Here is a 57,531-nt window from a genome sequence, read left to right on the forward strand (position 1 = left end):
CCCGCCTGGAGTCGATGCTCAAGGTCCTCGACGTGGACGGCGCGGTCAAACGGGTCAAGAGCGGCTGGATCTCCACCGGCCGGCCCTGGACCTACGACACCGAGCGCTACGCCTGGGTCGCCAAACAGCGGGCTGCCGAACAACAGGCCATGCGCGACTACGCCACCACCGTCGGCTGCCGGATGGAATTCCTGCAGCGACAGCTGGACGACGAGACGGCGGCGCCTTGCGGCCGCTGCGACAACTGCACCGGGCACCCCCGCTTCGCGGCCGAGACATCCCCCACCGCCCTGGACGCCGCGCTCGGCGAGCTGGGCCGGGCAGGCGTGGACGTCCAGCCGCGCCGGATGTGGCCCACCGGGCTCCCCGCACTCGGCGTCGATCTCAAGGGTCGTATCCCCGCAGGGGAACAAGCCTCCCCGGGGCGGGCACTGGGTCGGCTGACCGACATCGGCTGGGGCAACCGGCTACGCCCCTTGCTCTCACCCCAGACCCCGGACCAGCCGGTACCCGACGACGTGCTGAACGCCGTCGTGGGAGTGCTGGCCGACTGGGCAAAGGGACATGGAGGCTGGGCCTCCGGCGATCCCGAAGCAGCGGCCCGTCCTGTCGGAGTGGTCACCATGGCCTCACGCACCAAGCCCCGCCTGATCGAGTCGCTCGGCACCCGGATCGCCGAGGTCGGCCGCATGCCACTGCTCGGCTCGATCACGTACACGGCAGAAGCGGACTCCGTCCGCGTACCACGCTCCAACAGCGCTCAGCGGCTCCGCGCCCTGAACGGGGCACTCGTCGTGCCCCCGCAGCTGACCGAAGCCCTGCGCACCGCCGATGGCCCCGTACTGCTCGTCGACGACGCGACGGAGACGGGATGGACACTCGCCGTCGCCGCCAGACTCCTACGCCGCGCGGGGGCCAAAGAAGCACTGCCGCTTGTACTCGCCGTGCAAGGCTGACCCCCACCCGCCAGAAGACGTATGCCTGGGTCGCCAAACAGCGGACCACCGAGCAGCGGGCGATGCGTGACTACGTGGCGAGGACCGGCTGCCGGACGGAGTTCCTGCGGCGGTAGTTGGCGATGAAGGGGCGGCCCCGTGCGGCCGCTGTGACAACTGTGCCGGTCCGCGGTTCGCCGACACGGTCTCCCCTGCCGCGCTGGACTCGGCGCGCGGTGAGCTCGGCCGCGCGGGTATCGAGGTGGAGCCCCGGAAATGTGGCCGACGGGCCTGCCCTCGATCGGTGTCGACCTGAAGGGACGTGTCCCGCAGGCGAACAGGCCGCGACCGGGCGGGCGTTGGGACGGCTCTCGGACATCGGCTGGGGCAACCGGCTGCGGCCGATGCCGGCACCTCAGGCACCGGACGGACCCGTTCCGGACAATGTGGCGAAGGCTGTGATCGCAGTGCTGGCGGACTGGGCGAAGGGGTCCGGCGGCTGGGCCTCGGGAACCCCGACGCACAGCCGGGCCCGGTCGGCGTCGTCACCATGGCCTCGCACAGCCGACCGCGTCTGATCCAGTCGCTCGGGGCGCGGATCGCCGAGATCGGACGCCTGCCACTGCTGAGTTCCGTGGAGTACGCCGCTGGAGCTGAGGCGGCGCAGGCCTCCAGGAGCAACAGCGTGCAGCGGCTCAGGGCGCTCGACGGGGCGCTGGCCGTGCCGCCCACACCCTGACCGCGGCCCTCGCGGGGGCCCAAGGCCCCATACTGCTCGTGGACGATGTGACCGAGACCGGCTGGACGCCCGCGGTGGCCGCACGCATGCTCCGGAGAACCGGTGCGCAGGGGGTGTTGCCGCTGGTCTCGCCGTGCGGCGTGATTTACACGTCGGCAAGGAGGGCACTGTTCGGGGATATATGAGACGCATCCCCAGATAGCAGTCAGTGGCTCTGATTGCTCGTTGCCGCAATCAAGTTCGACAGGAAGAATTGGGGGTGCGCCCCGCATGGCCTTTCCGAAGCCCGGTAGGGCCCTGCCGCGGTGCGCTCCCCCGTCCGACCCCGCCCTCAGCATGGGCGCGTAGCCGAAGGGAGGACCGTGACCTTCGGATTCGCTCCGTCCCCGGCGGCATCGATGCCGACGTCCGCCGCGTCCGCCAACTCGCTGGCCCGAATGCTCGAACCCGCCGAGTGGGCCGCCGCGGGGATTCCGCTGTTGCGCAGTCCCCGGGAGGTCGTCAACGGGCTGCATTCCCGGCATCGCCCCCGGCCCTCGACCGCCGTCGTGGCCGTCCTCGATCCGGAGGAACGGCTGCAGGCGAGCGCCTCGTTCACCCGGCGTCCGGCTCCGGCGGACGGCTGGATGTTCCGCAACGCGCTGCTCGCGCAGCTGCGCCGGGTCATCCCGCATGATCTGCGACGCCGCACCCCGGTGCGTACAGCCGTGCTGCTCTACTGCCGTGAGGGCGACGCGCGTTGGACGGAGGAGGACGGGGCGTGGATGTGGGGGCTACGGGACGCGTGCACGCTGCACGGGCTGCGCTGCGGGGCGTACATCACGCTGACGGGTGAGGGCTGGCAGGTCCTGGGCGAGGGGCGCGGCGGCCGTCATCCCAACGTGGACTCGGTGCCGGAGTCCTTCGAGTCCTTCGCCACGGCAGAGGCACCCCAGCCGCGCACCGGGGGCGCCGCCTCGGACGTACTGCGCCGCGCCGCGGCCCGCTGACCCGGCGAACGAAGCCCGGCTGATCGCCGCCGGCAGTCACGGGCGCCTGACACGCGTGCGTGGAGCCCGGCCGCGACGACGTGCCGACGCACGACAAACCTCCACGGCAACGCACATGAAGCCGTGGCACTGCGACCCTGGCCGCGCCGGTACGTCCCCCCGTACCGGCACACGTCAAACCGTCCACCGTGCACATGCCGCCGCGGCGGCACCCACCCCTTGGAGGGAAGCGGGTCTCAGACCCCTGCCCCCAGCACCGAGTTGATCTTCTGCGGGTCGCCGCAGACGATCAGCAGGGCGCCGGCTCGGCCGAGGGCCAGTGGCAGGGCCGTGGCGGCGGCAGCGTCGGGACCGCCGTTGACGGCAACGACCACCACGGGGCGGGACGCGACACGACCGGCGAGCGAGGCGTCGGCGTAGAAGACGTCGTCGCCCGCGTCGTGCTGGGCCCAGTACGCGGCCTCGCCGAAGGACAACTCGTGCGCGGCCCACGGATGTGGCTCGCCGGTGGTGATCACCAGCACCTCACCGGGGGCACGGCCCGTGTCGAGCAGCAGGTCGACCGCTTCCTCGGCGGCATCCAGCGCCCCCTCGGCCGAGGCCGGGATCAGCTGGATCTGCGGAGCGGAGGGAGCGGCGGGGGCGGCCGGAGCGGATGGCTCCGGCTTGGCCACAGGCGTGTCGCGCGGCGCACGTTGCGCCGGCGGCATCGGCCGGACGGCACCCGGACGACCGGGACGCGGCGGGGCCGCGGGACGGGGACCAGGTACGGGACGGGGGGTCGGCGCGGTTCGGCCGTTGGCCGGAGTGGCGCGGGGACCCTGGGCACTCTCGTGAATCTGAGGCTCCTCGGGAATGAGAGGCATGAGCTGATTTTTATCAAACGCCGGTGCGACTCGCCCCGGCGGGTGGCACATGAGTGCGAGCGGAACCGTCAGAAGTCGAGGCCGAGCTGACCTTCGATCTCCGGAACGCTTCCGTCCGCCCAGCTGCGGACCTTCTTGAGGTGCCGCCACTGGGGCAGCGCATCAAGATACGCCCACGAAAGCCGGTGGTACGGGGTGGGGCCCCGCAACTCCAGCGCGGCCTTGTGCACGGGTGACGGATACCCGGCGTTGGTCGCAAAACCGAAGTCTGCATGTTCGATACCCAGTTCGGCCATCAGTTTGTCACGCTCGACCTTGGCGATCACCGAGGCCGCCGCGACAGCCACGCACGACTGGTCGCCCTTGATGACCGGACGGACCCGCCAAGGAGTGCCGAGATAGTCGTGCTTCCCGTCGAGGATGATCGCGTCGGGGCGAACCGGCATGGCATCCAGGGCGCGTACGGCGGCAAGCCGCAGCGCGGCCGTCATCCCCAGGTTGTCGATCTCCTCCGGAGAGGCATGCCCCAGGGCGTACGACGTCACCCACTTCGCCAGCTCCTCGGCCATCTCGGTACGCCGCTTGATGGTGAGGAGCTTGGAATCGGTGAGGCCTTCGGGCGGGCGGCGCAACCCCGTGACCGCCGCGCAGACGGTGACCGGACCGGCCCACGCGCCGCGCCCCACCTCGTCGACACCGGCAATGACCTTCGCTCCGGTGGTGGCCCGCAAGGAGCGCTCGACGGTGTGAGTGGGTGCTTCGTACGCCATGGCGGCACCAGAGTACGCCGCCGGGAACCCCCTGCGACACCCAGGTTTCTCCGGGCAACCACAGAGGGACTTGAGCCGCCACTCGAACGCGGTGCCGACATCACGTCATGCCGCGCTCGGCCGCAGCAGCGGAAGCATCAACTGGTCGACCATGGCTTCCAGCTCCCGCTCGTTCCATTCACAGGCGCACACCTTCGAGCGGTACATCATCATCGCCGGCATGGTGTCGAAGACGTACCCGTTCGCAGCCTCGGGTCGCACATCTCCCCGCGCGATCCCGCGGCGAATGATGCCCTCAACGAGCCGAGCACCCGGCTCCACGACCCGCTCGAGGATCACGGTGTGGAAGCGTTCGGCGGTACCGAAGTCGCATTCGTAAAGCACCGAACGCAGAGCGAATCCGGAGCGTGAGAACATCACCTCGCGCACCCGGTGGCAGAGATCCAGGAGTTCTTCGCGCACGCTGCCGAGGTCGGGCGCGTGCTCCAACTCCGGCAGCCCGGACCGGAGCGCGTCGACGACGAGATCCTCCTTGGACGGCCAACGACGGTAGACCGCGGCCTTTCCGGTCTGAGCTCCCGCTGCGACGCCCTCCATCGTGAGGCCGTTCCAGCCGACCGTACTGAGCTGATCGAGCGCGGCCTCGAGGATCGCGCGTTCGAGTACGGCGCCGCGCCGACGCGGGGAGGCCGGCTGAGCGGGGGCGGCCGTCAAGCGCGAAGTAGCCATCTGAGTGTCTCCGTTGTGCAGGGGAGCGGGGCTCTCGGGGAAAAGCGAGCGGACCGGTGACACGACACGAAAGCGATTCAGTGAACGCTTGCGTTCACTGACGGGGACTCACTAACGTTGACGTGACAGTGAACGCGAGCGTTCACTAACGTACTTGTGGGGGACCCAATAGTGACAACCTCTCAACTGACAAAGGACCAGAAGCCAGGGGCGGCCCGCCGGGAGGGTCGTCCCGGCATCGCGCTCACCGTCATCGCGGCCTGCCAACTCATGGTGGTACTCGATGCCACGATTGTGAACATCGCACTCCCGCACATTCAAGACGCGCTCAAGTTCTCCACGACCGATCTCACGTGGGTCGTCAGCGCATACACGCTCACCTTCGGCGGTCTGCTGCTGCTCGGCGGCCGGGCCGGCGACATCCTCGGCCGACGCCGGGTCTTCATGACCGGCATCCTGCTCTTCACACTTGCCTCGTTGCTCGGCGGTTTCGCCCAGGAACCCTGGCAGTTGCTGGCCGCACGCGCTCTCCAGGGCGTCGGTGGCGCGATCGCGTCGCCCACCTCGCTGGCGCTCATCACCACGACCTTCCCGGAAGGTCCCGAACGCAACAGGGCGTTCGGTGTCTTCGCCGCGGTCTCGGCCGGCGGCGGCGCGATCGGTCTGCTGGCCGGCGGCATGCTCACCGAGTGGCTCGACTGGCGCTGGGTGCTCTTCGTCAACGTACCCATCGGCCTGCTGATCGCATTCCTCACGCCGCTCTACATCAGCGAGTCCGAACGGCATCCGGGGCGCTTCGACATCGCGGGCGCACTGACCTCGACGGTCGGCATGGCGTCCCTCGTCTACGGCTTCATCCGGGCCTCGGAGGAAGGTTGGCGCGACAGCCTCACCCTCGGGTCCTTCGGGGCGGCGGCGGTCCTGCTGCTGGCCTTCGGACTGATCGAGTCCAGGGCCAAGGAGCCGATCACGCCTTTGCGCATGTTCGCCGACCGCAACCGCTCGGGCACGTATGTGATCATGCTGAGCCTGGCCGCGGCGATGTTCGGCATGTTCTTCTTCATCGTGCTGTTCGTGCAGAACGTGCTGGACTACACGCCGATCGAGGCGGGCCTTGCCTTCCTCCCGGTCACGGTCGCGATCGCGTTCGGCGCGGGCCTCTCGCAGCGGCTCCTGCCCGTGCTCGGCCCCAAGCCCTTCATGGTCGTCGGCTCGGTGCTCTCCGTGATCGGACTCGGCTGGCAGACCTTCATCAACCCCGACAGCTCGTACGCCGGCGGAGTGCTCGGCCCGATGCTTGTGTTCGGCTTCGGCATGGGTTTGAACTTCGTGACGCTGACGCTCACGGCGGTCTCCGGTGTGGCACAGCACGAAGCGGGCGCGGCGTCCGGCCTGCTCAACGCCACGCAGCAGGTGGGCGGTTCGCTCGGTCTGTCCATCCTGACCACGGTCTTCGGCACGGCAAGCCGTGAGGAGGCGGAGAAGCAGTTGCCCGCGTTCATGGCGAACGCCTCGCCGGAGCAGAAGGCGGAGTTCGCGCAGACGCAGCAACTGCCGGCTCCCTGGGGCAATGAAGTGCTGGCCCAGGGCATATCCACCGCCTTCATCCCGGCCGCTGCAATGGCCGTACTCGCCCTGGCCATCGCCGCGCTGGTGATCCGGGTCCGCAAGAGCGACCTCGACGCCCTGTCGGGTACCGCAGGACCCGCCGGGGGCTGACGCAGACGAGTGGGCCGGACCCGCGTCCCGTGGACGCCGGTCCGGCCCACTCGGTACGTTCGAGTGCGCGCCTCAGCGGTACTGGAACTCGTCACGGAGCCGCAGGCACTCGCTCCAGTCCGCCTCGGCCGACAGCGGCCGGTCCTCGAGGATGCCGCGGGCCCTGACCTCGCCCCAACTGGTGGCGTACCAGGGCTTGTTATCCTTCTTCAGTTCCCTCGCGATGGGCTTGAGCACGCAGGAGCGAAGCGGCTCCTCAAGCTTGTCGAGGGCCGGTACGGCATCCGCGGACAGGCCGCGCGCGTAGTCGACGTCGAACTTGCCCTCACCGTCCTTGCTCGTGGCCTCGTACCGCTCGACGTTGCGCTCGGCGACCAGGCCGTCCGGCGAGACGAGCCCGAAGGCGAGCACACCCGCGGCGGCACTGGCGATCACCGCACGCGGTAGCCAGCGGGCTCCCCATACGCCGCCCGCCATGATGAGCAGGATGACCAGGGCGAGCCAGAGCTCCACCGTCACCACGGAGATCCTCAGTCGCGTCAGTCCATACGCCTCCACGTACATGTCCATACGCCGCACCGCCGATGCCACGACAACAAGCGTGAGAACACAGAGAGTTCCCAGGACGGCGCGCACCAGCGTCCAGTCGCGCGCCCCGCCACGCGGGGCCCAGCGCAGGGCGAAGACGATGACGAGCAGGGTGAGCAGCGTGACCAGGAGCAGCTGCCAGAAGCCTTGGCGCGCGTACTCTGCGTAACTCTGGCCGGTCTTCTCCAGCACGGTGTCGTATCCGCCGAACAGGACGGCGAGTTGGACGGCGTTGAAGGCCGCGAAGAGCACGACGAGCACGATCAGAGGCAGCGCCCACTCGACCCGGCCTCGCTCCCGGCCCGGGGGCACCTCGATGCGGTCCCACTGAACGGGCGAAGCGGCCGTGTGTGCCGCCGCCAGCGCGCCGACCAGGCCGAGCACCAGCAGGACGATGTGCCAGGGGCCGCCGGAGACGGAAGCGTCCGGGATGAGGCCACCGAGCAGATCCGCGAAGGCCGCGTCGGCCCCCGCGAACAGCGCCCCGAAGACCAGCAGCAGAACCGCGGCCACGGCGAGCGCGCGCAGCACCGGGCCCAGGTTGCCGCGGGCGCCGCCGAACCGTTCCCGCAGGCCTCGCCAGCCCCAGACGGGTCCGGTGAGAACCGCGGTGTACAGGCCGATCGGGCCGAACAGCACTCCGGTCCAGGTACGGCCGCCGTGCAGCGCGAGCGAGCCCGCGGCCACGGCGGTCACCACGGCCAGGAACGTCGGCCAGTCGGCGTCGCGCAGCGCCGGCACGGCCAGCAGGGCGAGGCCGCCGACTCCCCACACCAGCGTCCAGCGCCGCGGGCCACGGCCGGCCGCCTGAGCGGCGTAGTAAGCGGCGAGCGCGGCCGGAATGGCCACCAGCAGGAGGTTGAGGGCCAGTCCGTCAGCGAGCAGGAGCATGCTCAGTACGCCGGTGGCCAGGGCGGCCCAGAGGGTGGCGGGGCGGACGGGTGCCGGGGGCTTCGCCTGAAGGTCCGCGAACCACCAGGCGGACTCGGCGACCGGGTAGCCCGAGTCGACGTCCCCTCGGTCCGGGTCGTCCCCGTCGGCATCGCCCTCCGAGGCGGCGTCGCCGGAGTACGACGCGGGGACGGCATCCTCGGGCTCATCGGCAGCGACGGCCGGCTTCTTGGTCAGCGCGGCGGTGCGCCCACTGCCGGCGCCGCCCCCTCCTCCGGAGCCCTCGACAGCGCTCCCCTCGGCACCCCCTCCGTCGTCAGTTCCCGGCTTTCTCGGTTCGGCCTCGGACGGCGTGTCTGACACGGGACCCCCTCCCGACCGGTCCACGGGCGGCTCGCAGCACGTGGCTGGCCGGAAGCCAGGGGACCGGTGTCTCGTCGGCGCACGCCCGAGATGATCAACGGGCGGCGTGGCGGACAGGGTATCCGCGGGTCGGCCGGCGCAGCGGGGAGCGGGGGCTCTGTGTCAGGTCTGTGACAGTTACGGATGCTCCGTCGCCCAGCCCGGCAGGAGCTCCGTCCGTTCCACCCACTCCGCAGGAGGTGTGCCCGCCTTACCGGCGGCCAGTACACCACCCACGATGGCGCAGGTCGTGTCCACGTCCCCGCCCACCTGGGCGGTCGTCCAGAACGCCCGCTCGTAGTCGCCGAGCGAACGTGCGGCCGACCAGAGCGCGAACGGCACCGTGTCATGTGCGCTCGTACGCCGCCCGCAGCCGAGCACCGCGGCGACCGTCGTCGCGTCGTCGTAGTCGAGCATGTCCCGGGCACGCCGCAGCCCGGCCTCGACAGCGCTGCGCGGCATGAGGGCTATGACGCCGTCGAGGAGTGCCCCGGCGCTGGGCGGACCGCCCGGTGCGGCGGCCAGCGCGGCCGCAGCGGCCACGGCCATGGCGCCGGCCACGGCCTCGCGGTGCTGATGCGTGGGGTACGCCGAAATCTCAGCCTGGTGCGTCGCCTGCTCCGGATCGTCCGCGTACCAGGCGCCCAGGGGTGCGATGCGCATCGCGGCGCCGTTCCCCCACGAGCCCTGCCCGTTGAAGAGGGCAGATGCCAGCTCGCGCCAGTCGCCGCCTTCTCGGATCAGCCGCAACAGACGGTTGACCGCTGGCCCGTAGCCCCGGTCGAAATCGTGGTGCTCCGCGAAGGAGCGGGCCAGCTCGTCCTGGTCGATACGGCGGTGGGCGGCCAGAACGGCCACTACGGAGCAGGCCATTTCGGTGTCGTCGGTCCACTGCCAGGGGCCGACCGGCAGAGCACGGCGCTTGAGCAGCGGGTAGTTCTCGGGCACGAAGAACTGCGAGCCCAGAGCGTCACCCACCGCGAGTCCGCCCAGGGAGGCCAGGGTGCGGGCCAAGCGCCCGTCGGGAGAGGAGTCAGCGGTCATCGCCCTGCCAAATCTGTCCGGTGACTCCGTACGGTTTCGGATCACGCCAGCGGTCGAAGGGCCGGTCAAGCGTGTACTTGCCGTCCTCCCCGAGAACGAGCATCCGCATCTCCCCGTTCCCGGGGTTCACCAGGCACTCGAACTCCGCGACCGACCAGTGGAACCAGCGCATGCAGAACAGCCGCATGGCCAGCCCGTGAGTCACTATGAGCACGTTGGGCGGATGGTCGGGCGCCTCGAAGCTGCGGAACAGGCTTTCCAGGAAGCCGCCGACCCGGTCGTACACATCGGCGCCGGACTCCCCCTGCGCGAAGCGGTAGAAGAAGTGCCCGTACGCGTCGCGATACGTCTTCTGCTGGCGTACGTCCTCCCGGTCCTGCCAGTTGCCCCAGTCCTGCTCGCGCAGCCGCGGCTCCTCGCGTACACGCACCAGTTCCGGGTCGAGATGGAAGGCGCGGAACGTCTCGTGCGTACGGCGATATGGGGAGACGTAAACGCTTACGCGCTCATGACCGAACACCTCCCGCAGCCGCTTGCCCGTCTCTTCCGCCTGCTGCCATCCCGTTTCGGTGAGGGCCAGTGCGTGGTCGGGTTCGCGTTCGTACACGGTGTCATCGGCATTGCCCACCGACTCGCCGTGTCGGACAAGGACGATGCGCCGTGGTCGTGCCATGCCAAAACCCTAGATCGGATCGGAGCGGATCGAGCACTCGTACGGGCTCCATAAGGCGGAGATCACACAACTGTGACCGCTTCAGACCGTCCAGCTCGGCTCCAGCTCCACGATGTCGCCGGCGAGGGCCGCTACGTCCGCCTCGATCTGGGCCCGAAGGGCGAGCCGCTCGACGCGCTCGGTGCGGTACTTGCCGTGCTCGGCGGCCGACTGCCACATCGACAGCACCAGGAACTCATGACCGGGCGCCTCACCGAACAGCCCGCGCACCATGCCGGGAGAGCCTGCCATCGCCGGGTTCCACACCTTCTCCTGCATCAACGCGAAGTGTTCGGCCCTCTCCTCGTGGACGCGGCAGTGCGCCACCCGCACCAGGTCGGCGTCCGTGAAGCGCGGCTCGAAGCCGGTCTTCACATCGAAGCGGTGATCGAAGAGTTTGATATGTGGATCCTTGAAGGTGCCGGACTGCGCGGCGGCCAGCCGGTCATGGGAGCGGGCCATGAAGGAGTCGTAGAACGCACGGCTCTCCCAGAAGGCGAAGATATGGGCCACTCCGGGTCGCCCCCGACTCCAGCCCCCACCCTGCCCCCGGAATCCCGGCTCCCCCAGAAGCCCCGCCCATTTCCGCTGCCCCCGTTCAAAACCGCGGCGGTCCACCACGGTGCAGCGAATCCACTTGACCAGCACCGCGCCATCGTAAGGCCACAGAACGTGGCCTTGGTCACGCTCTGGCGGAGTACATCCGCGCGAGCGCCCCCCTGTGCGTGACACGATGGGCAACATGCCTCAGCTGCCCAGCAGTTGGGGCGACTGTCACAGGGGACCAGGAGGGAGATCTGGTGAACGGCCTCAACAAGGGCATCAGCAAGGTCGAGGTCGCGGTGAAGTGGGACCCGAGTCCCGCCGGTGAGCCGCCCACCGATCTCGACCTCGTCGCCGCGACCTACTTGGCGACGAACACACACGAAAACCCCGACTACGTAGTGCACTTCGACAGCCGATCCCCGGACGGCACCATCACCCTCAACCGGGACAGCAAGGACGGCAAGGGCTTCGGCTGGGACGAGGTGATGACCCTGGAGCTCACCCGTCTCGACAAGCGGTACGCGCGCGTTGTCGTCGGCGTCTGCATCCAGCAGCGCTCCGGACCAAGGACCTTCGTCGGGGTGCACCACCCCTCGCTGCGCATCAGCGAGGGCTACACCGTCCTGGCCGAGGACGACTTCGGCGGCGTACTGGGAGCGACGTCCGCGACAGTCGCCGAGTTCCTGCGCGACGACTCGGGAGAGTGGTCTTTCCGCTCCGGCGTCCGAGGCTTCGACGGAGACCCGGCATCCTTCGCCAGGACCATGGGCAGCGGCCACGAGTCCTGACCGGCTCAAGCCGAAGGGGCGGTACGGCCTGGCCGTACCGCCCCGCACGGTCTTGGATACTGATGGAGATCACTTATTGCTGGCTGCGGTATTCCGATGAATCTCTTTTTCGAGGAACTTCCGAGTCCCCTTCCCTCGTCCAGCCGTGCGGTGGCTCGTTCGAGGCACATGTGCGGCCGAACTCGGTGACCTCGACGCCTGCCGTCACCGCACTCCCGTTGCTGTCCCCTTCTCTGTACTCCTGCCTCCCAGTGCTCCCGCGACTGATCTACCATCTGACGGATCGACACATGGTGGGGGTACAGGGGGGCGCATGCGGCCGAAGCGGCTGAACGTCAAGATCACCATTCCGTTTTTGGGGGAGATCGGTGGTGAGTGGGAGCCCGACGACGCCGAGCAGAGGGCTGCCTGGGAGCTTTACGTGGAACTGGTGACGCGGGTTTCCGTCGCCCCGTTGCGTGAGGACGAAGGTTCGGCGCGTGAGGCGTTGACCTCCATGTACGTCCTCTTCGCGACGGTCCGCGACATCCTCAAACGGTACGGCCCCGACGTCGCGCCACCTGGGGCACGCAACGAGGTGTCGTTTGGGATCCTCGCCGTCACCGTGCTCAACAGGGCGGTGCGGCCGGTTCTCAGCAAGTGGCATCCGCGGCTCACAGCTTGGGAGAGCTCCACGCCAGCTGGCCGTTCCGCTGTCGAGCACGAGAACACCTGGCAGGAGATCGGCGCTCTCCGAACCGATCTCGACTCGCTGCGCCTGGTTCTCCTGGAACTAGCCCAGGTGCTGGGCAATGTGGCAGGTGCTGCGGATCTGATCGGGACCTCGGAGGTCGCCCCCACCCAGGCTCCGCAAGCGTCCGCCTCGTCCCAACCGCCCGCCCCGAGAGGACCGGCCGTTCCGTGATCAAGGCATTCTTCTCCTACTCGACCCAGGACGCCGCCTTCGTACGAGAAGTGGCGGCCGAGGTCGGCCGGGCCTTTGCCACGATCGACTACCGGTCGTTCCACGCCGGTGGCGACATCCTCGGCTCCATTGACGAGGCCCTCAAGGAATCAGCGGCTTTCGTCTTCTTCCTCAGCAAAGCCGCCCTGGCCTCCCCCTGGGTGAGACATGAGATCCGTGAGGCACGCTTCCAGGCAGCGATGGGGCGGATCAAGAACGTCCTGGTGGTCCGCCTGAACCCGGACATCGCGCCCGAGGACCTGCCGGATTGGCTGAACCGCACCAAGCACATTACGACGATCGCGGCGAAGCCTGCCGCACGCAAGATCAGAGCCCTCATCGACGATCTGGTGCGTCAGGGGCAGAGCCCCCGCTTCGTGGGCCGGGCTACCGAGATCGCAGCACTTCAGGACGTGTATTCCGCGCCGGAACCGGGAGCGGAGAGCCAGGTCGCCTGCGTAACAGGGCTTCCCCGCATAGGCCGACGCGCCACGTTGACCAGGATGGTCCGCGAGTCGCTCGACCTGGAGACCCTCCTGGTCATCGACGTGGAACCCGGCGACACCGTGCAGGCCCTCGCCGCGAAACTCTCCGCGCTGGTCGATCCTTCGGAGACTCCCGAAGAGTCCCTGCAGCGGACCAGAGAGATCGCCGCGCTTAGCGACGCGCAGGCCATTGCACATGCGCTGGCCAAGTTCCAGGAGATCTGTCAGTACCACCAGATGCCTGTGCTCCATGACGAGGGTGGGCTCCTGGACAACGACGGCGACATCGCGCCGTACATCCTCGACCTGATCGAGTCGCTGGGCCAGTATCCAGACATCGTCACCGCGTTGCTCACGAACAGGCGGCCCTCGCCGGATCACTTCATCGCGCGAGGAATGCGCCCGCTCGGCGTGGTGCATCTTCGGCCCTTGGAAGATGCGGACATCAGCCGTCTCGTCGGCCTCATGGCGAAGGCCCGTCAGATCACCTTGTCCCCCGCGACCGTCAAGGAGATCACCACAGCGGTCCGCGGCTATCCGCCCTCGGTCGCGTTTGCGCTCGAACTCATCACAGCCTACGGGCCCGACCTTGGGATCCGCGGTCGGATGCTCTCGGATTTCGGCGCGTCGCCGCTCACCAGCTATCTCAAGCAGAACAAGTTCAGCAACACGGAACAGAAGATCCTCCGCGTCATGGCAGCGAACAGCCCGCTGCCGCTGTCCGTCCTGGAAAAGGCGACCAGTACCTCGGACGACGGTATCGAGAAGGCCTTGATCCATCTCATCGACGTCTCGCTGATCGTCCCGACCGCCGGCGGCTGGTACGAGGTGTCCGGGCCAGCCGTTGACGCGATCCGCCGCGAGTTCGGCACCTGCAGCAAAGCCGAGTACGGGGCGGTCGCGAGCAGACTCGACGAGTTCCTGGCCCGGTCCGAGGACGGAACCGACTACTTGGCCCTGCAACGCACCTTGTTCCGTGCCATGGACAAGGCGGGGCAGCAGTCCACTCCCCGGGCGTACGCCCTGCTCACCGACCGAGTGAAGCTGGCCGACCAGTACTACTACGAGCAGGAGTTCCAACGCTCGGTCGACATGGCGACCGACGCGCTTGACACCAATCCCGGCATCCATCAGGCCCGGACGAGGCTCATTCGCGCCCATGTGAAGCTCGGCGAGTTCGCGCAGGCGGGCGACCACATCGCAGAGCTCAAGAAGCGTGGTCAAATGCGCGACGCGTTCTTCCTCACGGGCTTCCTGGAGAGGCACAGGGGCGAACACCAAGAGGCCCTGAACTACTATCAGAAGGCGCTCGACAACGGATACGGTGGCATGGCGATCCACCGCGAGATGGCCGAGTGCTGTCTTCGTCTGGGCGATCTGCCCCGCGCCGAAGAGCACATCTCGCGAGCAGAGAAGAAGCAGCCCGACAACCGTTTCGTCGTGGACCTGAAGATCCAGATCGCCTGCAAGTTGGGCGACCGGGACACGGCGCTCAAGCTGCTCGTGCGTCTGGCGGACATCGACCACGCCGAGATGGTCAGCCACCGCACGTCACGCGTGGAGTACCTCTGGGGCGACATGGAGACCGCCTATGAATTCGCCCAGAAGGCACTTGAGAAGTCCGACAACGTACGCTTCGAGGTGCTGGCCAACTACGTGCTCTGCGCGCTGCGCACCTCACGCGTCGACGAGGCAAGCACAGCCTTGGACCAACTCGACCGCAAGTTCAGCAGGCAGCGCCGTGACATTCGGACCGGCCTCAGAGCCCGGCTGAGCATCGCCCAGCAGGACTACCAGACCGCGTACGCATACACGGAGCGGTTCATCAGCCCCGAGCGTCCCGTCCACCTCCTGATCCGGCGGGACGCCCTGCGGGGAATGCTCGACCGGACCGCGCTCGCCCCGCAGCGGCGTGCCGATCTCAAGGCGGAGCTGAAGCGGTGCGAGGACCGGCTCGCCGGCCGTGAGGAGGACTTCGACCTAGACGCGCGGGGCGACCTGGGCTGACGGGTTCACGGACTCCGTTCCAGGGCCAGCATCATCACCAGCGCCGCACTGGCCGCACACCGCAGGCGCCCGTCCCATACCGCGAACACCGCCTCATCCAGGCGAATGTGACGGACAACCAGATCTGCCTCTGCTGGTTCCGGCGCGGCACGGGACGGCATGGGGTCGATCGTGCTCCACAAGTGGACGCGGGCGGGCGTGAGCCCGGGCAGGGCGTGGAGCGAACCCCTGTCGACCCACCGTCCGTCTCGGTAGCCGGTCTCCTCAGCCAGTTCCCGATGGGCCGCTGTGCGACTGCCGCCGTCCGCCGGATCCACGGACCCGCCCGGCAACTGCCACATCGTTCCGGCGAGGTAGTGGTACTGCTCGACGACGAGAAGCGCCCCGTCGACCAACGCAGCCACCCGCACCTGGTCCGGCACCTGCACCCAGTCGTAGGCGCCTCGCTCTCCGTGCGGAAGCGTCACCTCGTCCCGGTAGGCGGTGAGACATGGTGTCGCGCACAGCGGCACCCGGCCGTGGCGGGTCCACGGTCCTCGTCGTTCGGCCATGGCGGAAGTCCTGCCGGAGGTTCACCGGTTCGGCGTCAGCGTGCTGCGATGGTACTTGCTGCGGCGCCCATCAACGCAACATCGATGCGTTGGTTACGTCATCGGCGCCGACTACACACAACGGGTTCCCTGAACGCGCGGCCGAGACGCAGAAGGTCCCCGTCACCACCGCGTTAGCGGACCCGGGAAGGACCGCCCAGGGTGCAGGCCCTGGACGGCACTAGTGTCACTTCTTACGCTTCTTCGACGGCGTCTGCGACAAAGCGCTGGCTGCCGCAGACTTCTCCGCCTTCGTCGACTTCGGGTTGGCGAGCACCTTGGCCGCAGCCGACGCCGCGTTCTTGCCCGTCTGTCGTGGGTTCTTGGCCATCACTAACACCTCCTTCCGAGCCGTTTTGCGTCACAGCCCGGAACGAGTGCTTCTGGCCCTTCTTGTAGCGCTGGTAGTTGCTGGCGTCCAAGAGCCGCACGTTTGCAGCATTCCCGGACAGGTCGACCACCGCAACGGACCCCTTGGGCTGCCGACCGAGATCGTGGACTGCATGGTCCATGTGTTTCCCTCTGTATCACCTTCACGGGGGACCTTAGAAGCGGTTGCGCTGGACGCAACATTGTTACGGGCGCTTCAACGGCGGGTGTATCCCCAGGCCAGCCGTTACTCGAGAGGGGCGCCAGCACGAGGCTGACGCCCCTCTGATCAGGGATTACTCGTCACGGTGTTGGCTGCCGAGTGATGCACTCGATGCAATTCCGCTCGTTCTCAGCTGCAGCCGCTGGTGGAGCCGCAGCCCTCGCAGATGTAGCAGGACCCGGCCCGCTGCATCTTCGTACCGCAGGAGAAGCACAGGGGGGCGTCCGCCTGGATGCCCAGCTGCATCTCCACCAGCTCCGCGCTGGTGTGAGCCTGCTCCGGGGCGGGCTTGGCCGCCTCGACCACGGCCTTCGGGGATGCGACGGCCTTCAGTTCCTGCGCGCGGGGCGCGGACTGGGCGAGACCCTCGACGTCGACCTCGTCGTCGGACGGCTCGTACGAACCGGTCTCCAGGTGACGCTGGCGCTCCTCGGCGGAGTGGATACCGAGCGCGGAACGAGTCTCGAAGGGCAGGAAGTCGAGCGCCAGGCGGCGGAAGATGTAGTCGACGATCGACTGCGCCATCCGCACGTCCGGGTCGTCCGTCATACCGGCCGGCTCGAAACGCATGTTGGTGAACTTCGAAACGTACGTCTCCAGGGGCACGCCGTACTGCAGGCCTACGGAGACGGCGATCGAAAAGGCGTCCATCATGCCCGCGAGGGTGGAACCCTGCTTCGACATCTTCAGGAAGACCTCGCCGAGACCGTCGTCCGGGTAGGAGTTGGCGGTCATGTAGCCCTCGGCACCGCCCACCGTGAAGGAGGTGGTGATACCGGGACGCCCCTTGGGGAGGCGCTTGCGCACCGGGCGGTACTCGACGACCTTCTCGACCGTCTCGCGGATGGTCTCCTCCGCCCGCTCGGCGGCCGCGGTGGCCTCAGGGCTCTGGTTGCCCTTGTTCTTGGCGGAAAGTGGCTGGCCGACCTTGCAGTTGTCACGGTAGATCGCGAGCGCCTTGACGCCCATCTTCCACGCCTCGAAGTAGACCTCCTCGACGTCCTCGACGGTCGCCGACTCCGGCAGGTTGACCGTCTTGGAGAGCGCGCCGGAGATCCAGGGCTGAATCGCGGCCATCATGCGGACGTGGCCCATCGCGGAGATGGAACGCTCGCCCATGGCGCAGTCGAAGACCTCGTAGTGCTCGTGCCTGAGTCCGGGGGCGTCGACCACGTTGCCGTGCTCGGCGATGTGATCGACGATCGCCTCGATCTGCTCCTCCTGGTAGCCCAGGCGGCGCAGGGCCTGCGGCACGGTGCCGTTGACGATCTGCATCGAGCCGCCGCCGACCAGCTTCTTGAACTTGACCAGCGCGAGGTCGGGCTCGAGGCCGGTGGTGTCACAGGACATCGCCAGACCGATGGTGCCGGTCGGGGCGATGACGGACGCCTGGGAGTTGCGGAAGCCGTTCTTCGCACCGAGCCGGACCACGTCCTGCCAGGCCTCCGTGGCGGCGGCCCAGATCGGAGTGTCCAAGTCGTCCATGCGGACAGCCACGGCGTTGGCGTCGGCGTGCTGCTGCATGACGCGCTGGTGCGGCTGCGCGTTGCGGGCGTAGCCGTCGTACGGGCCGACGACCGCGGCGAGTTCCGCGGAGCGCTTGTACGACGTGCCCGTCATCAGGGAGGTGATGGCGCCGGCGAGGGCACGGCCACCGTCGGAGTCGTACGCGTGGCCCGTGGCCATCAGGAGGGCGCCGAGGTTGGCGTATCCGATGCCCAGCTGACGGTAGGCGCGAGTGTTCTCGGCGATCTTCTGAGTCGGGAAGTCCGCGAAGCAGATGGAGATGTCCATCGCCGTGATGACGAGCTCGACGATCTTCGAGAAGCGCTCGACGTCGAAGGCCTGGTTGCCCAAGCCGTCGTCCTTCAGGAACTTCATCAGGTTCAGCGAGGCGAGGTTGCAGGACGTGTTGTCCAGGTGCATGTACTCGCTGCAGGGGTTCGAGCCGTTGATACGGCCGGACTCCGGGCAGGTGTGCCAGTGGTTGATGGTGTCGTCGTACTGGATGCCCGGGTCGGCGCAGGCCCAGGCGGCCTCGGCCATCTTGCGGAAGAGCTCCTTGGCGTCGACCTCCTCGATGACCTCGCCGGTCATCCGCGCACGCAGGCCGAACTTCTCGCTGTTCTCGACCGCCTTCATGAACGCGTCGTTCACGCGGACCGAGTTGTTGGCGTTCTGGTACTGGACGGACGTGATGTCGTCGCCGCCCAGGTCCATGTCGAAGCCCGCGTCACGCAGGGCGCGGATCTTCTCTTCTTCCTTGACCTTGGTCTGGATGAAGTCCTCGATGTCGGGGTGGTCGACGTCGAGGATGACCATCTTGGCGGCGCGACGGGTGGCACCACCGGACTTGATCGTTCCAGCCGAGGCGTCGGCACCGCGCATGAAGGAGACCGGACCGGAGGCGTTGCCACCGGAGGACAGCAGTTCCTTGGACGAACGGATCCGGGAGAGGTTCAGGCCGGCACCGGAGCCGCCCTTGAAGATCATGCCCTCTTCCTTGTACCAGTCGAGGATCGAGTCCATGGAGTCGTCGACGGCCAGGATGAAGCAGGCGGAGACCTGCTGAGGCTGCGGTGTGCCGACGTTGAACCACACCGGCGAGTTGAAGCTGAAGACCTGGTGCAGGAGGGCGTACGCCAGCTCGTGCTCGAAGATCTCGGCATCGGCGGGCGAGGCGAAGTACTTGTAGTCCTCACCGGCCTTCCGGTAGGTCTTCACGATGCGGTCGATGAGCTGCTTGAGGCTCACCTCGCGCTGCGGGGTGCCCACGGCACCGCGGAAGTACTTGCTGGTGACGATATTGACCGCGTTCACCGACCAGAACTCGGGGAACTCGACGCCACGCTGCTCGAAGTTGACCGAGCCGTCGCGCCAGTTGGTCATGACGACGTCACGACGCGCCCACTCGACCTCGTCGTACGGATGTACGCCCGGGGTGGTGTGGATGCGCTCGATCCGCAGCCCCTTGTTCGCCTTGGTGCCCTTGGCTCGGGAACTCCGTGCCGGACCGCTCGCCGTCTCTGTCATGCCGCCTCCCTGTATCGGGCCAAAACGCCCTGAAGTGCCTCGTTCTTCCTGGGGCACATGTATGTCTGATGTTGCGCGCAGCGCATGCGCTACCGCTCGCAACAGATCTCTGAATCGCCGCCGACCGGCCGACGCGGGTCGACCCGCTCGTCAGTCGCCGGCGCCTGCGGGTACGGGGGCCTCGGCAGTCCCTCCGGACCCCCGGTCGCTTCCCTGGCGCCCCTCGCCCGCGTCATCGTCGTCCGCGGCGGGGTGCTGCGTCTGTTCCCTGAGTTCCGCGATGGCGGCCTCGAAGTCCTCCGGCGAGTCGAACGCCCGGTAGACGGACGCGAACCGCAGATAGGCGACGAGGTCCAGCTCCTGCAGCGGGCCGAGAATGGCCAGCCCCACGTCATGGGTGGTCAGTTCGGCGCTTCCGGTGGCCCGCACCGCCTCCTCGACCCGCTGGCCGAGCTGGGCGAGTGCGTCCTCGGTGACAGGCCGTCCCTGGCACGCCTTGCGCACGCCATTGATGACCTTGGTACGGCTGAAGGGTTCGGTGACTCCGGACCGCTTGACCACCATGAGCGAGCACGTCTCCACCGTCGTGAACCGACGGGAGCAGTGAGGACACTGGCGGCGCCTGCGGATCGACGTACCGTCGTCGGTCGTACGGCTGTCGACGACGCGGCTGTCGGGGTGCCTGCAGAAGGGGCAGTGCATCGAACTCCATCCCTCCTTCACAGCACGACTCAATAGCCTCGACAGGCCACTTGGGCCCCTCGAAGCAGTCCCCAGCATAGGCGATGATCAGACCCCGAAGGAGCCGGGGGACCACAACTTCTGGGCTGCTGCTGCCATCCAACCACTAGATCTGGGGTTTGGCCGTAAATTTTCCCAGGCTCGCGCGTGTCGCTCCCCGCGACCACGCACGCGGCACCGATCTCGACATGTGCCGCACACCCATACCCGTGCCCGGGCCTGCGGGGATAACGTGGGCGCCGCAGGCAGGGGCCGGTATCCGGTTGACGGGATACCGGATGGCAGACTGGGCGCCGACCCACGAGGTCGTCGTCCCGGCGGCGAAGAGTACAGCAATCAGCCGTTTTGTCCGCCAGGTGCAGCGTTGGCCATACACCCAAGCACATGATCACGCCAGGTGATTCGCAATCTTTCACTCGAACGTGTGTTTGGCGCAACCTTTCGAAAGCAACTACCGTTGTCCAGCAGGGAGACGAACGAGAGGGGCCGACCGTGACCACCACCGCAGACAGTGCCACCATCACCGCCCAGGACCGCTCCCAGGGCCGACTCGAGCCGGTGCATGCCATGAATGAAGCGTTGAATCAGGAGGGACCCAAGCCCACACGCTCCCTGCCGGGCCGACCTCCGGGAATCCGGGCGGACAGCTCCGGACTCACCGACCGGCAGCGCCGGGTGATCGAGGTCATCAGGGACTCCGTGCAGCGGCGCGGGTACCCGCCGTCGATGCGGGAGATCGGGCAGGCCGTAGGCCTCTCCAGCACCTCCTCGGTCGCACACCAGCTGATGGCACTCGAACGCAAGGGCTTCCTGCGGCGCGACCCGCACCGGCCCCGCGCCTACGAGGTCCGGGGATCCGACCAGTCCACGGTCCAGCCCACCGACACGGCGGGCAAGCCGGCAGCGTCGTATGTCCCGCTGGTCGGCCGGATCGCCGCCGGTGGCCCGATCCTCGCTGAGGAGTCGGTCGAGGACGTGTTCCCGCTGCCCCGGCAGCTGGTCGGGGACGGCGAGCTGTTCGTCCTGAAGGTCGTCGGTGACTCGATGATCGAGGCCGCGATCTGCGACGGGGACTGGGTTACGGTCCGCCGCCAGCCGGTCGCCGAGAATGGCGACATCGTCGCCGCGATGCTGGAAGGCGAGGCCACCGTCAAGCGCTTCAAGCGCGAGAACGGCCATGTGTGGCTACTGCCTCACAACTCCGCGTACCAGCCGATTCCCGGCGACGAGGCGACCATCCTCGGCAAGGTCGTGGCGGTGCTGCGGCGGGTGTGAGCACAGCCGCGGGCGGCACACCTCCGCCCCCCTGATCCGAGCCCCGGAACCACCTGCGCCGGTTCCGGGGCTCGCGTTTGCGCCCGAACGGTGTGCGCGGGGAGCTGTACTACTCCCCCGTCTCCTCCGCCGCCTCGGCCTTCCTCGCCGCGGTGTCGATCGCGGCCAGCGACCGTCGTACCTGGTTACGGTCCGTCGTGTACCAGAAGTCGGGCAGTGACGCCTTCAGATAGCTGCCGTAACGGGCCGTGGCCAGACGCTGGTCCAGTACGGCTACGACGCCGCGATCCCCCATCGCTCGTACGAGGCGGCCGGCGCCCTGGGCCATGAGCAGTGCCGCATGCGTGGCGGCGACGGCCATGAAGCCGTTGCCCCCGGCGTCCTCGACGGCCTTCTGGCGGGCGCTCATCAGAGGGTCGTCCGGGCGTGGGAAGGGGATCTTGTCCATGACGACCAACTGGCAACTGGCGCCGGGGACATCGACGCCCTGCCAGAGCGAGAGGGTGCCGAAAAGGCAGGTCTTCGGGTCGGCCGCGAAGTTCTTGATCAGCTCGCCCAGGGTCTCCTCGCCCTGGAGGAGGATCGGGAACTCGGGGATGCGGGAGCGCAGTTCCTCGGCTGCCAGTTGCGCGGCCCGCATCGACGAGAAGAGCCCGAGCGTCCGGCCGCCCGCCGCCTGGATCAGCTCCGTCAGCTCGTCCAGCATGTCCGTGCGGTCGCCATCACGCGCGGGACGCGACAGATGCTTGGCGACGTACAGAATGCCCTGCTTCGGATAGTCGAAGGGTGAGCCGACGTCGACGCCGGTCCATGGCGGGAGGTCCTCGCCCTCCGTGCCCTCGGGAGCCAGCCCCAACGACGCCCCGACTCCGTTGAAGTCGCCGCCGAGCTTCAGTGTCGCCGAAGTGAGAACCACGGAACGGTCCGCGAAGAGCTTCTCCCTGAGCAGACCCGACACGGACATCGGCGCGACGCGCAGGGAGGCGCCGAAGCGGTCATGGCGTTCGTACCAGACGACGTCCCACTCGGAGCCGTTCGTGATCCGCTCGGCCACATCGTGGATCGACTCCACGGAGGCCAGTGCCTGTTTGCGTACCGCGTCCTCGTCGCCGACGGACTTGTCGCGTGTCGTCCCCATCGCCGAGATCACCGTACGAGCGGCGTCGCGCAGTGCCATCAGCGCGTACCCGAGGTCCTCCGGGATCTCCTCCAGGCGCCCCGGCAGGGCCAGCTCCATCAGGCGCTCAAAGCCCTCGGCGGCCGTCTGGAGTTGGTCGGCGGCCTTTTCGTTGACGAGCTTCGCGGCACGGCGCACGGCGCGGTTGACCTGGCCGGGGGTGAGCTCGCCGGTCGCGACTCCGGTGACGCGCGAGACCAGCTCATGGGCCTCGTCGACGATCAGCACCTCATGCTGCGGCAGGACCGGGGCACCCTCGATGGCGTCGATCGCGAGGAGCGCGTGGTTGGTGACCACGACCTCGGCGAGCTTGGCGCGCTCTCGGGCCATCTCGGCGAAGCACTCGGCGCCGTACGCGCACTTCGAGGCGCCCAGGCATTCCCGGGACGACACAGAGATCTGCGACCAGGCCCGGTCGGAGACTCCGGGGGCGAGGTCGTCGCGGTCGCCGGTCTCGGTGTCGTCCGCCCAGTCCCGCAGCCGCAACAGGTCCTGGCCCAGCTTGCTGGTGGGCGCGGCCGCCTCGAACTGGTCGAAGAGTCCCTCGTCCTCGTCCTGCGGCATGCCCTCACGGAGACGGTGCAGGCACAGGTAGTTCGACCGGCCCTTGAGCATCGCGAACTCAGGGCGGCGGCGCAGCAGCGGATGCAGCGCGTCGACCGTGCGCGGAAGGTCCCGCTCCACGAGCTGCCGCTGGAGCGCCAGGGTGGCCGTCGCCACGACGACACGCTCGCCGTGCGCGAGCGCGGGTACGAGATAGCCCAGCGACTTTCCCGTACCGGTGCCGGCCTGGACCAGCAGATGGGAGCCGGCGTCGATGGCCTCCGCGACGGCTTCGGCCATGGTCACCTGGCCAGGGCGCTCCGTACCGCCGACGGCTGTGACGGCGGCATGCAGGAGTTCGGGGAGTGAGTGCTCTGTCATAGCGCGTCCACCCTACGGCGCCGCACTGACACCTGGGCGATCAACGCCTGGGTCATGGGCGCGATCAAGCGGTCGAGAGCCGGATCGGGTTCGACTGGGAACCGGATCGGGTCGAGCGGTGTACCAAAAGTGATGGCGCTACAGCGCATCGCGCAGGGCCCGGTCTCGGACCATGAGGGCGGCCCGTTTGTCGGGCAGGTCGATCTCGGCTGAGAACCGGAAACCGGCGCTCAGAAAGGCAGCCACGGAGGGGGTGTTGCGAAGATCGGGTTCCGCGACGACGCGTGTGCACGAGGGGCGCCGGTCGAGTACGAGGTCGGAGACGGCTCTGAGCAGTGCTGAGCCGAGTCCCCGCCCTCGGTTGGCGACGGGACCGATGAGGAGGTGGATTCCGGTGTCATGAAGGCGAGCGGGATAGTGGCGGGCCAGTGGGTCGAGGTCCGCGCGGTAGATCTCCCAGTAGCTCATCGGCGTGCCGTCCAGTACGCCGAGACAGGGAACGCTGCGGCCGTCCCCGTCGAGCTGCGCACGCAGGTGATCCTCGGCGACCGTCTCGGGTCCGGCCAGCTTCCAGAATGCCGCGACGGCGGGGTCGTTCATCCAGCGGCTGATGAGCGTCAGGTCACGGTCGATGCGTACGGGGACGAGGTGGAAGGGGCCGACAGGGCTGGCGATGGGACCCCAGCCGGCGACGCCGTCGAGCAGGTCGTCACCGGTCGGGGTGACGGTCGGCGTGACGGGGCCGGGCTTCGCCGTGCCTTCCCCTCCGCCGTGTTCCGCTGCGCGCTCGGCTCCCCTGGCTGCTTCGGCCTCCTCGGCGAAGAGCGCGACGAGTTCGTCGGGCAGACGCAGGTCGAGTGTGTCCTGGCTGTCCGCGTCGGGGCCCGGGGCGCTGCTGAGGGAGGTGATGGGGGCGGTACCTGCGTCGGTGCTCGCATCGGTGGGAGGCACGGCGACGCTCCTCTCAGGAGATGGGGTGGGTCATGTTCCTCAGGAATGAAGGGGGTTGGCGATGGTGACGTAGACGGACTGGGTGTCGACCGGGCCGATGAGCTCGTCGAGCCCGTGCAGCCGGGTCAGCAGGTTGGCCTTGCAGCGCAGCACGGGTGTGTCGAGCAGACAGGCGGGAAGGGGTGTACGCAGTCGGGCAGGGCCGGAGGCGACATCGGCGAGGAAGCGGCGGAATGCGGCGAGCAACAGCCTCTCGTCGGCGAGGCCTTGGGAGCCGAAGGCGCCGATGAGGCCGAGCACGTTGTTGATGGCGAGGTAGTAAGCGAAGCGCTCGTCGGTGACCTCGTCGGAGACGAAGGTGTCGCTGTGCTCGCCGATGCCGGGGAGCCGCTTGTCCAGCTCCGCGCGCCGGGACTCGCGAAAGTAGTAGCCCTGGTTGTCACGGTAGCGGCCGCCCGCGGGCCAGCCCTGCGGGTCGAGCAGCACCAGGGTGTTCTGCTGGTGGGCTTCCAGTGCGATGCCTGCCTCGCTGTCCAGCCAGAGGAGGGGGCGGATCACCTGTTCCAGGTAACGGAGGAACCACTCGGTGGCGACAGCGCCGCGAGAGCGTCCGGTGCTCCCGGCGAGGCGGGCGACGATCTCGCTGAGCCGTGACCGCATCGTGGGCCTGCCCTGCCCGAAGCCGGACGGTTCGCCGGATGGGTCCTGAGGTCTGACCGAGACGAGTCCGGCGATGCAGGAGACGGAGTCCGTCGGCGTGAACGGGCTGTGGCGAATCATCACGTCGAGCCCGGGCACGGGACTGCCGTCCGGGGCGTCGACGGCGAGCCAGGCCGGGTCGCGGACGATGTCGAAGCCCGGGTGTGCCGCCTGCCACTGTTCGGCGAGGCCGGTACGCATCAGACGGTGGACCTCGACACCGCGGTGGAGTTCCTTGCGGAGGTTCTCCCGCCGGGAGTTCGTGATGCACAGGCCCAGCGAGAGCTTCAGCATCGCGGGGGCGCCGGAGCGGTAGAGGGTGCGTACGGAGGAGGTGGGATGCCAGGGGGCGCCATGGGGACCGAGGTCCTGGAGCAGACCGGCGTCCAGCAGTTTCGCTGTCGCGGAGCGGTGGCGGACCTCGCGGATCTGCCAGGGGTGCATCGGGAGCGCGGCGTACCCGTCGGGCAGCGGCAGTCCTGGGCCGGCGAGCCGGGCGGTGAGCTGCTGAGCGGGTACGGGACGGCCACGCTCGGTCCAGGCCGAGTCGGTGGCGAGTACGGAGGGAGCGACAGCCATCCAGTGGAGGGGGAAGGAACCGCGTGATTCGGGTGAGTAGAGCAGGGTCTCGGCCTCGGAGAGTCCCTGGCGACTCTTCGGGGTGGGGTGCAGCGGGTGACCGAGCAGGAGGGACTGTTCGGCGGAGAGGAAGAAGTCCGAGCCGTCGGCGGGGTGCTCCCTGCGGGCGCTGATGAACACGGTGGTTCGCTGGGCGGAGTCGGCCACGCGGCGCACCAAGTCGCCGCTGTCGCCGGCCCTGGCCTCCGCCCTGCCGTCCGTACCGCCCGCCAGGGTCTCTCGTCCGAGGAGCGCCGCCAGCGTGGCCGCGTCTGTGGGGGGTGCCTGATGGGGGGCGTCGGAAAGGTGGGGAAGGCCGAGGCGGTGCCAGCCTGTGGGGGACCAGTAGTGCACCGGGACGACCAGGGCAGTGCCGCTGGCAGGGAGTTGGATACGGAGGATGCCGTCTTCGGGAGCAGGGAGGTTGTTCTCCCGTACCCAGCAGCGCAGCAGGTTCTCCACGGATGCGGCCTGGCCCGCGGTGTGCGGATCCGGGTGGTCCAGCAGGTCCAGGTCAGCGGCACCGCTCAGCCGTACCGACTCCCTGGGCCCGGGCCCTCCCTGCTGCCGGGGGACGGATTCTGCTCCGGTGCCCGGCTCGAGGGTGCGGGTGTGACTGTGGGGTGCAGGGATGGCGTTCAAGTGAGTTCCTTGGGAGGTGGTTCAGGGTCGTGCCGCGACGAACTGGGGCCGATCCGGCGTTCGTTGGACCTGGGCGTTTCGTGGGTGCTTCGGGTGGTGTGCTTCCGACCTACGAGTGGCGCTGCCGTGGAGGTGGGGTCGCTCGGTGATGCCCTGCGATATCACCGTGCTCCGGCCTTCCGACCCGTTCGGTCCGTTCCGCCCGTCGGACCGACTCGCCAGGCCTGGCACGCCTGCCACGCTCAACCTCCCGCACCCGCAGGCCAGTTGGTGTCGCCACGACCGACGCGACCGCGTCCGAGAGCCGGTCGAGCACCGCGTTCGCCTGTTCGTCGGTGATGGTCAGAGGCGGGAGCAGACGCACCACGCTGGAGTGGCGTCCGCCGAGTTCCACGATCAGCCCGCGGCGCAGGCACTCCTGCTGAACGGCGACCGCGAGATCGAGGGCGGCAGGGCGCGGCCCACCGCCGGTGCCCCCGGCGGCTTCGGCTGCGGATTCGGGCGATTCCACCGGGTCGACGAGTTCGACGCCGATCATCAGGCCTCGTCCGCGCACGTCACCGACACAGGGGAAGTCGGCTGCAAGACCGCGCAATTGGGCCAGCATGCGGGCACCCAGGCGGGCGGCGCGCTCGGCGAGACGGTTCTCCCGGACGTACGCGAGGGTCGCCGCGCCGGCAGCCATGGCGAGCTGATTGCCGCGGAACGTGCCGGCATGGGCGCCGAGTTCCCGCACGTCGAGGTCGTCGCGATAGACCACGACAGCCAGCGGCAGGCTGCCGCCGATGGCCTTGGAGAGGACCATCACGTCGGGTGTGATTCCGCTGTGTTCCACCGCCCAGAAGGCGCCGGTCCGGCCGACGCCCGTCTGGACCTCGTCGACGATCAGGGGGATGGAGCGGGCGGACGTGATGTCCCGCATCCGCCGCATCCAGTCGTCGCGCGCCGGAATCACTCCGCCCTCGCCCTGCACCGGTTCCACGATCACCCCGGCGGGTGTCGGCGCCCCGGACTTGGGGTCGTCGAGGAGGGATTCCGTCCAGCGTGCGGCGAGTTCGGCGCCCCGCCCTCCGCCGACACCGAACGGGCAGCGGTAGTCCTGCGGATAGGGCAGGCGCACGACGCGTACGTCCGACGCTCCCCCGGATGCTTCGAGCGCCCCTGCGGTCATCCCGTGATAGGCGCCGGAGAAGGCGACGACCCCGGTGCGCCCGGTCGCGGCGCGCGCCAGCTTCAGGGCCGCCTCGACCGCGTCTGTGCCCGCGGGCCCGCAGAACTGCACGCGCGCGTGGTCAGCGAAACCGGGCGGCAGCGTTCGGAACAGCTCGACGGTGAACGCGTCCTTGACGGGTGTGGCCAGATCGAGGACGTGCAGCGGCGCCCCCGAGTCGAGGACCTTTCTGATCGCTTCCAGCACAACCGGGTGGTTGTGCCCGAGGGCCAACGTCCCCGCGCCCGAAAGGCAGTCGAGGTAGCGCGACCCGTCGGCTCCCTCGATCGTCAGCCCACGCGCCCGGACGGGCACGATCGGCAAGGCGCGCGCATAGGTGCGCGCCGCGGACTCATGCGCCGACTGGCGTCGCAGAATCCCTTCGTGCGCCAAGGGCGCGACCTCGGCCTCGCGCATCGCGGGCGCCACGTCGGGCGCAGACTCGGTCACGGCCACGCTGTCGGTCCTCCCGCTGTCCAGAGGTGAGTTGCTCGGCCGCCCATGCGGGCGGCAGGGGATGCACGCAGGCGGAACGCCCCCCGTACGTACCAACGACGGGGACCCCGAGGGGCAACGGCGCGACGAAGATCCCTGTGTGACGGAACTGTTGCCGTTCCATCGGAAGTCCCCCACAGCGACGGCATAGTCTGTGGAGCCGTTCAGCGATCCCCGTTGAACGGCCAAAAACGGTCCCGCCCGGGCCAGTCCGGGACGGCTGATCCGTACGAAGCTGCATATGGCAGCACAGCATTCTCTTTACGCCCAGGGGGAGTTACACCATGCGATCCATACGCCCGCTCTTCGCCGCCCGTCGAGGGAGGAGCACGCGCCGCGGGCCCTCCCCCGTGCTGGCGGCGGTCGGTCTGGCCACCGCACTGGCCCTGACGGCCACCGCCTGTGGCTCGGGCGGTGACACGAACGCGGGCGGCGACGCATCAGCCCCCGCGGCCACTGGCGGCGACGACAAGATCCAGATCCCGGATGACATCCAGGACAGGCTCAAGGAGCACGGGATCGACCTGGACCAGTGGAAGGGCGGCGCCTGGAAGAACTGGGACAAGGACGACTGGCTTCGCGAGGCCGGCGACTTCGTCAACCCGATCATCGAGGACCTGTGGAACCCGGACCGCATGCGCGAGGCCGAGGACCCGGACCAGGGCAAGGGCGTCGACGACAACGATCTGTCGGGTGACCAGGGCGTCACCGACCCGGAGCCGGCGCCCGTGGAGGCGCAGCCCGTGCAGGCGGCGTACCACGACAACGCGCCCGAGGCGGGCAAGGTGTTCTTCGACTCCCCGGAGGGCACGATGGTCTGCTCGGCGACCGTAGTCGAGGACCCGGCCAACCCGGGCAAGTCCAACCTCGTATGGACCGCGGGCCACTGCGTGCACGCAGGCAAGTCCGGCGGCTGGTACCGCAACATCGCCTTCGTACCCTCGTACAACAACGACGCCAAGTCGGCGGCGGAACTCACGAACGCCACCCAGGAGGAGGTCGCTCCGTACGGCGTCTGGTGGGGTGACTGGGCGCAGACCTCGGACCAGTGGATCGAGCAGGGCGGCGCGACGGGCGGCCAGGGTGCCTCGTACGACTTCGCCGTCATTCATGTGACGCCGGAGGAGGGCAGTGGCGGCAAGTCCCTGGAGGAGACGGTCGGTTCGGCCCTTCCCGTGGACTTCGACGCTCCTGCCGTGTCCGAGGTCGGCAGCATCACGGCGACGGGTTACCCGGCCGCGAAGCCGTTCGACGGCGAGACGATGCACCAGTGCAAGGATGAGCCGGGGCGGCTCTCACTCGCCAAGTCCGAGCCGACGATGTACCGCATCGGCTGCACGATGACCGGCGGTTCGTCCGGCGGCGGCTGGGTGTCGGCGGGCTCCGACGGCAAGCCCGCGCTGGTGTCCAACACCTCGATCGGCCCGGTGACCGCTGGCTGGCTGGCTGGCCCGCACCTGGGCGAGGAGGCCAAGGGGATCTACGACGCTGTGAGCGAGAAGTTCGCGGGGCAGTGACCGCACGCTGACGTGTGAAGGCCCGCCCCCTGAAGGGATGCTGTTGGCGAATTGCGGGGCTGGTGCGTGACGTCGGTCTCCAAGACCTGGTTGTGGTCTTGGAGACCGACGTTTGTGTTTGGGGTGGGGTACGGGTGTCGATGAAGCCGCTGGTACCGGGAGAAGTCCCGGCGGAGACGGCGCGGGTGGTGCGGGCGGCTTTCCCGAAGGGCAGTCGGCGATCAGGGTTCGGGACGAGCTGGGCGTGATTTTCACGGACGAGCAGTTCTCGGGTCCGTTCCCGGCGCGGGGCAAACGTGCCTAACCGATGAGTGGCCCCGCGCCACCGGTCGATACCAGACGCTGGCAGCCTCCCGCACCCGCTTCCGCCTGGTCGAGCCTGCGGTCGGCTACCGCGTACGGCTCGCGCTGCCCGCAGTCGCCCACCAGCACCGGCCCGGGCATGAGCGAGGACTGCCTGTATCTCAACGTCTACACCCCCGAACGGCGAACGAACCGCCCGCTGCCGGTGCTGTTCTGGATCCACGGCGGGGGCTTCTCCAGCGGCGCCGGTGACCTCTACGACGGCTCGCAGATCGCGAAGGCCAACAACGTAGTTGTCGTCACGATCAACTACCGGCTGGGCGTCTTCGGTTTCCTCGACGTGCCCGGGCTGAGCAGGCAGGGTGCGGGCAACTACGGCCTGCTCGACCAGGAGGCGGCTCTTCGCTGGACGCAGCGCAACATAGGTGCCTTCGGAGGGGACGCGGGCCGCGTGACCATCGCCGGCGAGTCGGCCGGCGGCCATTCCGTCTGCGCTCTACTGTCCTCGCCTCCGGCGCGCGACCTGTTCGCCGGTGCAATCATCCAGAGCGGCGGGTGCCCGAGCCTCACGGTCGCACAGGCCACCGCCAAGGGCGAGGCCTACGCCGCGGCCGTCGGCTGTTCCGTTCCGGCGACCAGCGTGTCCTGTCTACGGGCCAAGTCGGCGAACGAACTGCGGGCCGCCGACAGCGGCTTCGTCGGCGGCATCCTGAACGGTCCCCTTCCCGTGTCCGGGGTTCCCGAACTGCCCCTCGCGCCGAGCGTTGCCGTACGATCCGGCCGGATCCACAATGTCCCCCTCCTCATCGGCAGCACCCGCGACGAGGTGCGCCAATGGGCACTGCCGTTCGCGAACGCGACGAAGGGTCAGTACGAGCGGGCGGTCAGGCCCGAGTTCGGCGCACAGGCCGACGCCGTACTCGCGCACTACCCCTACAGCGCCTACGACAGCCCGTACACAGCGACGTACGCCATCGGCACGTTGTGGGGCGACAGCAGCGTCTTCTACGGACTGGGCGGCTGCCAGTATCAGAACCTCACGGCTCAGTTCGCCACTCGGCAACCGAAGACGTACTTCTACGAGTTCGACGACCCGCACCCACCCGCCCTCGCGACGACTCCGGCCGGCTTCGACTCCGGCGCCCCACATGCCAGCGAGCTCGGCTACCTGTGGCCCATGGATACCTCGAAGTCGCTGACTCCGGAGCAACAGCAGCTGTCCATGGCGATGGTGCGCTACTGGGGCACGTTCGTGAAGCACGCGAACCCCACGACCGGAGGACTGGCAGCCTGGCCTTCATACCGCAGCGACAAGTACATGTCTCTGCTGCCCGGTGATGACAGCCAGGCCCTGAAGTCCGAGGTGTACGCGGATCGACACCAGTGTTCGTTCTGGAACTGGTCTGGTCCTGCCAGCCACGACGTCGACACGGCGAAGTTCTCCGCGGTCATCGGCGACTGGGAGAGCCGATTCGGCGCCCGTGTCGTCGCGGTCGGCTTCTCCACCCTGCACCTCAGCATCGCAACCCCACCGACGGCCGAGGAGGACGCCCTCCTGGTCGCTGCCGAGCACTTCGCCTTCTGCCCCGACAACATCTGGCAAAGCAGAAGGCCGTACACACTGGCCGGATACGCAGAGCGGATCACCGGTGTCCACAACTGGGACTTCTGATGGGACTGAGGCATCCCCTACCGGGAAACGATCAACCGTGCGGCGGGAAGCGCTCTTCAGGGGCTTCACGCCTACCTGATCAGAGGCATTCGTGAACGCCCCTTCCCACTCCGCATCCGTAACCACAAACGCTTCCTCGCAGCCCCGCTGCACTGAATCAGCCCGATCTCGGAGCGAGCATGGGCTCACTGCGAGATCGGGCTGAATTCGCCAACAGCATCCCTAAAGGGGGCGGGCCTTCATCATGTGAAGCTCTCCGTTCAGAGGCGCTTCGTGGTCACACGGTGGCCGCCGGGACGTACGGTGCCAGCTCAGCCGCCAGTTCCTCGTGCACCCGTACCTTGAGCAGCGTGCCCTCCGGGGTGTGCTCCTCGGAGATCACCTCGCCGTCGGTGTAGGCCCGGGCGACGAGTCGGCCGTGTGTGTACGGCACGAGTGCCTCGATCTCGACCGAGGGGTGCGGGAGTTCGACGTCGATCAGCGCGAGCAGTTCGTCGATGCCCTGGCCCGTACGGGCCGAGACCGCGATGGAGCGCTTCTCGATCCGCAGTAGCCGCTGGAGCACCAGCGGATCGGCCGCGTCCGCCTTGTTGATCACCACGATCTCGGGTACGTCGGTCGCGCCCACGTCGCGGATGACCTCGCGCACGGCGGCCAGCTGCTCCTCCGGTGCCGGGTGGGCGCCGTCGACCACGTGCAGGATCAGATCGGAGTCGCCGACCTCCTCCATCGTGGAGCGGAACGCCTCGACGAGGTGGTGCGGCAGGTGCCGTACAAATCCGACGGTGTCCGCGAGCGTGTAGAGACGCCCGGTGGGCGTCTCGGCCCGTCGCACGGTCGGGTCGAGGGTCGCGAACAGTGCGTTCTCGACCAGGACGCCCGCGCCCGTCAGCCGGTTCAGCAGCGAGGACTTGCCCGCATTGGTGTAGCCGGCGATGGCGACCGAGGGCACCTTCTTGCGACGGCGCTCCCGGCGCTGGATCTCACGGCCCGTCTTCAAGGCCGCGATCTCCCGGCGCATCTTCGCCATCTTCTCCCGAATACGGCGTCGGTCCGTCTCGATCTTGGTCTCACCGGGACCACGGGTGGCGAGGCCGCCGCCCTTGCCGCCGCCCATCTGACGGGACAGCGACTGACCCCAGCCTCGCAGCCTCGGCAGCATGTACTGCATCTGGGCGAGCGCGACCTGTGCCTTGCCCTCTCGGGACTTGGCGTGCTGGGCAAAGATGTCGAGGATCAGGGCGGTCCGGTCGATCACCTTGACCTTGACGACATCTTCGAGATGGATCAGCTGGCCCGGCGAAAGCTCGCCGTCGCAGATGACGGTGTCCGCGCCGGTCTCGAGCACGATGTCACGCAGCTCGTTGGCCTTGCCGGAGCCAATGTATGTGGCCGGGTCTGCCTTGTCGCGGCGCTGGATCACGCCGTCGAGCACCAGGGCGCCGGCCGTCTCCGCGAGGGCGGCCAGCTCCGCGAGGGAGTTGTCCGCGTCGGCCGCCGTCCCCGAGGTCCACACCCCGACGAGTACCACTCGCTCAAGACGCAGCTGTCGGTACTCGACCTCGGTGACGTCTTCGAGCTCGGTGGACAGGCCCGCGACACGGCGCAGTGCCGCGCGGTCGGAGCGGTCGAACTGGTCGCCGTCCCACTCGCCGTCGATCGCATGGCTCCAGGCGACGTCCTCTTCCATCAGGGCATCGGCCCGAAGACGATCGGGGTTGTTCTGCACGAGGCTCTGCTTGTCCTGGGAAGGGGAAGAAGAGGAGGTCATTGGGTCCTTACGTCGATGGAGATACCTGAGGGACGACGAGCTGCCGTCCGTTATTGGAGACAACGTCCGGGGTCGCCGGGAGATTCCCGGCCGTGGAGTCCGACCGGCGGATCATGCCGCAGACCCGGGATGCCGCGTCGTCGACCTGATGATGGTTGCACGGCACGCCCCGTCTCGTCATCTGAGTTACCGAGGGCTCTTGATCTGCGTGGTCGACGGCTGTCGCGCGTGCTTCGCGCCCTTCTCGACGGGTGCGGCACTGCGCCACTCCGGGTGCCCCGGCATGGGCGGTGTCTTCTTGCCGTACAGCCAGGCCGTGAAGAACGCGCTCAGATCGCGCCCCGCGACGGCCGAGGCGAGGCCCTCGAAGTCCGCGGTCGTCGCGATGCCGTCACGGTGGATCCTCACCCAGCGCCGCTCCAGCCGCTCGAAGGCCGGGCGGCCGATCTCCTGGCGCAGCGCGTACAGGACCAGGGCGCTGCCGCCGTAGACGTTCGGCCTGAAGATGCTGATCCTCCGGCCGGACTCGGGGGCCTTGGGAGCCGCCGGCGGGCCTCCGGCGGCCCGCCAGGTGTCGGACGCCCGGTAGGCCTCGTGCATCCGTGTCTCAAGGGGCCTGCCCGCCGTCTCCTCCGCGTACAGGGCCTCGTACCAGGTGGCGTGTCCTTCGCTCAGCCACAGGTCGGACCAGGTGCGCGGGGTGACGCTGTTGCCGAACCACTGGTGTGCCAGCTCATGCACCATGGTCGACTCGACGTACCACTTCGGGAACTCAGGACGGGTGAAGAGCTCTCTCTCGAAGAGAGAGAGCGTTTGTGTCTCGAGTGCGAAGCCGGTCCGCGCCTCGGCGATCAGCAGCCCGTACGTCTCGAAGGGGTACCGCCCGACCTTCCTTTCCATCCAGGCGATCTGCTCGGGCGTCCTCTTGAGCCAGGGCTCCAGCTTCTCGCGGTCCTTGGAGGGCACCACATCGCGTACGGGGAGACCGCCCGGCCCGCTCCCGTGCCGCACGGAGGAGCGTCCGATGGACACCTGGGCGAGCTCGGTGGCCATGGGGTGCTCGGTTCGGTACGCCCAGGTGGTGGTCCCCGCGTGGCGGACCGCTTCCAGCGCCAGTCCGTTCGCCACGGCCGTGTATGCGTCGGGCGCGGTGACACGGATGGTGAAGATCGCTTTGTCGGAGGGATGGTCGTTGCCCGGGAAGATCCGGTGCGCGGCGTCGATCTGGTTGGCCATGGCGAGCCCGTCCTCGGTCCGCACCCAGCCGCTCTCCACATCCTCCCCGGGCGTCGGATCGCTGTCGTGGCCCACCGTGATCCGCATCCGGCTGCCGGGCGCCAGCCGCTCCGCGGGTGTGACCACCAAGTCCTCTCCCGCGCTGCGGAACTCCGCGGGCACGCCGTTGACCTCGACGGATCGCACTGTTCCGTGCGAGTAGTCAAGATTGACCTTCTCCAACCAGTCCGTCGCCCGGGCGTCGATCGTCGTGACGGCCGGCAGCGGCTCGCTGTTGTTCCCGGAGTACGTGAAGGCGAGGTCGTACGCCATGACGTCGTACCCGGGGTTGCCGAGGTGCGGGAAAAGGCGGTCGCCGATGCCGAGCGGTTCCGCCGGCGTGGGGCCGCTCGCGGCGACGAGGCAGAGGGAGGAGGCGGCGAGCAGCGCCCTGCGGAGTGACCTGGCGGCCCTTGGGAGCAGAGCCCGGGTCCTGAAGGTGAGCGGCATGAACCACGGCTATCAGCACCCGTCCGGCGTGTGGTGACGACTCGCGCCGCACACACTCGAAGGGATGCCGATAGCCCGCTGATGGCCTCCTACGGAGTCGTCGCCTGGTGCTGGGCCCGGCCCACGTCGTACACACCCGGCACGTTGCGCATCGCCCGCATCAGCGCGGGCAGGTGTGCGGCGTCCGGGAGTTGGAGCGTGTAGGTGTGGCGTACGCGCTGCTGGCTGGGGGGTTCGACGGTCGCCGAGACGATGGCGACACCCTCCAGGGCGATGGCTTCGGTCAGGTCGGCGAGCAGATGCGGCCGTCCGAAGGACTCGGCGACCAGCGTGACACGGCACTCCGTGGTGTCACCCCAGCGTACGTCGACCTCCCTGCGCCCCGCGTCTTTCATACGCGCCACCACAGCGCACTCGACACGATGAACTGTCACCACTCCCCCGCGTACAGCGAAGCCGGTGACCTCGTCGGGCGGTACAGGCGTACAGCAGCCCGCGATGCGTACGGTCGCACCGGGCTCGTCGACCACGGCGTTCGCGTCAGATGGCGGCGCGGCAGACCCGTCGACAGTCGGCCTGAGGGGCGCTGCGGAGATCTCCGCCTCCGGGGTGTCGCCGGGCGAGGGGTGCGTGGCGAGCCAGCGCTGGATGGCGATGCGCGCGGCGGGCGTACGCGCGTGCTCCAGCCACTCCCTGGAGGGCTCTGAGGACGCGTCCTGCCCCATGAGCAGTTGCACGGTGTCGCCGTCCCGCAGGACCGTACTCAGCGTCGCCAGGCGGCCGTTGACACGCGCGCCCATGCAAGCGTGCGCGTCCTCGCCGTACTGCGCGTACGCGGCGTCCACGCAGCTCGCGCCCGCGGGCAGCCCGATCGTGCCGCCGTCGGGGCGTAACACGGTGATCTCCCGGTCCTGGGCGAGGTCTTCGCGAAGCGTGGACCAGAACGTGTCGGGATCCGGCGCGGCCTCCTGCCAGTCGAGAAGGCGGGAGAGCCAGCCGGGTCGCGTGGGGTCCACGCGCTCGCCGTCACTGTCCAGTTGCTCCTCCGAAGGAGGAGCATAGGGATTACCGAGCGCGATGACTCCGGCCTCGGCGACCTTGTGCATCTGGTGCGTGCGGATGAGAACTTCGGCGACCTGGCCGGCCATGGGGGTGCCGCCGGGCGAGTCTGTTCGACCCTGGGGGACGGCGACGGCCGTGTGCAGCGACTGGTACAGGTTGAACTTGGGGACGGCGATGAAGTCCTTGAATTCCGATACCACCGGCGTGAGACAGGTGTGCAGTTCACCGAGGACTCCGTAGCAGTCGGCGTCCTCATTCACGAGCACCAGGAGGCGTCCGAAGTCGACGCCGCGCAGTCGGCCGCGCTTGCGGGAGGTTCGGTGCAGCGAAACCAAGTGCCGTGGCCGGATGAGCACTTCGGCCTGCAGTCCGGCCTCGCGCAGGACCGTACGCACCTCTTCCGCGATCTCCGCGAGGGGATCGTCGGCGCGCGCCGCGTTCTCGACGATGAGCTCCCTGGTGCGCTTGTACTCCTCGGGATGCAGGATCGCGAAGACGAGGTCCTCGAGCTCGGTCTTGAGCGCCTGGACCCCGAGCCGTTCGGCGAGCGGGATCAGCACGTCCCTGGTGACCTTGGCGATGCGCGCCTGCTTCTCGGGGCGCATGACGCCCAGGGTGCGCATGTTGTGCAGCCGGTCGGCGAGCTTGATCGACATCACGCGTACGTCGTTACCGGTGGCGACGAGCATCTTGCGGAACGTCTCCGGCTCGGCGGCCGCTCCGTAGTCGACCTTCTCCAACTTCGTGACGCCGTCGACGAGAAAGCGGACCTCCTCGCCGAACTCCTCCCGCACCTGATCGAGCGTCACATCCGTGTCTTCGACGGTGTCGTGGAGCAGAGAGGCCGTCAATGTCGTGGTCTCCGCGCCGAGTTCGGCGAGGATCAAGGTCACGGCGAGCGGGTGTGTGATGTAGGGCTCGCCACTCTTGCGCATCTGGCCGCGGTGCGAGGACTCGGCGAGGACGTACGCCCGGTGCAGTGGCTCCAGAACGGCTTCGGGGTGGTGGGCGCGATGTGCCTCGACCACATGGCTGATCGCGTCGGGGAGCCGACCGCGGCCCGCGGACCCCAGGAGCGCGGCTCGGCCGAGGCGGCGCAGATCGATGCGTGGGCGGCTCCTCCTGCGATGCGCTTCGGGCGCGATCGGGCCGGGCGTCGCGGGGTTCGTGGCCTCCGCACTCATGGGCACCTCCGGCTGCGTTGACCGACGGACGGGGCACCCCATGGCGTACACGGCTTTGGGGATGGTGTCGTTCCCCCGTCCGGGCCGGTGCTTGATGCTATCGAGCCCAGCACGCTCGGCTGACCGCCTCACGCCGAGCGTGAAACGGATCACCCATTCGAGCGATGGTTCAGGGGTTTACGGTTTCGAGCCACTCGGCGTCGATCTCGCCCTCGGCGACGATCACCGCGGGTCCGGTCATCTCGATCTCGCCGTCGGGGCGCTCGCTGATCACCAGGCGTCCGCCGGGCACATCGACGGTGTACGTGGCCGGGGTGCCGGTGACCCCGGGATCGGCGCCGTCCCGTCTCGCCGCCGCCACCGCGACGGCACACGCGCCCGTGCCACACGAGCGGGTCTCGCCGGCGCCGCGCTCATGCACGCGCAGGGCGACGTGCTGGGGGCCGCGGTCGACGACGAACTCGACGTTCACCCCGTCCGGGTACGCGGATGCCGGGCTGAACGGCGGGGGAGTGAACAGGTTGCCTGCATGGTCGAGGTCGTCGACAAAGGCGACCGCGTGCGGATTACCCATGTTCACGTTGCGCGCGGGCCAGCTGCGCTCACCCACGCTCACGGTGACGTCCCCTTCGGGGAGGAGCGCCTTGCCCATGCCGACGGTGATGTCGCCCTCCTTGGCGATGTGCGCCCTCTTCACCCCTCCGCGCGTGGCGATCGCGACATCTCCTTCGGTCACATGTCCGGCGCGCTGGAGGTAGCGCGCGAACACTCGCACTCCGTTGCCGCACATCTCCGCGATCGAACCGTCGCCGTTGCGGTAGTCCATGAACCACTCCGCCTCGGCGGCCATCTCCTTGGCCTCGGGGTGCGCGGCGGACCGTACAACATGCAGCAGACCGTCCCCGCCGATGCCCGCGCGGCGGTCGCAGAGGGCGGCGACGGCGGCCGGGGGCAGGTCGATGGCGTTCTCGGGGTCGGGAACGATCACGAAGTCGTTCTCGGTCCCGTGCCCCTTGAGGAAGGCGATCCGCGTGCTCATTCCTCGATCGTACGGGGTGGGTACGACACCGTGGCCCGGGCCAGGAGGCTTCTGATGGGTCTCCGCGACGCCGCGGAGGTCCATCAGGAGCCCGCCAGGCCTCAGCGCAGGCGGGCCACTCGCCACACGGCGAGGACGACGACCAGGGCGACGATCACGGCGTACGCGATCACGACCCGCCAGTCCGGGCGGCGGCCGGAACCGCGCTGTGGCAGGCCGGGCCAGGTGTAGCCGACGCGGCGGGCGGCCATCATGCCCCAGCCCGCGGCGCAGGAGGAGATCAGCAGGCCGAGCATGGCGATCATGGCACCGCTGTCGCCGAAGTCGAACGCCAGCGGGAAGGCGAACATCAAGGAGCCGAGCGCGGCCAGGCCCACGATGGGCGCGAGCTGCCAGATCCGCAGCCGGCGCTGTGGACGCAGCTCAACCTCGACCTCGGGCTCCGCGAACATCTCGTCGGGCCCGGGTCCGTCGGCGGTCACGCCGCCCGGGGTTTCGTCGGGTCCGTCGGGGCTCAGTCGGTCCCCGTCCGGATCCTGCTGATCCCTTACGGTGTCGTGCTCCGTGCCTTGTGCGGTGTCGCGAGGGCCGGCCTCCATCGCCACGCGCCCTCCCAACTCGGACTCCACTTGGTCGATCGAAGCTCGATGATGGCACGGTGTCAGAGGCCGGGATGACGGGCGGAGCGTCCCGATGCCATGACGTGATCAGGCTGTAACCGGTCGTTCGACCAATGCCAGGGCATGCCGCGGAAGTTCCGTGAGATCCGCCGCGGCCCCACTGAGCCAATGCACCCGTGGGTCGCGCCTGAACCAGGAATCCTGACGGCGCGCGAAGCGCTTGGTGGCGCGTACGGTCTCGGCCCGCGCCTCGCCGTCGGTGCACTCCCCGGAGAGCGCCGCCAGAACCTGCTGGTAGCCGAGCGCCCGCGATGCCGTACGCCCCTCACGCAAGCCTCGCGCCTCCAGCGCGCGCACCTCGTCGACGAGCCCTTCGTCCCACATCCGGTCCACCCGGCGGGCGATGCGCTCGTCGAGTTCGGGACGCGCCACATCGACGCCGATCTGCACGGTGTCGTAGATGGAGTCGTGGCCGGGCAGGTTGGCGGTGAAGGGCTTGCCGGTGATCTCGATGACTTCGAGGGCGCGGACGATCCGGCGTCCGTTGCTGGGCAGAATCGCATGGGCCGCTTCGGGATCGGCGACCGCCAGCCGGGCGTGCAGGGCGCCCGAGCCGCGCAGAGTGAGCTCCTCCTCCAGGCGGGCCCGCACTTCGGGGTCGGTACCGGGAAACTCCAGGTTGTCGACGGCTCCCCGGACGTACAGGCCGGAGCCGCCCACGAGGATCGGCCAGCGCCCCTCGGCGAGGAGGGCGTCGATACGGGCGCGGGCGAGCCGCTGGTACTCGGCCACGCTCGCGGTCACCGTCACGTCCCAGATGTCCAGGAGGTGGTGCGGGATGCCTCGACGCTCCTCGGGCGTCAGCTTGGCGGTGCCGATATCCATCCCCCGGTAGAGCTGCATGGAGTCGGCGTTGACGATCTCGCCGCCGAGTTGCTGGGCAAGCTGGACTCCCAGATCGGACTTTCCCGCCGCGGTAGGACCGACGACGGCGATGACCCGCGGGGCGGGGGCTGCACTACTCACCGCAACAGTCTCGCAAACCTCCGGGCCTCTCCTCGAACGAGTTACGTGACGCCACGGGTCCGGGGTCGTTGCCTGTTGCGAGGTTCCAGCCGCCGGTTTTGAGGACCGGCGGACCGGGCGACGCAATGGGACGCACCGGGCGGCACGGAATTTCGCCCACACGAGTAGGGTATGGAGTTGATATGGGCGTTTTTGCACGGCTTCTTCGGAAAGACAAGCCTAAGTCCAATAGGCCGGAGGAGGCGTCAACCGCTGAGCCGCAGGACGACACCCTGACGGCCCAACCCGAGGCGAAGGCTGACACGGAAGAAGCGGCGGAGGAAGCTGCGCAGTCGGCCGATACCGAGGACGGGGCCGCGGAGAAGGCGGCGGAGTCCCCGGAGTCCGAGGCATCGGACGGCGTCGAGATCCCCAAGCAGCAGTCCGCCGAGGAGGCGGCCGACAACGAGGCCGACGAGGGCGCCCGCCAGTAACCGTCCCGCGAGGGAGGAGAACCGTGGGTCTCCTGGAGAGTCTGAAGACCAAGCTCACGCCCGCCAAGGGAAAGGTCTCGCACCTCGCGCAGCAACACGGGGGCAAGATCGAGCAGGGTCTCGACAAGGCCGCGAAGCTGGCAGACAAGAAGACCAAGGGCAAGTACAGCGGCAAGATCCGGACGGGCACGAGCAAGGCCAAGGGTGCCCTGGACCGGCTTGCGCACAAGGAGAGTGACGGGACGGACGGCGGCATGACGCCTCCTCCACCCGCACCGCCACCGCCCTCGGCATCCTGAAGGACAGCACATCGGCGGACGGCCAGGGAGCCCTTGGGGGTTCCGGGCCGTCCGTCCTGTTGTCGGCTTGTTGGCAGACGCCCAGCAAGCGACACAGACTCAGCGCCGCCGCCCCAGGGCTCAGTGCCCGCTTGTGACTCGGTGCCGGCTCAGCTCCACCCCAGTGGCCCTCCGCCTACGCCAGACCGAGCCGGCCCGCTACGGCCGCGCCCGTCGCCTCGCGCCTACGACCACGCCGCCACCAAGTACCCCACGCCGTAAGGCGCGTCCTCGTACAGTAGGGCGCCGCTGAGCCCCGCGCCCTCGGCCGCACCCGCGAGCACCTGCCAGGGCGCCCGGCCGGAGGCCATCAACTCCCGTGCCAGCGCGGCGTCCAGCGTCTCGAGCGCTGCCACGTCCGCCGCCGCCAGCGCACGCGCGACCTCCGCGTCGAAATCCGTCGCCCGCTCGTCCAGATACCCTGGTGCCTTGAGCGACCGGCAGGCGCTGGCGTCACCCATCACCAGCAGTGCCACTCTCTCGGCCCGCGCGACGGTTTCCTTCCCGATCTGAATACACCGCTCGGCCGCGAGAGGTTCCCCCACACCGAGACCTTCCACAGGTGCGTGGGACCACTCCGTTCGCTGCAGCAGCCAGGCAGCCACGGCGAGCGAGACCGGAAGCTCACGCTCCGGCGCGGCCGAATCCGGCCTGCCTTCGCCCGGACCAACACCCGGACCAGCGCCCAAACGCACCTCGAGGTCCACGCCGAACCCGCGGAACGAACCCCGCGAGCCCTCCTGATACGACCCTTGCCGACTCGGCTCGGCGGGGCCGACGACCACGAGCCGGTCGGGGCGGGCGGCGGCCAATACGCCGAGGGCGTCCGCACATGCCGCGCGCGCTGTGTCCAACTCGGGCGCCGCACCCGCGGCGGCCTCGGGTACGAGCAGCGGCGGACAGGGGCAGACAGCGGCGGCGACCAGCATGATCGTCAGCCTACTGCCGCGGTCCCGAGTCGGAGCAACCTGCGCCCATGGCCCCCTTCGCGCGTGCGGATCAGTGTGCGGAGCAGCCCCCCGTCGGGGCCGGCAGCGGCGCCGGAACGCCCACGGCGGGCAGCCCGAGCATCACGCCCGCGGGCTTCGCAGTCCCGGTCGTGTTGCGCTTCTCCCAGGCATCCCCCGCGCGCGTGCGGCGCACATCGAGGACGGCGCCCTCGGCGAGCAGGTGGTGCGGGGCGGCGTAGGAGATCTCCACGGTGACCACGTCACCGGGGCGGACCTCGGCGTCGGGCTTGGTGAAGTGCACCAGGCGGTTGTCGGGGGCGCGGCCGGAGAGGCGGTGCGTGGCGCCGTCCTTGCGACCCTCTCCCTCGGCGACCATCAGCTCCAGGGTGCGACCGACCTGCTTCTTGTTCTCCTCCCAGGAGATCTCCTCCTGGAGGGCGACAAGACGCTCGTACCGCGCCTGTACAACCTTCTTGGGGATCTGGTTCTCCATGGTGGCCGCCGGGGTTCCGGGGCGCTTGGAGTACTGGAACGTAAACGCTTGCGCGAAGCGGGCCTCACGGACCACGTGCAGGGTCTGCTCGAAGTCCTCCTCGGTCTCTCCGGGGAAGCCCACGATGATGTCGGTGGTGATCGCGGCGTGCGGGATCGCGGCCCGGACCTTCTCGATGATCCCGAGGTACCGCTCCTGCCGGTACGAGCGGCGCATCGCCTTCAGGACGGGGTCGGAGCCGGACTGGAGCGGCATGTGGAGCTGCGGCATCACATTCGGTGTCTCGGCCATCGCGGCGATCACGTCGTCCGTGAAGTCGCGCGGATGGGGCGAGGTGAAGCGGACGCGCTCCAGGCCCTCGATCTTCCCGCAGGCCCGCAGCAGCTTGCTGAAGGCCTCACGGTCGCCGATGTCGGAGCCGTAAGCGTTTACGTTCTGACCGAGCAGCGTGATCTCACTGACTCCTTCGCCGACCAAGGCCTCGATCTCGGCGAGGATGTCGCCGGTCCTGCGGTCCTTCTCCTTGCCGCGCAGCGCCGGGACGATGCAGAACGTGCAGGTGTTGTTGCATCCGACGGAGATGGAGACCCACGCGGCATACGCGCTCTCGCGGCGGGTCGGCAGCGTCGACGGGAACGCCTCGAGCGACTCGGCGATCTCGACCTGCGCCTCTTCCTGTACGCGGGCGCGCTCCAGGAGGACGGGCAGCTTGCCGATGTTGTGCGTACCGAAGACGACGTCCACCCAGGGCGCCTTCTTCACGATGGTGTCGCGGTCCTTCTGCGCGAGACAGCCGCCGACGGCGATCTGCATCCCTGGCCGCTTCGACTTCATCGGCGCGAGGCGGCCGAGATTGCCGTACAGGCGGTTGTCGGCGTTCTCCCGCACCGCGCACGTGTTGAAGACGACGACATCCGCGTCACCGTCCGCCCCCTCGGGCGCACGTACGTAGCCGGCGTCCTCCAGCAGCCCGGAGAGCCGCTCGGAGTCGTGGACGTTCATCTGGCACCCGTAGGTTCGGATTTCGTAGCTCTTAGATCCTTGAACGTCCACTGCGAGGCTCCGGTCGCTGCTGCTGGTCATTCCTCAAGGGTAGGCGGTTGCTGGAGAACCCTGTCCCGGTGTTTTCCAAGGCGAGCGCCTCCCGAAGCACAAGAGCCGGGCGCCCGGGTGCCCGGCTGCTCCGTCGAGGGGGTGGGACGCGAGGGACCCGTGATGCAATGGGCACCACAGAGCAGTTCACGGGGTGGAGTGGGGCGTGTTGAGCAACGGTGGGGCCGATGCCGGTGGTTTCCAGCCACTGGAGGACGGCGATCCGCGGGTCGTCGGCGGCTACCGGCTGGTGGCCCGGCTCGGGTCCGGTGGCATGGGGCGGGTCTATCTCTCGCACACGCCGGGCGGGCGAACCGTCGCGGTCAAAGTGATCCGGCCGGAGCTGGCCGAGAACGCCGAGTTCCGAAAGCGGTTCCGGGCGGAGGTGGCCGCGGCGAGCCGGGTGCACGGGCTCTATACGGCTCCGGTCGTGGACAGCGACACCGAAGACCCCATGCCGTGGTGTGCGACCGCCTATGTGCCGGGGCCGTCCCTCGCCGACGCGGTGCGCGACCACGGTGCGCTGCCCGTCGACACCGTGCTGCGGCTGATCGCCGGTGTCGCGGAGGCCCTGCAGGCGGTGCACCGCGAGGGCATCGTGCATCGGGATCTCAAACCGTCGAATGTGCTGCTCGCCACGGACGGGCCGCGGGTCATCGACTTCGGTGTCGCACGGGCGGTGGATGCCACGTCGGTGACGCAGAGCGGGGTGGCCCTCGGGACGGTCGCCTATATGGCGCCGGAGCAGGCGCTCGGCGGGGAGGCCGGCTCCTCGGCCGATGTGTTCGCGCTGGGGCAGATGGCCGTGTTCGCGGCGACGGGCGGCTCCGCCTTCGGGGCAGGGGATCCGCACGCGGTGCTCTATCGGGTGGTGCACGAGGAGCCCGATCTCAATCGCGTGCCGATGGAGATACGGGAGTTGGTGGCACGGTGTCTGCGCAAGCCCGCCGCCGAGCGACCTTCCGTCGAGGACGTCATACGCTCCGTTCAGACGATCCAGACGCATCGCGGTGACGAGGCGCGGTTCACGTCCGGCGCATGGCTGCCGGGCGAGCTGGCGGCGGGCATCGCGGCTCGGGCCGAAGGGGCCGATCAGGCCCGGGCGGGGGTGACTCAGGGCACTCACGCTTCCGGCGGATTCGGGCCCGCCGGTTCCGGCGGCTTCGGGCCCCCGGCAGCCTACGCCGCCGACTCGCCGTCCCATGCCGCGCTGCCCGGGCCCTTCGTGATGGGGCCAGGCGCCGCGCCGGGTCCGTACGCTCCGCCTTCCTGGCCGCAGCCGCAGGAGCCGGCGGCCGCACAGACCTCCTCGGTGGCCTCGGGTGAGGCCGGCCGCAAGGCCCGGGGCTTGTTGTTGTCGGCGGTTGCCGTCGTGCTCGTCGCCTGTGGGGCGGCCGCAGCGCTGCTGCTCGTTCCGGGCGACGGCGACAAGAGCGACGGCCGGGCGCAGGAGGTGGCTGCATCACCGTCGGCCACGGCCGCCAAGGCGTCGCCGCCGGCGTCCGGCTCCCCCTCCTCGGCCTCGGCCTCGAAGAAGCCCAAAGCCACCAAGTCCGCTCTGCCGCCCGGCCCTTCGGGGGCCGCGACGCCCACCCGGACCACGACTTCGGCTCCCCCGGCAGCCGCATCCAGCAGACCCCCGTCGCCGACGGCCCCTGTCCCGATGACGTACGCAGGGATCCAGATGACCAAGAGCCACGACCTGTATCTGGCGGACACTCCGGTGCGGTCCAGAGCGGACACCGGGACCTCCGACGAGGATCTGACGTACGCCGTCTACTCCTCGGGCGCGGTCCTCGCCCCCGGCACCGACGCCGGCAGCTCCCTCGCCCTGCTGCCCGTCGGTCGGCAAGGGGGCCTGGACGTGTGCAAGGCGGCGACCGGCTACAAAAGCTACATCTGGGTCAAGGACCTCACCGTCGGCCAGCAGATGTGCGTCATCAGCGGGACGGGGCACGTGGGGCTGGCGACGTACCAGGGCTCGTCCGGGACGACGTACGCCACCTTGGACGTGAAGGTGTGGCGCAACGCGGCCTAGGAGTGGCCTAGGAGGGCTCGTCCGCGACGCGTACGACCGCCAGAGAGATGTTGTCGGGGCCGGCGCGATGGCAACCTTCCACAGTTCGAAGGCCGTCCTGCCGTCGTCGTGCGTCCGTATCACTTCGTCGAGCACGTCCGTCGTCAGCGGGTCCGTCAGCCCGTCGGCGCAGATGCGGTAGCGGTCGCCGGACGACAGGGGCGCGACTGCCACGTGGGGGCGGATGGCGCGGTGTGTGAGGCATCCGCCCAGGCACTGGGTGACGAGGGACGTGGTGCGCCGCCCGGGTTCGAGCGGTGGGCTGTCGTCGACGCTCACCTGGCGCAGCCCGTCGCAGGAGGCCGCGATGACCCAGCCGTCACTCACGATGATGACCAGCAGCGAGCCGGGGCGTATGTCTTCGTGCCCATCTCGTACACCAGGGCACGGGGTCCCCACGCGCGCGTGACCGGTGTATTTCCAGGCCGTACGGTCTCCGCGCGCGAAGCGGGTGCCGTGGACGTCCGGCCCTGGTCATTCCCGTCGGTGAGCTGGCAGGATCGCGCGCATGTTCCAGGAACTCTCCCGTATCGGCAGACGTCGGGCCCTGCAGGGTTCGGCCGCCGCCTTCGTGGCCTTCGGGCTGCTGTTGTGGTGGCTGCTGCCCCTGGGCAAGAGCTCACCGGGCGGATCGGTCTCCTTCAGCACTGGGTCGGCGACCGGCGTGTACCAGCTCTACGGGACGCTGCTGCAGAAGGCGCTCGCAAAGGACATGCCGCGCCTGAAGGTGAAGCTACGGGAGAGCGTGGGCTCCCTGCAGAACGTGGAGCGGGTGGCCACCGGGGAGGACGACTTCACCATCGCGGCGGCAGACGCGGTGAAGAAGTACCAGCGGGAGGGCGGTCGGGGCGCGGATCTGCTGCGCGGCTGCGCGCGGCTGTACGACGACTACGTGCACGTGATCGTCCCCCAGACCTCCTCCGTGGAGAACATCGCGGATTTGAAGGGCATGAAGGTGGCGGTGGGGCAGCCCGACTCCGGAGTGCGGCTGATCGCGGAGCATGTGCTGAGGGCGGCCGAGCTCGACCTGGAGACGGACGTCGAGCCGGTGTCCGTCGGCATAACGGAAATGCCGGAGCTGCTCGAGACGGGGAAGATCGACGCCTTCTTCTGGTCCGGCGGGCTTCCCACGGGTGCAGTGGCCAAGCTCTCGAACAGGTTCGACATCAAGCTGGTCCCGATCAAAGAGGCCCTCGTGAAGGAGCTGCACAAGCAAGGCGGGGAGGCCGAGTACTACCGGTCCGCCGTCATGCCGGCGGAGGCCTACCCCAGCGCCCAGTCCGGAGAAGCCGTGCCGACGGTGGCGGTGGCGAACCTGCTCGTGACACGGGCCGACACGGACGCGAAGCTGACCGAGGGGATGACCCGCACAGTGATCAACAGCCGCGACAGCATCGGCGACAAGGTGCACGCGGCGCAGCGCGTGGACCTGCGGACCGCCATCTACACCGACCCGTTGGACCTGCATGAGGGCGCGGGGCGCTACTACCGCTCGGTCAAGCCGTAGCGCTCGTACGACGGCCGCCGGCCGCGCCAGGCCAGTCCCCCCTCGGCAATCGCCTCACAGGCGCCTCAGCGGCCCGTTCAGGCCCCGGGCACCGTCCGCGGCACGCTCACCGTCACCTTCAGACCGTGCGGCTCGCGGTGTTCGTACGCGATGGAGCCGCCGCCCGCGGCCAGCAGGGCTCGGGAGATGGACAGCCCGAGGCCCGAACCCTTGACATTCTGGTGGCTGGGACTGCGCCAGAAGCGGTCGCCGACGCGGGCGAGTTCCTCGTCGCTGAGGCCGGGACCACGGTCGGCGACCACGACGGTCGAGACCGTGCCATTGGAGGCGACCTCGACCTCGACGCACTCTCCCTCAGGGGTGAACTTCAGAGCGTTGTCGATCACGGCGTCCAGGGCGCTGGAGAGGGCGACCGGGTCGGCCCAGGCGGTCGTGGCGGGGCAGATCCCGACGAGTCGTACGCCCTTGTCGTCGGCGACCGGCGACCAGGACGCCACGCGCTCGGCGGCCAGCTCGCCGATGTCGGTGAGCCGCAGGTCCGCCTCGGCGTGCTCGGCGAGAGCGAGGTCCAGGAGGTCGTCCAGGACCTGGGCGAGGCGCTTGCCCTCGGTGCGGACGGACGCGATCTCCTCGTTGCCCTCGGGGAGTTCCAGTGCGAGCAGTTCAATGCGCAGCAGCAGGGCCGACAGGGGATTGCGCAGTTGGTGTGAGGCGTCGGCCACGAAGGCGCGCTGCTGCTCCAGGACGTCCTCGACGTTGTCGGCCATCTCGTTGAACGACCGGGCCAGACGCCTGAGTTCCGGCGGCCCGCCGGTAGCCGCGACGCGGGACTTCAGCCGTCCGGTCGCGATGTCGTGGGTGGTGGCGTCGAGGACACGTACGGGCCGCAGCACCCACCCGGTCAGGCGCAGCGCGGCGCTGAGCGCGAGGAGCATCGCGGCGATCTCGCCCGCACCGATGATCAGCCATCCACGGAGGATCTTCGAGCGCATCTGCCCGGTGGGCGAGTCGGTGACCACGACGGCGAGGACGTCGCCGTCCCGGATGACGGGCGACGCTACGACGAGACGGTCCCGCTCCCACGGCCAGACCTGCTTCGGGTCGTGGCTGCGACGGCTCTGGAATGCCTCGTCGAACGCGTCGCGGACCTCGCCCTGCTCGGGGATGTACCAGTCCACGGGCGCATTGGCCATGACCTCTTCGCGGTAGAAGACGCCGGCCTTGATGTCGTACAGCCCGTTGTACTTGATGAGTTCCCTGGTGAGGGTCTTGAGCCGCTCGTTCGGGGAATTGACCCGTGAGCCCTTCGGGGGGCTCGTGACGAACTGCGCCAGGGACGCGAAACGTGCCGTGTCGTCGATCCGGTCGACGACCACCTTCTGCTGCTGGGCGGCCGCCAGGCTGATGGCGAGAGGGACGCCGAGCGCGAGCAGCACCGCCGCCATCAGGACGATGAGCAGCGGGAGGAGTCGTGAGCGCACCTGAGCCCGCTATGCGACGGGCGCGACGAGCCGGTAGCCGACGCCGCGCACGGTCTCGATCAGGGCGGGCATGCGCAGTTTGGAGCGCAGGGAGGCGACATGCACCTCCAGGGTGCGCCCGGTCCCCTCCCAGCTGGTGCGCCACACTTCGCTGATGATCTGCTCCCGCCGGAACACCACTCCGGGGCGCTGGGCGAGCAGCGCGAGAAGGTCGAACTCCTTGCGGGTCAATTGGACAACTGAACCGTCCACGCTGACCTGGCGGGTGGGCAGTTCGATACGTACGGGACCCAGGTGCAGTGAGGTCTCTATAGGGACGGTCGTTTCGTCGGGAACGGTGCGCCGGCTGACGGCGTGGATACGAGCGAGCAGTTCACCGGTGTCATAGGGCTTCACTACGTAGTCGTCGGCGCCTAGGTTGAGTCCGTGGATCCGAGAACGTACGTCGGAGCGCGCGGTCACCATGATGACCGGGGTACTGGTGCGCTTACGGATCTTGCCGCACACCTCGTAGCCGTCCTGGTCGGGCAACCCCAGGTCGAGCAGGACCACTCCGAAACCCGCACCCTCCGGGACGAGCGCCTGGAGCGCCTCCTCCCCGCTGCGGGCGTGCGTGACGTCGAAGCCATGGCGCGCGAGGACCGCGGACAGAGCGGCGGCGACATGGTTGTCGTCCTCGACGAGGAGCAGTCGCATTCCGGCCCCCTTCGGTTCATCGGCCATACAGTCTCGGCGCGTAGAGATGGGCACGCGTGCGTGCACCAAGGCAGTCACGCCGATGCGCAAGTACGGCGTCAAGAGGGTTCGGGTCACGGCGGGTTTCCGTTACCCAGCCGGTACGGACCGGAGGCGACCGTTCACGAAGAGTGTCCGGTTGCTACCAGATCGTTATGCTCAATTTCCCCTCAGATGTAATGACGCTGGTCGTACGGCGTTACTACTGTCCTCCGCAACCGAGGAGGACGGAGCAAGAGGCCGATGACCGAAGTATCGGTGACCAAGGACGCCGTACCCACGGCCGACGATCTGGTCGTGCTGAAGAACGTCAACAAGCACTTCGGCGCGTTGCACGTGCTCCAGGACATCGACCTGATCATCGCTCGTGGTGAAGTCGTCGTGGTCATCGGACCCTCCGGGTCCGGAAAGTCCACCCTGTGTCGCGCCATCAACCGCCTGGAAACCATCGAGTCGGGAACCATCTCGATCGACGGAAAGCCGCTGCCCGCGGAGGGCAAGGAACTCGCCCGGCTGCGTGCCGATGTCGGCATGGTCTTCCAGTCGTTCAACCTGTTCGCGCACAAGACGGTGCTCGAGAACGTGACGCTGGGCCAGCTCAAGGTCCGCAAGGCGGACAAGAAGGCCGCCGAGGAGAAGGCACGGGCGCTGCTCGACCGAGTGGGCGTTACCGCCCAGGCGGACAAGTACCCCGCACAGCTCTCGGGCGGTCAGCAGCAGCGCGTAGCGATCGCTCGGGCTCTGGCGATGGATCCCAAGGTCATGCTCTTCGACGAGCCGACCTCGGCCCTCGACCCGGAGATGATCAACGAGGTCCTGGAGGTCATGCAGCAGCTCGCACGCGAGGGCATGACCATGATCGTCGTCACGCACGAGATGGGCTTCGCTCGTTCGGCTGCCAACCGTGTCGTCTTCATGGCGGACGGCCGAATCGTCGAGGAGGCTGTGCCGGACCAGTTCTTCAGCAACCCGCGCAGTGACCGAGCCAAGGACTTCCTGTCGAAGATCCTTCACCACTGACGACCTGCGCCACCCTCAACGACGGCATTCTCCTCACCAGTCAAAGGATGTTCACCATGAAGCTTCGCAAGGTCACCGCCGCGGCGGCCACCGCGCTCGTCCTCTCCCTTACCGCGACGGCCTGTGGTGGAGACGGCGACAGTGACAGCGCCGACTCGGGGTCGGGCTCGGGCGGCGGCGACAAGATCAAGATCGGCATCAAGTACGACCAGCCCGGTCTGGGCCTGAAGGAGCCGGACGGTTCCTTCTCCGGCTTCGACGTGGACGTGGCGACGTACGTGGCCAAGGAACTCGGCTACGACGCCGACCAGATCGAGTTCGTCGAGACGAAGACCCCCGACCGGGAGAACGCACTGAAGCGCGGTGACGTGAAGTTCATCGCGGCCACCTACTCGATCAACGACGAGCGCAAGAAGTCGGTCGACTTCGCCGGCCCCTACCTGCTGGCCCACCAGGACCTGCTGGTCAAGGCCGACTCGGACATCACCGAGGCCACCGACCTCAACGACAAGAACCTGTGCTCGGTGACCGGCTCCACCTCGGCGCAGAACGTCAAGAACGACTTCGCCCCGGAGGCCAACCTCACCGAGAGGAGCGGCTACTCGGAGTGCATCGCCGCTCTGCAGAGCGGCGCCGTGGACGCGTTGACCACGGACGACTCGATCCTTGCCGGCTTCGCCGCGCAGGAGCAGTACAAGGGTCAGTTCAAGCTCGCCGGCCTGAAGCTGAGCAACGAGAACTACGGCATCGGCGTGAAGAAGGGTGACACCGAGACCCTCGACAAGATCAACGCCGCGCTGGAGAAGATGGTCAGCGAGAAGGCCTGGGACAAGGCGGTCACGGACAACTTCGGTCCGGCCAACTACAAGAACGAGCCCGCGCCGAAGATCGGCCAGATCGTCAAGTAGCGCGAGGGTTCACTGGCGTGCCGTCGCCGATTGCGATCAAGGCGGCGGCACGCCGCGCTGTCCACGTACGACACACACCCGGAAGCGCGGGAAATCGTGTTCGACTTTCTTTCAGAGTATGACGACCCGAGCCTGTTGGGCGCCTTCTGGACGACGGTACAGCTCACCGTCTTCTCCGGCGTCGGCTCCCTGGTCTGGGGCACCGTCCTGGCCGCGATGCGGGTCAGCCCGGTGCCACTCATGCGCGGGTTCGGCACGGCCTACGTCAACATCGTCCGGAACATCCCCCTGACCGTCATCATCGTCTTCACCTCGCTCGGCCTCTCCGACATTTTCCGAGTGACGATGGGGGCGTCCGACTTCGAGGTCCGAGCCTTCCGCCTGGCGATCCTCGGTCTCGTCGCCTACACCGCGGCCTTCGTCTGCGAGGCGATCCGTTCCGGCATCAACACGGTGCCGCTCGGACAGGCCGAGGCTGCCCGCGCCATCGGACTGAACTTCACTCAGACCCTCCGGCTCATCGTCCTGCCACAGGCCTTCCGTTCGGTGATCGGCCCGCTGGCCAACGTGCTGATCGCCCTGACCAAGAACACGACCGTGGCGGCCGCGATCGGCGTGGCCGAGGCCGCCCTCCTGATGAAGGAAATGATCGAGAACGAGGCCCAGACACTGCTCATCGGCGCCGTCTTCGCATTCGGGTTCGTGGTACTGACCCTCCCGACCGGCCTCTTCTTCGGCTGGCTCAGCAAGCGACTGGCGGTGAAGCGATGAGCTCCGTTCTCTATGACACTCCGGGGCCCCGCGCCAAGCGGCGCAACGTGCTCCTCTCGGTGGTCTTCTTCGTCCTGCTCGCTCTGCTCCTGTGGTGGATCTGGCAGACCCTGGACGACAAGGGCCAGCTGACGTGGGCCCTGTGGAAGCCGTTCACCGAGTCCCAGGCCTGGACGACGTATCTGCTGCCCGGCCTTGGCGACACGCTGAAGGCCGCGTCACTGGCCATGCTGATCGCCCTTCCGCTGGGCGCGGTCTTCGGTATCTCGCGCCTCTCCGACCACCTGTCGGTGCGGGGTTCCGCCAGCGCGGTGGTCGAGTTCTTCCGGGCGATCCCGGTACTGCTTCTGATGCTGTTCGCCAACGAGTTCTACGACCGCTACACGAACGTCACCAGCGAACAGCGGCCCCTCTACGCGGTCGTCACCGGCCTGGTGCTCTACAACGCGTCCGTCCTCGCCGAGATCGTACGGGCCGGCATCCTGTCCCTGCCCAAGGGCCAGTCGGAGGCCGCGATGGCCATCGGCCTGCGCAAGGGCCAGACGATGACCAGCGTCCTGCTGCCGCAGGCTGTCACGGCCATGCTGCCGGCCATCGTCAGCCAGCTCGTGGTCATCGTGAAGGACACCGCACTGGGCGGCGTGATGATCGGGTTCACCGAGTTGCTCAACACGCGCGGCACTCTTGCTGCCAACTACGGCAACGTCGTTCAAAGCTTCGTCGTGGTGGCGGTCATCTACATCGTGCTCAACTTCATCCTCACCAGCTTCGCGAGCTGGCTGGAGCGCAGGCTGCGCCGCAGCAAGAGGAGCACGGGCGCGGTCCTCGGGGCCGACAATGTGGACGACATCAACGCCGGCGAGGTGGGGGGCACGGCGGCGACCGGTGCCGGCGGCTCCATCTGATGGACAGTCAAACAGCGTGACCCGTACGGAGGCAGTGGCGTGATCGCCACTGCCTCCGTCACTTGACGCAAGCACCACCAATAGGTTGCATACGTTCTGTGATCGTGCACCCTGCTCCAGCTGCAAGTCCCGACAGGACACTCAGGACACCACTCCGGGCAGGGGGAGCCACGCCGTGGACCCGGTGATCATCGTCGGAGCGGGGCCCGTCGGGCTCACGCTGGCGCTGGCGCTGGCGCGTCAGGAGGTGCCTTCCGTCGTTCTGGACGAGGGCCCCGGCAAGGACGAGCAGCGGCCCGCACGAACCGTCGTACTGCGTGAGGACACCGCCGCGCTGATGGGGCGGCTCGCGGGATTCCCGATCGCCGAGGCCGGTTTCCGTTGGGCCGGATGGCGGTCGATGCGGCGCAAGCAGGTGATGCAGCAGATCACGTTCGGCGACGACGAACCCGCACCGCTGCACATCGCCCAGCACGTGCTGACGGCCGCCCTGCGGGACGCGATCGCGGGCGAGCGCCTGATCAAGATCGCCGTGGAGAACCGCCTCGACTCGATAGAGCAGGAGAAGGCGGGCGTGACGGCGCACACCCGCGGCCCCAAGGGCACATGGTGGCGCGGCAGTTACCTGATCGGTTGCGACGGTCCGCGATCGACCGTCCGCAAGCTCCAGGACATCCGCTTCGCGGGACGTACGGCCGTGGAGCGGCACGCCGTCGCGGCGCTGCGTACGGAACTTCCGTGGCCCGGCGAGGCGTTGTTGCACCGGATGCCGCCATGGCGGACGTCCGGGCCTTCGGCCGGAGAAGTGACCGGGCGTCCCCTCGCCAACGGCGTGTGGCGGCTGGACTGGCTGCTGCCGCCGGGGAAGGACCTGGTCACCCCCGACCTGCTGGTGGCGCGCGTCCGGGAGACCCTCGCGGGCTGGAGCGGGGGCTCCACACCTCCGTACGAACTGCTCGACACCGGAGTCCACATCGTCCACCACCGCCTGGCCCGCCGGTGGCGGGTCGGCCGGGTCTTCCTCGCCGGAGACGCCGCACATCTGCTGGGCGCACTCGGCGCCCAGGGGCTCGACGAGGGCCTGCGGGACGCCGACAACCTCGCATGGAAGCTGGCCCTCGCCTGGCACCACGGTCCGCATGAGGCGCTGCTCGACAGCTACCAGGTGGAACGGCGCGCCATCGTTGCCGCCCGGCTGCGCGCGGCCGACCAGTCGCTTCCGCTGCTGCGCGCCGGCGGAGGCCTGCGCTCCGTCGTGCCCGGCTCGGCCCGCGGCCACGATGCGCTGCTCACAGACGGTCACCTCGGACGCGGCCCGCTGGGCGCGCCGGGGGCGTACGCCGATTCGCCGCTCACGCCTCCACGCGCCGAGTCGGCGGCCGAGGTCGCCACGGAGGTGGGTGCTCCGGTCGTCGATGTGCGGGTGACGGCGGAGGACGGTTCGTTCGTGCAACTGCGGGATCGGCTGGGTCGTGACGCGCTCCTCGTGCTGTTGATCGCGCCGGGTACGGGTGTGTGGGAGCGCAAGCACTGGATGACTGCCGGGATCATGCCTCGGCTCGCGGCCGCCGTGACCGCGCTGCCGCACCCCGCCGAACTGCTCGTCGCGGAGGCCTATCCGGGCGCCGCCGCACACACCGTGCTGCTGATCCGCCCCGACGGACACCTGGTCACGGCGCTGAGCGGGGTGCGCCCGGCCGATCTGTACGAGGCCGCCGAGGCGACGCTGGGCAGACCACGGGCCACGGCCCAGACCACGGCGGGAACGAGCTGAGCCGCCCCCTGTCCACACGGCGCCACCGAGCCCTTGTCCATACAGCGACTCCGGGTTGACCGGCCCGCACCGCCATGGTGTACTCCGGATCGTGACAGACACCTGTGTGCACCTGTGGCGGAGGGTCCATATGGACCTCGTCCGCTATGCAGGCTGCGTGTGTCACTCGTCCTGCTGAATTCGCATCCCAGTCACCCGCGCGCGCCACCCCCTGTTCGGCCCGCGCCCCCGCGCGAACACTCATCAGGACGGTACCCGTGTCTGTGTCACCCTCTGCCTCCGCTCCCATGGACAGCACGCCCACTCGCGCCACCCCCACCCAGGCCGACCTGCTGGACTTCGTCCGGCGAACGGCCGCCGACACCGGGCTGATCGCCTCACTCCCGCTCGACCCTGAGGGCCGTACCTGGGTACGTCTGGAAGGACCCGGCGGCAGCGAGGCCTGGCTCATCGGATGGCCGCCCGGCACCGGCACGGGCTGGCACGACCACGCCGAGTCGATCGGGGCCTTCCTCACGGCGTCGGGCGAGCTCAAGGAGAACTCGCTCACGGCCCGGCTGCCCACCGACGGCTGGAAGACCCTGGAACTCACCGAGGGAATCGACCAGGAACGACGACTGCCGGCCGGCAAGGGACGCGCTTTCGGTCGCAACCATGTGCACGAGGTACTCAACGAGTCCACCGAGCAGCACGCGATCTCCGTCCACGCCTACTACCCGCCGCTGCCCCGGATCCGCCGCTACAGCCGTACCGGCCAGGTCATGCGCCTCGAGCAGGTCGAACGGCCGGAGGACTGGCAGTGAGCACCGAACGACCCGTGGGAATCGACGAGTTGCTCGAGCACGTCCGCTCGGACCTCGACCGCGTAGAGGCTGCGGATGCCTACCATGCCGCGCAGGCCGGCGAGGCTCTACTGGTCGACATCCGCTATGCCTCTCTGCGCGACCGTGACGGCCTGATCCCCGGCGCCCTCGTCGTCGAGCGCAACGAACTGGAGTGGCGACTCGACCCACAGGGCAGCCATCGCGCCCCCGAGGCCACGAGTCATGATCTACGGATCGTGGTGGTCTGCAACGAGGGCTACGCGTCGAGCCTCGCTGCCGCGTCACTGCGGCAGTTGGGGCTGCGCCGGGCTACGGATCTGGTGGGGGGCTTCCAAGCGTGGCGGGCGTCTGGGCTTCCGGTGACGTCTTAGCCGTCGGGACTCCAAGCGCCGCTGTCGGAGTTCCATGCGCATCGGCGCGCGTACGTGGCGTGAGCAGCGTGAATGGAGTGCGTACCCGGCTACTTGGGCATAATAGCGGTGGGGGCGGGCCAGCTGCTACCCGGCGACCAGGGTGCGCCTCGCAGCCACAATCGGGCCTCTGGATCAGGCCCCCTCGTCCCCCAACCCCTCCGTGTCCTCCCCCTCTTCCTCCAGCGCCTGCCGGACCACTCTGAGCGCCATGCCCTCGGAGTAACCCTTGCGGGCGAGCATGCCCGCAAGGCGCCGTAGCCGCTTGTCGCGGTCGAGGCCCCGGGTGGAGCGGAGCTTGCGTGCCACGAGCTCCCGCGCCGTCGCCTCCTCCTGCTCGGAGTCGAGCTGTCCGACCGCCTCGTCGATCAGCGTCGAGTCCACACCCTTGGTCCGCAGCTCCTGTGCCAGCGCCCGCCGGGCCAGGCCCCGGCCGTGGTGCCGGGACTCCACCCAGGCGTCCGCGAAGGCGCTGTCGTTGATCAGGCCGACCTCTTCGAAGCGGGACAGCACCTCATCCGCCACATCGTCCGGGATCTCGCGCTTGCGCAGCGCGTCCGCGAGTTGCTTTCGCGTGCGCGGAGTCCCGGTGAGCAGACGCAGGCAGATGGCCCGCGCCCGCTCAGCCGGGTCCCCTGAAGGCTCCCCCGCCTCGGCCCTCGACGAGGTAGGGGGGCCTCCATCCTTCGAGCCGCCGGACGACTCCCCGAAGCCGCGCCTCCGGCGGCCACGAGACCGTCCATCACGGCCACCGCCCCAACTCACGCCGCTGCTTGGTGCACCGTCACCATGCCCCAAACCGTCAGGAGGGGGCGGACCGTCACCACGGCGCGGGCCGCCGTGCGGCCCGTCATCACCGTCCGGATCACTTCCGTACGCCCCCTCGGCGCCCAATGCGCCGGTGCCGTCCAGCCCGTGACCGCTGTTCGCCCCGTCGTCGTCTCCGATGGAGCCGACGCCACCTCGATGCCCCCGCGCCTCCGGGGCACCGGGATGGACGTACTCGGCCCAGTCGGTTCGTCGCGTCATGGATCAGCTCTTGGCCGCCGCGGCCTTCGACTTGGTGGCCTTGGCCGCCGGAGCGGGCACCGCCTTCGCTGCCTCGCCCGGGACTGCCGCGACCGCCGCGTCCGCGCCCGGCTCGACCGTCGGCTCCACCGGCTTCACGCCGACGCCCAGCTTCTCCTTGATCTTCTTCTCGATCTCGTTGGCGAGGTCGGGGTTGTCCTTCAGGAAGTTACGAGCGTTCTCCTTGCCCTGGCCGAGCTGGTCGCCCTCGTACGTGTACCAGGCGCCGGCCTTGCGGACGAAGCCGTGCTCCACGCCCATGTCGATCAGGCCGCCCTCGCGGCTGATGCCCTGTCCGTAGAGGATGTCGAACTCGGCCTGCTTGAAGGGTGGCGCAACCTTGTTCTTGACGACCTTGACACGGGTGCGGTTACCGACCGCGTCCGTGCCGTCCTTCAGGGTCTCGATGCGGCGGATGTCCATGCGCACCGAGGCGTAGAACTTCAGCGCCCGGCCACCGGTCGTGGTCTCCGGGGAGCCGAACATCACGCCGATCTTCTCGCGCAACTGGTTGATGAAGATCGCGGTGGTCTTGGACTGGTTGAGCGCGCTGGTGATCTTCCGCAGGGCCTGGCTCATCAGGCGGGCCTGCAGACCCACGTGCGAGTCACCCATCTCGCCCTCGATCTCCGCGCGCGGCACGAGGGCGGCGACGGAGTCGATGACGATGAGGTCGAGGGCGCCGG

Annotated in this window: 48 protein-coding genes and 3 pseudogenes (2 of these 51 running past the window's edge); 23 read left to right on the forward strand and 28 right to left on the reverse strand. The window is 68.8% G+C overall.

Annotated features, from left to right (window positions below; translation table 11 throughout):
- The 3 genes and pseudogenes from ACFYO0_RS39935 to ACFYO0_RS39945 all read left to right on the forward strand — a co-directional run.
- A protein-coding gene (locus ACFYO0_RS39935) for a RecQ family ATP-dependent DNA helicase (RefSeq protein WP_388686297.1) crosses the window boundary here: on the forward strand, positions 1-956 show its final stretch. The gene continues 1,219 nt to the left of window position 1, outside the view; the window shows 956 of its 2,175 coding nt (coding positions 1,220-2,175); the start codon falls outside the window, past its left edge; the stop codon is at positions 954-956.
- Positions 957-976: 20 nt separating this feature from the next.
- Positions 977-1,859, forward strand: a pseudogene (locus ACFYO0_RS39940) (recombinase RecQ); the annotation flags it as partial.
- Between the two features lie 177 nt (positions 1,860-2,036).
- A complete protein-coding gene (locus ACFYO0_RS39945; RefSeq protein WP_388686299.1) occupies positions 2,037-2,663 on the forward strand; it encodes a hypothetical protein in 627 nt (208 codons plus the stop codon).
- Positions 2,664-2,899: 236 nt separating this feature from the next.
- Here the strand turns inward: ACFYO0_RS39945 and ACFYO0_RS39950 are convergent, their stop codons facing one another.
- The 3 genes from ACFYO0_RS39950 to ACFYO0_RS39960 all read right to left on the reverse strand — a co-directional run bounded on the left by ACFYO0_RS39950 (position 2,900) and on the right by ACFYO0_RS39960 (position 5,028).
- Positions 2,900-3,529, reverse strand: a complete 630-nt coding sequence (locus tag ACFYO0_RS39950) for a hypothetical protein (RefSeq protein WP_388686301.1) — start codon at positions 3,527-3,529, stop codon at positions 2,900-2,902.
- A 68-nt stretch (positions 3,530-3,597) separates the two neighbouring features.
- The gene (locus ACFYO0_RS39955) at positions 3,598-4,299 is read right to left on the reverse strand and encodes a ribonuclease HII (RefSeq protein WP_388686303.1); all 702 of its coding nucleotides are present in this window, start codon (positions 4,297-4,299) and stop codon (positions 3,598-3,600) included.
- 105 nt (positions 4,300-4,404) lie between these two features.
- Positions 4,405-5,028, reverse strand: coding sequence for a TetR/AcrR family transcriptional regulator (locus tag ACFYO0_RS39960; protein ID WP_388686304.1), 624 nt, complete (start codon positions 5,026-5,028; stop codon positions 4,405-4,407).
- Positions 5,029-5,199: 171 nt separating this feature from the next.
- Between ACFYO0_RS39960 and ACFYO0_RS39965 the strand changes: the two genes are divergently transcribed.
- Complete coding sequence (locus ACFYO0_RS39965) at positions 5,200-6,747, forward strand: MFS transporter (RefSeq protein ID WP_388686306.1); 1,548 nt, start codon at positions 5,200-5,202, stop codon at positions 6,745-6,747.
- A 72-nt stretch (positions 6,748-6,819) separates the two neighbouring features.
- Here the strand turns inward: ACFYO0_RS39965 and ACFYO0_RS39970 are convergent, their stop codons facing one another.
- The 4 genes from ACFYO0_RS39970 to ACFYO0_RS39985 all read right to left on the reverse strand — a co-directional run bounded on the left by ACFYO0_RS39970 (position 6,820) and on the right by ACFYO0_RS39985 (position 11,032).
- Positions 6,820-8,589 (reverse strand): DUF4153 domain-containing protein, encoded by a 1,770-nt coding sequence (locus ACFYO0_RS39970; RefSeq protein WP_388686308.1) that lies wholly within the window; start codon positions 8,587-8,589, stop codon positions 6,820-6,822.
- A gap of 177 nt (positions 8,590-8,766) precedes the next feature.
- Positions 8,767-9,672 carry an ADP-ribosylglycohydrolase family protein gene (locus ACFYO0_RS39975; protein ID WP_388686309.1) on the reverse strand — a complete coding sequence of 302 codons (906 nt, stop codon included), beginning with the start codon at positions 9,670-9,672 and terminating at the stop codon, positions 8,767-8,769.
- On the reverse strand, positions 9,662-10,345 hold the full coding sequence (locus ACFYO0_RS39980) for a histidine phosphatase family protein (protein ID WP_388686311.1): 684 nt from the start codon (positions 10,343-10,345) through the stop codon (positions 9,662-9,664). Before ACFYO0_RS39980 ends, ACFYO0_RS39975 begins: the two co-directional genes overlap by 11 nt.
- Positions 10,346-10,426: 81 nt before the next feature.
- A complete protein-coding gene (locus ACFYO0_RS39985) occupies positions 10,427-11,032 on the reverse strand; it encodes a YdbC family protein (protein WP_388686312.1) in 606 nt (201 codons plus the stop codon).
- Between the two features lie 152 nt (positions 11,033-11,184).
- Between ACFYO0_RS39985 and ACFYO0_RS39990 the strand changes: the two genes are divergently transcribed.
- The 3 genes from ACFYO0_RS39990 (at position 11,185) to ACFYO0_RS40000 (ending at position 15,153) form a co-directional block, all read left to right on the forward strand.
- Complete coding sequence (locus tag ACFYO0_RS39990; protein WP_388686313.1) at positions 11,185-11,718, forward strand: TerD family protein; 534 nt, start codon at positions 11,185-11,187, stop codon at positions 11,716-11,718.
- Between the two features lie 313 nt (positions 11,719-12,031).
- Positions 12,032-12,622 (forward strand): hypothetical protein, encoded by a 591-nt coding sequence (locus tag ACFYO0_RS39995; RefSeq protein WP_388686314.1) that lies wholly within the window; start codon positions 12,032-12,034, stop codon positions 12,620-12,622.
- Positions 12,619-15,153 (forward strand): TIR domain-containing protein, encoded by a 2,535-nt coding sequence (locus tag ACFYO0_RS40000; protein WP_388686316.1) that lies wholly within the window; start codon positions 12,619-12,621, stop codon positions 15,151-15,153. Before ACFYO0_RS39995 ends, ACFYO0_RS40000 begins: the two co-directional genes overlap by 4 nt.
- Before the next feature lie 5 nt (positions 15,154-15,158).
- On the opposite strand, the gene ACFYO0_RS40005 is transcribed toward ACFYO0_RS40000, so the two are convergent.
- The 5 genes and pseudogenes from ACFYO0_RS40005 to nrdR all read right to left on the reverse strand — a co-directional run bounded on the left by ACFYO0_RS40005 (position 15,159) and on the right by nrdR (position 20,070).
- Complete coding sequence (locus tag ACFYO0_RS40005) at positions 15,159-15,704, reverse strand: NUDIX domain-containing protein (protein ID WP_388686318.1); 546 nt, start codon at positions 15,702-15,704, stop codon at positions 15,159-15,161.
- Between the two features lie 226 nt (positions 15,705-15,930).
- The gene (locus tag ACFYO0_RS40010) at positions 15,931-16,074 is read right to left on the reverse strand and encodes a hypothetical protein (protein WP_388686396.1); all 144 of its coding nucleotides are present in this window, start codon (positions 16,072-16,074) and stop codon (positions 15,931-15,933) included.
- 52 nt (positions 16,075-16,126) lie between these two features.
- Positions 16,127-16,255: pseudogene (locus ACFYO0_RS40015) on the reverse strand (DUF1883 domain-containing protein); the annotation flags it as partial.
- Between the two features lie 209 nt (positions 16,256-16,464).
- Positions 16,465-19,368, reverse strand: a complete 2,904-nt coding sequence (locus tag ACFYO0_RS40020; RefSeq protein WP_388686319.1) for a vitamin B12-dependent ribonucleotide reductase — start codon at positions 19,366-19,368, stop codon at positions 16,465-16,467.
- A 150-nt stretch (positions 19,369-19,518) separates the two neighbouring features.
- Positions 19,519-20,070 (reverse strand): transcriptional regulator NrdR, encoded by a 552-nt coding sequence (gene nrdR, locus ACFYO0_RS40025; protein ID WP_388686320.1) that lies wholly within the window; start codon positions 20,068-20,070, stop codon positions 19,519-19,521.
- Positions 20,071-20,601: 531 nt separating this feature from the next.
- Between nrdR and lexA the strand changes: the two genes are divergently transcribed.
- Positions 20,602-21,384, forward strand: coding sequence for a transcriptional repressor LexA (gene lexA / locus ACFYO0_RS40030; protein WP_388686322.1), 783 nt, complete (start codon positions 20,602-20,604; stop codon positions 21,382-21,384).
- Between the two features lie 109 nt (positions 21,385-21,493).
- Here lexA and ACFYO0_RS40035 read toward each other — a convergent pair whose 3' ends face one another.
- The 4 genes from ACFYO0_RS40035 to ACFYO0_RS40050 form a co-directional block, all read right to left on the reverse strand.
- Positions 21,494-23,485, reverse strand: a complete 1,992-nt coding sequence (locus ACFYO0_RS40035) for an ATP-dependent DNA helicase (protein WP_388686323.1) — start codon at positions 23,483-23,485, stop codon at positions 21,494-21,496.
- Between the two features lie 138 nt (positions 23,486-23,623).
- Positions 23,624-24,436, reverse strand: coding sequence for a GNAT family N-acetyltransferase (locus ACFYO0_RS40040; protein ID WP_388686324.1), 813 nt, complete (start codon positions 24,434-24,436; stop codon positions 23,624-23,626).
- Positions 24,437-24,475: 39 nt separating this feature from the next.
- Positions 24,476-26,395 (reverse strand): IucA/IucC family protein, encoded by a 1,920-nt coding sequence (locus ACFYO0_RS40045; RefSeq protein ID WP_388686325.1) that lies wholly within the window; start codon positions 26,393-26,395, stop codon positions 24,476-24,478.
- 109 nt (positions 26,396-26,504) lie between these two features.
- Positions 26,505-28,061, reverse strand: a complete 1,557-nt coding sequence (locus ACFYO0_RS40050; protein ID WP_388686326.1) for a diaminobutyrate--2-oxoglutarate transaminase family protein — start codon at positions 28,059-28,061, stop codon at positions 26,505-26,507.
- 323 nt (positions 28,062-28,384) lie between these two features.
- On the opposite strand from ACFYO0_RS40050, the gene ACFYO0_RS40055 reads away from it, so the two are divergent.
- From ACFYO0_RS40055 to ACFYO0_RS40065, 3 genes and pseudogenes are all read left to right on the forward strand, one after another.
- On the forward strand, positions 28,385-29,617 hold the full coding sequence (locus ACFYO0_RS40055) for a trypsin-like serine peptidase (protein ID WP_388686328.1): 1,233 nt from the start codon (positions 28,385-28,387) through the stop codon (positions 29,615-29,617).
- Between the two features lie 134 nt (positions 29,618-29,751).
- A pseudogene (locus ACFYO0_RS40060) lies at positions 29,752-29,918 on the forward strand (IS5/IS1182 family transposase); the annotation flags it as partial.
- A gap of 6 nt (positions 29,919-29,924) precedes the next feature.
- Positions 29,925-31,592, forward strand: coding sequence for a carboxylesterase family protein (locus ACFYO0_RS40065; RefSeq protein WP_388686330.1), 1,668 nt, complete (start codon positions 29,925-29,927; stop codon positions 31,590-31,592).
- Between the two features lie 277 nt (positions 31,593-31,869).
- Here ACFYO0_RS40065 and hflX read toward each other — a convergent pair whose 3' ends face one another.
- The 6 genes from hflX to miaA form a co-directional block, all read right to left on the reverse strand.
- Entirely contained in the window at positions 31,870-33,363 is a 1,494-nt protein-coding gene (gene hflX / locus ACFYO0_RS40070; protein WP_388686331.1) for a GTPase HflX, read from the reverse strand.
- A 186-nt stretch (positions 33,364-33,549) separates the two neighbouring features.
- Positions 33,550-35,088 (reverse strand): M1 family metallopeptidase, encoded by a 1,539-nt coding sequence (locus ACFYO0_RS40075; RefSeq protein ID WP_388686333.1) that lies wholly within the window; start codon positions 35,086-35,088, stop codon positions 33,550-33,552.
- 89 nt (positions 35,089-35,177) lie between these two features.
- Positions 35,178-37,334 (reverse strand): RelA/SpoT family protein, encoded by a 2,157-nt coding sequence (locus tag ACFYO0_RS40080; RefSeq protein WP_388686335.1) that lies wholly within the window; start codon positions 37,332-37,334, stop codon positions 35,178-35,180.
- A 169-nt stretch (positions 37,335-37,503) separates the two neighbouring features.
- Positions 37,504-38,373, reverse strand: coding sequence for a diaminopimelate epimerase (dapF, locus tag ACFYO0_RS40085; RefSeq protein ID WP_388686336.1), 870 nt, complete (start codon positions 38,371-38,373; stop codon positions 37,504-37,506).
- Positions 38,374-38,474: 101 nt separating this feature from the next.
- A complete protein-coding gene (locus tag ACFYO0_RS40090) occupies positions 38,475-38,972 on the reverse strand; it encodes a hypothetical protein (protein WP_033318902.1) in 498 nt (165 codons plus the stop codon).
- A 108-nt stretch (positions 38,973-39,080) separates the two neighbouring features.
- Entirely contained in the window at positions 39,081-40,019 is a 939-nt protein-coding gene (miaA, locus tag ACFYO0_RS40095) for a tRNA (adenosine(37)-N6)-dimethylallyltransferase MiaA (RefSeq protein WP_388686337.1), read from the reverse strand.
- A 182-nt stretch (positions 40,020-40,201) separates the two neighbouring features.
- On the opposite strand from miaA, the gene ACFYO0_RS40100 reads away from it, so the two are divergent.
- Positions 40,202-40,492, forward strand: coding sequence for a hypothetical protein (locus ACFYO0_RS40100; protein WP_388686339.1), 291 nt, complete (start codon positions 40,202-40,204; stop codon positions 40,490-40,492).
- Between the two features lie 23 nt (positions 40,493-40,515).
- Positions 40,516-40,791 (forward strand): antitoxin, encoded by a 276-nt coding sequence (locus ACFYO0_RS40105; RefSeq protein ID WP_388686341.1) that lies wholly within the window; start codon positions 40,516-40,518, stop codon positions 40,789-40,791.
- Positions 40,792-41,015: 224 nt separating this feature from the next.
- Here the strand turns inward: ACFYO0_RS40105 and ACFYO0_RS40110 are convergent, their stop codons facing one another.
- On the reverse strand, positions 41,016-41,759 hold the full coding sequence (locus ACFYO0_RS40110; protein ID WP_388686342.1) for a class III extradiol dioxygenase subunit B-like domain-containing protein: 744 nt from the start codon (positions 41,757-41,759) through the stop codon (positions 41,016-41,018).
- Between the two features lie 70 nt (positions 41,760-41,829).
- A complete protein-coding gene (miaB, locus tag ACFYO0_RS40115; protein WP_388686344.1) occupies positions 41,830-43,356 on the reverse strand; it encodes a tRNA (N6-isopentenyl adenosine(37)-C2)-methylthiotransferase MiaB in 1,527 nt (508 codons plus the stop codon).
- 175 nt (positions 43,357-43,531) lie between these two features.
- Between miaB and ACFYO0_RS40120 the strand changes: the two genes are divergently transcribed.
- Both ACFYO0_RS40120 and ACFYO0_RS40125 read left to right on the forward strand, forming a co-directional pair.
- Entirely contained in the window at positions 43,532-45,403 is a 1,872-nt protein-coding gene (locus ACFYO0_RS40120) for a protein kinase (RefSeq protein ID WP_388686346.1), read from the forward strand.
- A 547-nt stretch (positions 45,404-45,950) separates the two neighbouring features.
- Positions 45,951-46,949 (forward strand): TAXI family TRAP transporter solute-binding subunit, encoded by a 999-nt coding sequence (locus ACFYO0_RS40125; protein ID WP_388686348.1) that lies wholly within the window; start codon positions 45,951-45,953, stop codon positions 46,947-46,949.
- A 77-nt stretch (positions 46,950-47,026) separates the two neighbouring features.
- Here the strand turns inward: ACFYO0_RS40125 and ACFYO0_RS40130 are convergent, their stop codons facing one another.
- Positions 47,027-48,430, reverse strand: a complete 1,404-nt coding sequence (locus ACFYO0_RS40130; protein ID WP_388686350.1) for an ATP-binding protein — start codon at positions 48,428-48,430, stop codon at positions 47,027-47,029.
- A 9-nt stretch (positions 48,431-48,439) separates the two neighbouring features.
- Positions 48,440-49,126, reverse strand: coding sequence for a response regulator transcription factor (locus ACFYO0_RS40135; RefSeq protein ID WP_388686351.1), 687 nt, complete (start codon positions 49,124-49,126; stop codon positions 48,440-48,442).
- A 282-nt stretch (positions 49,127-49,408) separates the two neighbouring features.
- Between ACFYO0_RS40135 and ACFYO0_RS40140 the strand changes: the two genes are divergently transcribed.
- From ACFYO0_RS40140 to ACFYO0_RS40175, 8 genes are all read left to right on the forward strand, one after another.
- A complete protein-coding gene (locus ACFYO0_RS40140) occupies positions 49,409-50,185 on the forward strand; it encodes an amino acid ABC transporter ATP-binding protein (protein ID WP_388686353.1) in 777 nt (258 codons plus the stop codon).
- Positions 50,186-50,241: 56 nt separating this feature from the next.
- Positions 50,242-51,093, forward strand: coding sequence for a glutamate ABC transporter substrate-binding protein (locus ACFYO0_RS40145; RefSeq protein ID WP_388686354.1), 852 nt, complete (start codon positions 50,242-50,244; stop codon positions 51,091-51,093).
- Positions 51,094-51,189: 96 nt separating this feature from the next.
- Positions 51,190-51,864: an amino acid ABC transporter permease gene (locus tag ACFYO0_RS40150; RefSeq protein WP_388686388.1), complete on the forward strand. Its 675-nt coding sequence runs from the start codon at positions 51,190-51,192 to the stop codon at positions 51,862-51,864.
- The gene (locus ACFYO0_RS40155) at positions 51,861-52,769 is read left to right on the forward strand and encodes an amino acid ABC transporter permease (protein ID WP_388686356.1); all 909 of its coding nucleotides are present in this window, start codon (positions 51,861-51,863) and stop codon (positions 52,767-52,769) included. The genes ACFYO0_RS40150 and ACFYO0_RS40155 overlap by 4 nt, the downstream gene beginning before the upstream one ends.
- Before the next feature lie 190 nt (positions 52,770-52,959).
- On the forward strand, positions 52,960-54,543 hold the full coding sequence (locus tag ACFYO0_RS40160) for an FAD-dependent monooxygenase (RefSeq protein ID WP_388686389.1): 1,584 nt from the start codon (positions 52,960-52,962) through the stop codon (positions 54,541-54,543).
- 106 nt (positions 54,544-54,649) lie between these two features.
- Positions 54,650-54,721: a putative leader peptide gene (locus ACFYO0_RS40165; protein WP_328774051.1), complete on the forward strand. Its 72-nt coding sequence runs from the start codon at positions 54,650-54,652 to the stop codon at positions 54,719-54,721.
- Between the two features lie 79 nt (positions 54,722-54,800).
- A complete protein-coding gene (locus ACFYO0_RS40170) occupies positions 54,801-55,346 on the forward strand; it encodes a cysteine dioxygenase (protein WP_388686357.1) in 546 nt (181 codons plus the stop codon).
- Positions 55,337-55,738 (forward strand): rhodanese-like domain-containing protein, encoded by a 402-nt coding sequence (locus ACFYO0_RS40175; RefSeq protein ID WP_388686392.1) that lies wholly within the window; start codon positions 55,337-55,339, stop codon positions 55,736-55,738. Before ACFYO0_RS40170 ends, ACFYO0_RS40175 begins: the two co-directional genes overlap by 10 nt.
- Before the next feature lie 174 nt (positions 55,739-55,912).
- On the opposite strand, the gene recX is transcribed toward ACFYO0_RS40175, so the two are convergent.
- Both recX and recA read right to left on the reverse strand, forming a co-directional pair.
- Positions 55,913-56,806 (reverse strand): recombination regulator RecX, encoded by an 894-nt coding sequence (recX, locus tag ACFYO0_RS40180; protein ID WP_388686359.1) that lies wholly within the window; start codon positions 56,804-56,806, stop codon positions 55,913-55,915.
- Between the two features lie 3 nt (positions 56,807-56,809).
- Positions 56,810-57,531, reverse strand: the 3' portion of a protein-coding gene (recA, locus tag ACFYO0_RS40185) for a recombinase RecA (protein WP_388686361.1). 403 nt of this gene lie beyond the right edge of the window; only the last 722 of its 1,125 coding nucleotides appear in the window; its start codon lies beyond the right edge, outside the window; it ends in the stop codon at positions 56,810-56,812.

This window comes from Streptomyces sp. NPDC006365, from assembly GCF_042870755.1.
GTDB classification, from domain to species: Bacteria; Actinomycetota; Actinomycetes; order Streptomycetales; family Streptomycetaceae; genus Streptomyces; species Streptomyces xiangluensis.

What these genes read in the sequence shown, in the direction of transcription:
- ACFYO0_RS39950 (WP_388686301.1), bottom strand. Translation starts at nt 3,529, where the DNA reads ATGCCTCTCATTCCCGAGGAGCCTCAGATTCACGAGAGTGCCCAGGGT.
- ACFYO0_RS39955 (WP_388686303.1), bottom strand. Translation starts at nt 4,299, where the DNA reads ATGGCGTACGAAGCACCCACTCACACCGTCGAGCGCTCCTTGCGGGCC.
- ACFYO0_RS39960 (WP_388686304.1), bottom strand. Translation starts at nt 5,028, where the DNA reads ATGGCTACTTCGCGCTTGACGGCCGCCCCCGCTCAGCCGGCCTCCCCG.
- ACFYO0_RS39975 (WP_388686309.1), bottom strand. Translation starts at nt 9,672, where the DNA reads ATGACCGCTGACTCCTCTCCCGACGGGCGCTTGGCCCGCACCCTGGCC.
- ACFYO0_RS39980 (WP_388686311.1), bottom strand. Translation starts at nt 10,345, where the DNA reads ATGGCACGACCACGGCGCATCGTCCTTGTCCGACACGGCGAGTCGGTG.
- ACFYO0_RS39995 (WP_388686314.1), top strand. Translation starts at nt 12,032, where the DNA reads ATGCGGCCGAAGCGGCTGAACGTCAAGATCACCATTCCGTTTTTGGGG.
- ACFYO0_RS40005 (WP_388686318.1), bottom strand. Translation starts at nt 15,704, where the DNA reads ATGGCCGAACGACGAGGACCGTGGACCCGCCACGGCCGGGTGCCGCTG.
- ACFYO0_RS40010 (WP_388686396.1), bottom strand. Translation starts at nt 16,074, where the DNA reads ATGGCCAAGAACCCACGACAGACGGGCAAGAACGCGGCGTCGGCTGCG.
- ACFYO0_RS40020 (WP_388686319.1), bottom strand. Translation starts at nt 19,368, where the DNA reads ATGACAGAGACGGCGAGCGGTCCGGCACGGAGTTCCCGAGCCAAGGGC.
- nrdR (WP_388686320.1), bottom strand. Translation starts at nt 20,070, where the DNA reads ATGCACTGCCCCTTCTGCAGGCACCCCGACAGCCGCGTCGTCGACAGC.
- ACFYO0_RS40035 (WP_388686323.1), bottom strand. Translation starts at nt 23,485, where the DNA reads ATGACAGAGCACTCACTCCCCGAACTCCTGCATGCCGCCGTCACAGCC.
- ACFYO0_RS40055 (WP_388686328.1), top strand. Translation starts at nt 28,385, where the DNA reads ATGCGATCCATACGCCCGCTCTTCGCCGCCCGTCGAGGGAGGAGCACG.
- ACFYO0_RS40065 (WP_388686330.1), top strand. Translation starts at nt 29,925, where the DNA reads ATGAGTGGCCCCGCGCCACCGGTCGATACCAGACGCTGGCAGCCTCCC.
- hflX (WP_388686331.1), bottom strand. Translation starts at nt 33,363, where the DNA reads ATGACCTCCTCTTCTTCCCCTTCCCAGGACAAGCAGAGCCTCGTGCAG.
- ACFYO0_RS40075 (WP_388686333.1), bottom strand. Translation starts at nt 35,088, where the DNA reads ATGCCGCTCACCTTCAGGACCCGGGCTCTGCTCCCAAGGGCCGCCAGG.
- ACFYO0_RS40080 (WP_388686335.1), bottom strand. Translation starts at nt 37,334, where the DNA reads ATGAGTGCGGAGGCCACGAACCCCGCGACGCCCGGCCCGATCGCGCCC.
- dapF (WP_388686336.1), bottom strand. Translation starts at nt 38,373, where the DNA reads ATGAGCACGCGGATCGCCTTCCTCAAGGGGCACGGGACCGAGAACGAC.
- ACFYO0_RS40090 (WP_033318902.1), bottom strand. Translation starts at nt 38,972, where the DNA reads ATGGAGGCCGGCCCTCGCGACACCGCACAAGGCACGGAGCACGACACC.
- ACFYO0_RS40100 (WP_388686339.1), top strand. Translation starts at nt 40,202, where the DNA reads ATGGGCGTTTTTGCACGGCTTCTTCGGAAAGACAAGCCTAAGTCCAAT.
- ACFYO0_RS40110 (WP_388686342.1), bottom strand. Translation starts at nt 41,759, where the DNA reads ATGCTGGTCGCCGCCGCTGTCTGCCCCTGTCCGCCGCTGCTCGTACCC.
- miaB (WP_388686344.1), bottom strand. Translation starts at nt 43,356, where the DNA reads ATGACCAGCAGCAGCGACCGGAGCCTCGCAGTGGACGTTCAAGGATCT.
- ACFYO0_RS40125 (WP_388686348.1), top strand. Translation starts at nt 45,951, where the DNA reads ATGTTCCAGGAACTCTCCCGTATCGGCAGACGTCGGGCCCTGCAGGGT.
- ACFYO0_RS40135 (WP_388686351.1), bottom strand. Translation starts at nt 49,126, where the DNA reads ATGCGACTGCTCCTCGTCGAGGACGACAACCATGTCGCCGCCGCTCTG.
- ACFYO0_RS40140 (WP_388686353.1), top strand. Translation starts at nt 49,409, where the DNA reads ATGACCGAAGTATCGGTGACCAAGGACGCCGTACCCACGGCCGACGAT.
- ACFYO0_RS40145 (WP_388686354.1), top strand. Translation starts at nt 50,242, where the DNA reads ATGAAGCTTCGCAAGGTCACCGCCGCGGCGGCCACCGCGCTCGTCCTC.
- ACFYO0_RS40155 (WP_388686356.1), top strand. Translation starts at nt 51,861, where the DNA reads ATGAGCTCCGTTCTCTATGACACTCCGGGGCCCCGCGCCAAGCGGCGC.
- recX (WP_388686359.1), bottom strand. Translation starts at nt 56,806, where the DNA reads ATGACGCGACGAACCGACTGGGCCGAGTACGTCCATCCCGGTGCCCCG.